Origin of the sequence: Larkinella rosea (assembly GCF_003858635.1) — a bacterium.
In the GTDB taxonomy this organism is placed as follows: domain Bacteria; phylum Bacteroidota; class Bacteroidia; order Cytophagales; family Spirosomataceae; genus Larkinella; species Larkinella rosea.
Genome location: NZ_RQJO01000008.1, coordinates 230685 through 288355, shown reverse-complemented (window position 1 = coordinate 288355; position 57671 = coordinate 230685). Strand labels below are relative to the sequence as shown.

The 57671-nt window shown below is 52.1% G+C and carries 49 protein-coding genes and 1 tRNA gene (2 of these 50 cut by a window edge); 22 read left to right on the top strand and 28 right to left on the bottom strand.

Translation table 11 applies throughout. The features are described from left to right. Together EHT25_RS10040 and ruvB are read left to right on the top strand one after the other, a co-directional pair. Positions 1-2300: the 3' portion of a PKD domain-containing protein gene (locus tag EHT25_RS10040; RefSeq protein WP_124874019.1), read on the top strand. The gene continues 1798 nt to the left of window position 1, outside the view; the window shows 2300 of its 4098 coding nt (coding positions 1799-4098); its start codon lies off the left edge, out of view; it ends in the stop codon at positions 2298-2300. 111 nt (positions 2301-2411) lie between these two features. Next, positions 2412-3440 (top strand): Holliday junction branch migration DNA helicase RuvB, encoded by a 1029-nt coding sequence (gene ruvB, locus EHT25_RS10035; RefSeq protein ID WP_124874017.1) that lies wholly within the window; start codon positions 2412-2414, stop codon positions 3438-3440. A 38-nt stretch (positions 3441-3478) separates the two neighbouring features. Here ruvB and EHT25_RS10030 read toward each other — a convergent pair whose 3' ends face one another. From EHT25_RS10030 to era, 4 genes are all read right to left on the bottom strand, one after another. Continuing rightward, positions 3479-3787, bottom strand: coding sequence for an ArsR/SmtB family transcription factor (locus tag EHT25_RS10030; RefSeq protein WP_124874015.1), 309 nt, complete (start codon positions 3785-3787; stop codon positions 3479-3481). A gap of 169 nt (positions 3788-3956) precedes the next feature. Beyond that, the gene (locus EHT25_RS10025; protein ID WP_124874013.1) at positions 3957-4880 is read right to left on the bottom strand and encodes a DMT family transporter; all 924 of its coding nucleotides are present in this window, start codon (positions 4878-4880) and stop codon (positions 3957-3959) included. Next, entirely contained in the window at positions 4877-6184 is a 1308-nt protein-coding gene (gene der, locus EHT25_RS10020; RefSeq protein ID WP_124874011.1) for a ribosome biogenesis GTPase Der, read from the bottom strand. Before der ends, EHT25_RS10025 begins: the two co-directional genes overlap by 4 nt. 114 nt (positions 6185-6298) lie before the next feature. Continuing rightward, entirely contained in the window at positions 6299-7216 is a 918-nt protein-coding gene (gene era, locus EHT25_RS10015) for a GTPase Era (RefSeq protein ID WP_124874009.1), read from the bottom strand. Positions 7217-7344: 128 nt separating this feature from the next. On the opposite strand from era, the gene EHT25_RS10010 reads away from it, so the two are divergent. From EHT25_RS10010 to EHT25_RS09995, 4 genes are all read left to right on the top strand, one after another. After that, positions 7345-7417 (top strand) — tRNA-Met (locus EHT25_RS10010). Positions 7418-7612: 195 nt separating this feature from the next. Further along, positions 7613-8764, top strand: coding sequence for a sensor histidine kinase (locus EHT25_RS10005; RefSeq protein ID WP_124874007.1), 1152 nt, complete (start codon positions 7613-7615; stop codon positions 8762-8764). Beyond that, the gene (locus EHT25_RS10000) at positions 8761-9543 is read left to right on the top strand and encodes a LytR/AlgR family response regulator transcription factor (RefSeq protein WP_124874005.1); all 783 of its coding nucleotides are present in this window, start codon (positions 8761-8763) and stop codon (positions 9541-9543) included. Before EHT25_RS10005 ends, EHT25_RS10000 begins: the two co-directional genes overlap by 4 nt. 220 nt (positions 9544-9763) lie before the next feature. After that, positions 9764-9985: a hypothetical protein gene (locus EHT25_RS09995; RefSeq protein WP_124874003.1), complete on the top strand. Its 222-nt coding sequence runs from the start codon at positions 9764-9766 to the stop codon at positions 9983-9985. On the opposite strand, the gene EHT25_RS09990 is transcribed toward EHT25_RS09995, so the two are convergent. From EHT25_RS09990 to EHT25_RS09975, 4 genes are all read right to left on the bottom strand, one after another. Further along, positions 9974-10939: an alpha/beta fold hydrolase gene (locus tag EHT25_RS09990; protein ID WP_124874001.1), complete on the bottom strand. Its 966-nt coding sequence runs from the start codon at positions 10937-10939 to the stop codon at positions 9974-9976. The genes EHT25_RS09995 and EHT25_RS09990 overlap by 12 nt on opposite strands. Before the next feature lie 210 nt (positions 10940-11149). Beyond that, positions 11150-12487 (bottom strand): TolC family protein, encoded by a 1338-nt coding sequence (locus EHT25_RS09985; protein WP_124873999.1) that lies wholly within the window; start codon positions 12485-12487, stop codon positions 11150-11152. Positions 12488-12600: 113 nt separating this feature from the next. Then, entirely contained in the window at positions 12601-15669 is a 3069-nt protein-coding gene (locus EHT25_RS09980; RefSeq protein WP_124873997.1) for an efflux RND transporter permease subunit, read from the bottom strand. Between the two features lie 144 nt (positions 15670-15813). Then, positions 15814-16908: an efflux RND transporter periplasmic adaptor subunit gene (locus tag EHT25_RS09975; protein ID WP_124873995.1), complete on the bottom strand. Its 1095-nt coding sequence runs from the start codon at positions 16906-16908 to the stop codon at positions 15814-15816. 203 nt (positions 16909-17111) lie between these two features. Here EHT25_RS09975 and EHT25_RS09970 point away from each other — a divergent pair, with 203 nt between their 5' ends. After that, on the top strand, positions 17112-17459 hold the full coding sequence (locus tag EHT25_RS09970; protein ID WP_124873993.1) for an ArsR/SmtB family transcription factor: 348 nt from the start codon (positions 17112-17114) through the stop codon (positions 17457-17459). 16 nt (positions 17460-17475) lie between these two features. After that, complete coding sequence (locus EHT25_RS09965) at positions 17476-17883, top strand: c-type cytochrome (RefSeq protein ID WP_124873991.1); 408 nt, start codon at positions 17476-17478, stop codon at positions 17881-17883. A gap of 46 nt (positions 17884-17929) precedes the next feature. Here the strand turns inward: EHT25_RS09965 and EHT25_RS09960 are convergent, their stop codons facing one another. The 6 genes from EHT25_RS09960 to EHT25_RS09935 form a co-directional block, all read right to left on the bottom strand. Further along, the gene (locus EHT25_RS09960; protein WP_124873989.1) at positions 17930-19375 is read right to left on the bottom strand and encodes an arylsulfatase; all 1446 of its coding nucleotides are present in this window, start codon (positions 19373-19375) and stop codon (positions 17930-17932) included. 14 nt (positions 19376-19389) lie between these two features. Further along, positions 19390-20520, bottom strand: coding sequence for a formylglycine-generating enzyme family protein (locus tag EHT25_RS09955; protein ID WP_124873987.1), 1131 nt, complete (start codon positions 20518-20520; stop codon positions 19390-19392). Continuing rightward, positions 20486-22048: a sulfatase family protein gene (locus EHT25_RS09950; RefSeq protein WP_124873985.1), complete on the bottom strand. Its 1563-nt coding sequence runs from the start codon at positions 22046-22048 to the stop codon at positions 20486-20488. The genes EHT25_RS09955 and EHT25_RS09950 overlap by 35 nt, the downstream gene beginning before the upstream one ends. A gap of 147 nt (positions 22049-22195) precedes the next feature. Further along, a complete protein-coding gene (locus tag EHT25_RS09945) occupies positions 22196-23743 on the bottom strand; it encodes a sulfatase (RefSeq protein WP_124873983.1) in 1548 nt (515 codons plus the stop codon). 195 nt (positions 23744-23938) lie between these two features. Next, positions 23939-25360, bottom strand: a complete 1422-nt coding sequence (locus tag EHT25_RS09940; RefSeq protein ID WP_124873981.1) for a RagB/SusD family nutrient uptake outer membrane protein — start codon at positions 25358-25360, stop codon at positions 23939-23941. A gap of 11 nt (positions 25361-25371) precedes the next feature. Further along, positions 25372-28455 carry a SusC/RagA family TonB-linked outer membrane protein gene (locus tag EHT25_RS09935; protein WP_124873979.1) on the bottom strand — a complete coding sequence of 1028 codons (3084 nt, stop codon included), beginning with the start codon at positions 28453-28455 and terminating at the stop codon, positions 25372-25374. A 17-nt stretch (positions 28456-28472) separates the two neighbouring features. Here EHT25_RS09935 and EHT25_RS09930 point away from each other — a divergent pair, with 17 nt between their 5' ends. From EHT25_RS09930 to EHT25_RS09920, 3 genes are all read left to right on the top strand, one after another. Beyond that, entirely contained in the window at positions 28473-28751 is a 279-nt protein-coding gene (locus tag EHT25_RS09930) for a hypothetical protein (protein ID WP_124873977.1), read from the top strand. Positions 28752-28996: 245 nt separating this feature from the next. Continuing rightward, positions 28997-29770: a 3-hydroxybutyrate dehydrogenase gene (locus EHT25_RS09925; RefSeq protein ID WP_124873975.1), complete on the top strand. Its 774-nt coding sequence runs from the start codon at positions 28997-28999 to the stop codon at positions 29768-29770. Positions 29771-29919: 149 nt separating this feature from the next. Further along, complete coding sequence (locus tag EHT25_RS09920; protein ID WP_124873973.1) at positions 29920-30627, top strand: hypothetical protein; 708 nt, start codon at positions 29920-29922, stop codon at positions 30625-30627. A gap of 18 nt (positions 30628-30645) precedes the next feature. Here the strand turns inward: EHT25_RS09920 and EHT25_RS09915 are convergent, their stop codons facing one another. After that, positions 30646-31491: a sulfurtransferase gene (locus tag EHT25_RS09915; protein ID WP_124873971.1), complete on the bottom strand. Its 846-nt coding sequence runs from the start codon at positions 31489-31491 to the stop codon at positions 30646-30648. Between the two features lie 133 nt (positions 31492-31624). On the opposite strand from EHT25_RS09915, the gene EHT25_RS09910 reads away from it, so the two are divergent. Further along, positions 31625-32515, top strand: a complete 891-nt coding sequence (locus EHT25_RS09910; RefSeq protein WP_124873969.1) for a DMT family transporter — start codon at positions 31625-31627, stop codon at positions 32513-32515. On the opposite strand, the gene EHT25_RS09905 is transcribed toward EHT25_RS09910, so the two are convergent. Then, positions 32512-33669 (bottom strand): threonine aldolase family protein, encoded by a 1158-nt coding sequence (locus EHT25_RS09905; protein ID WP_124873967.1) that lies wholly within the window; start codon positions 33667-33669, stop codon positions 32512-32514. The genes EHT25_RS09910 and EHT25_RS09905 overlap by 4 nt on opposite strands. A 107-nt stretch (positions 33670-33776) precedes the next feature. Between EHT25_RS09905 and EHT25_RS09900 the strand changes: the two genes are divergently transcribed. Then, positions 33777-34907, top strand: coding sequence for a hypothetical protein (locus EHT25_RS09900; protein WP_124873965.1), 1131 nt, complete (start codon positions 33777-33779; stop codon positions 34905-34907). Positions 34908-34913: 6 nt separating this feature from the next. Here the strand turns inward: EHT25_RS09900 and EHT25_RS09895 are convergent, their stop codons facing one another. From EHT25_RS09895 to EHT25_RS09840, 12 genes are all read right to left on the bottom strand, one after another. Then, entirely contained in the window at positions 34914-36473 is a 1560-nt protein-coding gene (locus EHT25_RS09895) for an ABC transporter permease/substrate-binding protein (protein ID WP_124873963.1), read from the bottom strand. A gap of 18 nt (positions 36474-36491) precedes the next feature. Continuing rightward, positions 36492-37388 (bottom strand): DUF1207 domain-containing protein, encoded by an 897-nt coding sequence (locus EHT25_RS09890; RefSeq protein ID WP_124873961.1) that lies wholly within the window; start codon positions 37386-37388, stop codon positions 36492-36494. 57 nt (positions 37389-37445) lie between these two features. Beyond that, positions 37446-38825 (bottom strand): dipeptidase, encoded by a 1380-nt coding sequence (locus EHT25_RS09885; RefSeq protein WP_124873959.1) that lies wholly within the window; start codon positions 38823-38825, stop codon positions 37446-37448. Between the two features lie 104 nt (positions 38826-38929). After that, positions 38930-39589: a glycerol-3-phosphate 1-O-acyltransferase PlsY gene (gene plsY, locus EHT25_RS09880; RefSeq protein ID WP_124873957.1), complete on the bottom strand. Its 660-nt coding sequence runs from the start codon at positions 39587-39589 to the stop codon at positions 38930-38932. Between the two features lie 303 nt (positions 39590-39892). Next, the gene (locus EHT25_RS09875) at positions 39893-43060 is read right to left on the bottom strand and encodes a PVC-type heme-binding CxxCH protein (protein WP_124876070.1); all 3168 of its coding nucleotides are present in this window, start codon (positions 43058-43060) and stop codon (positions 39893-39895) included. A 58-nt stretch (positions 43061-43118) separates the two neighbouring features. After that, complete coding sequence (locus tag EHT25_RS09870; protein ID WP_124873955.1) at positions 43119-44012, bottom strand: ThuA domain-containing protein; 894 nt, start codon at positions 44010-44012, stop codon at positions 43119-43121. Positions 44013-44180: 168 nt separating this feature from the next. Further along, positions 44181-45686 carry a RagB/SusD family nutrient uptake outer membrane protein gene (locus EHT25_RS09865; protein WP_124873953.1) on the bottom strand — a complete coding sequence of 502 codons (1506 nt, stop codon included), beginning with the start codon at positions 45684-45686 and terminating at the stop codon, positions 44181-44183. Positions 45687-45704: 18 nt separating this feature from the next. Then, entirely contained in the window at positions 45705-49160 is a 3456-nt protein-coding gene (locus EHT25_RS09860) for a SusC/RagA family TonB-linked outer membrane protein (RefSeq protein ID WP_229311490.1), read from the bottom strand. 75 nt (positions 49161-49235) lie between these two features. Next, on the bottom strand, positions 49236-50237 hold the full coding sequence (locus EHT25_RS09855) for a FecR family protein (protein WP_124873949.1): 1002 nt from the start codon (positions 50235-50237) through the stop codon (positions 49236-49238). A 71-nt stretch (positions 50238-50308) separates the two neighbouring features. Then, positions 50309-50998, bottom strand: a complete 690-nt coding sequence (locus tag EHT25_RS09850) for an RNA polymerase sigma-70 factor (RefSeq protein WP_124873947.1) — start codon at positions 50996-50998, stop codon at positions 50309-50311. A gap of 147 nt (positions 50999-51145) precedes the next feature. Next, a complete protein-coding gene (locus tag EHT25_RS09845; protein WP_124873945.1) occupies positions 51146-51355 on the bottom strand; it encodes a hypothetical protein in 210 nt (69 codons plus the stop codon). A 72-nt stretch (positions 51356-51427) separates the two neighbouring features. Next, positions 51428-51700, bottom strand: a complete 273-nt coding sequence (locus EHT25_RS09840) for a hypothetical protein (RefSeq protein ID WP_124873943.1) — start codon at positions 51698-51700, stop codon at positions 51428-51430. A gap of 58 nt (positions 51701-51758) precedes the next feature. Here EHT25_RS09840 and EHT25_RS09835 point away from each other — a divergent pair, with 58 nt between their 5' ends. The 9 genes from EHT25_RS09835 to EHT25_RS09795 form a co-directional block, all read left to right on the top strand. Next, positions 51759-52607 (top strand): SDR family oxidoreductase, encoded by an 849-nt coding sequence (locus tag EHT25_RS09835; RefSeq protein WP_124873941.1) that lies wholly within the window; start codon positions 51759-51761, stop codon positions 52605-52607. Between the two features lie 211 nt (positions 52608-52818). Then, entirely contained in the window at positions 52819-53268 is a 450-nt protein-coding gene (rplM, locus tag EHT25_RS09830; protein WP_124873939.1) for a 50S ribosomal protein L13, read from the top strand. An 84-nt stretch (positions 53269-53352) separates the two neighbouring features. After that, a complete protein-coding gene (rpsI, locus tag EHT25_RS09825) occupies positions 53353-53739 on the top strand; it encodes a 30S ribosomal protein S9 (RefSeq protein ID WP_124873937.1) in 387 nt (128 codons plus the stop codon). Between the two features lie 174 nt (positions 53740-53913). Further along, positions 53914-54756: a 30S ribosomal protein S2 gene (rpsB, locus tag EHT25_RS09820; protein WP_124873935.1), complete on the top strand. Its 843-nt coding sequence runs from the start codon at positions 53914-53916 to the stop codon at positions 54754-54756. 158 nt (positions 54757-54914) lie between these two features. Beyond that, a complete protein-coding gene (tsf, locus tag EHT25_RS09815; RefSeq protein WP_124873933.1) occupies positions 54915-55748 on the top strand; it encodes a translation elongation factor Ts in 834 nt (277 codons plus the stop codon). Positions 55749-55948: 200 nt separating this feature from the next. Further along, on the top strand, positions 55949-56560 hold the full coding sequence (locus tag EHT25_RS09810; protein ID WP_124873931.1) for an RNA polymerase sigma factor: 612 nt from the start codon (positions 55949-55951) through the stop codon (positions 56558-56560). A 28-nt stretch (positions 56561-56588) separates the two neighbouring features. After that, a complete protein-coding gene (locus tag EHT25_RS09805; protein WP_124873929.1) occupies positions 56589-56789 on the top strand; it encodes a hypothetical protein in 201 nt (66 codons plus the stop codon). A gap of 16 nt (positions 56790-56805) precedes the next feature. Beyond that, positions 56806-57633, top strand: coding sequence for a mechanosensitive ion channel family protein (locus EHT25_RS09800; RefSeq protein ID WP_124873927.1), 828 nt, complete (start codon positions 56806-56808; stop codon positions 57631-57633). A 37-nt stretch (positions 57634-57670) separates the two neighbouring features. After that, position 57671 carries a 1-nt sliver of a DUF3078 domain-containing protein gene (locus tag EHT25_RS09795; protein WP_124873925.1) on the top strand. Its footprint extends 896 nt past the window's final position, so only 1 of the gene's 897 nt is visible here; only part of the start codon is in view: it crosses the right edge, with 1 base visible at position 57671; its stop codon lies off the right edge, out of view.

Here is a 57671-nt window from a genome sequence, read left to right as displayed (position 1 = left end):
TAAAAGATAATTATACCTGGAACTGGGGCGACAGCAGCGCACCGTTCAGCACAACAGCCACGCAGGCAACCCATACGTTCCAGCAACCGGGGGTATATTCCGTTAGCCTGCGCATTGTCACCATGCGGTCGGATGGCAGTATCTGTAAGGATACATTGATAAAGCAAGACGTAACCATCGTTAAAACGCCCGATCCGATCAATCTGGGACCGGATATAAATGAATGTAAAAACACCACAACACTCGATGCCAAGGTGGAGGCTGGTGTGTATATCTGGCTCCGAAATGGGCGGGTTTTGCGAGGGTATAATGAACGAACATTAACCGTGACGACTCCGGGAAAGCCAGGGTACAATGGTATTACGCCGGGAACGTTTGTGGTTATTGCGGCTAATGGCGGTTGTTTTTCAAGTGATACGATTCGTGTCACACTCCGAACCCCACCACGTTTCAGTTTGGGGCCTGATACAACGCTTTGCTTAAACAGCTCATTAACGTTAACCGCCCGCGGAAACGGCTGGACCAGTTTCAAATGGAGCAACGGTTCGACGGAACGGACAACGACGATCAATAAAGCGGGTCAGTATTCGGTTATTGTCGGCGATATTAACGGTTGCGAAAATACCGATACGCTGGCCGTGGTGGCTTTACCAAAACCGGCCGTTACGGCCTTCATGACGCCACCCAGCGGTTGTACGACTACCGACGGCAGCATCCGGCTCAGCGTCGGCTCGGCCACGGTCCGGCGGTTTGAATGGAGTCTGGCCGGGCAGCCGGTTGGCGACACCACGGCCTTGTTGTCGGGCATTCGGGATGGTGAATACACGGTTCGGATCATCAGCGATAACGCCTGTACGGTCGATACGACGCTAAAGCTCCAGTCCAGCAACAGCATTGAGGTCAAAGCCGATCCGCAAACCGCCCTGTGTACGGTTCCGCAAAGCGGTTCCATCCGACTGACGGTGGTGAAGGGGCGACCGACGGCGTTTATCTGGCGGGATGCCGACGGCGTCATCGTCGGGAACGGTTCGGGCCTGACTGGGATCAACGGTGGGGTGTACACCCTGGAGGCACGTGATACCGGCGGTTGTCTCGATACATTGAATAACATCCGCGTTCCGGTCGATACCACCGGTTTTGTGTCGCTGGGCCCCGACCGAGGAAAATGCATTGGCGATACCATTCAACTGGCTTCCCTGATTCAGACACCGGGCGATGTGTATCAATGGAACACTGGACAGACGACACCTTCAATCAACGTCACAACGGCCGGCCCTTACCGGTTGACGGTGCGCAATTCGATCACGGGTTGCCGGGGTTCCGACGAAGTAGTGGTTACGTTTAACGCAAAACCGGTCGTCGAAGCCGGTCCACCGCTGGAAATTTGTGCCAACGCACCCGTACTGACGCTCAGTGGTGCAACACCTCTCGGTGGGGTCTGGACGGGTCGGGGTGTCGATAATGCGGGGCGGTTTACCCCCGCCGATAGCCTGGCGGGTCCGAATCCAATTGTACTGACGTATTCGGCATCGCAGGGTGGTTGCGTGGCCATTGACCGGAAAATAGTCTTTGTTCAGCTGCCGCCGACGGTGAGGCTGGGGCCGGATACCACGCTTTGTCCATCGCCCACGCTTCAACTGGCGGTACGAGACGCATCGCCGGGCGCGACCTTCCTCTGGTCGACGGGCGCCAATACATCGTCGATTCACCCGACGCAATCGGGTACGTATTCGGTGGTGGCAACGTCGGGCGCCTGTACAGCATCCGATGAAGTGAAACTGACCTTTTTGCCCTTGCCAACTTTTGATCTGACGCGCGAAGTTCCGTTGTGCGTGGGCGATAATGGAAAAGCCACGTTGCAGGTGACGGGAAATAGCTCGCTCACGTATTTCTGGCCCCATTCCGGCGACAGCACCCCGCGCATCACGGTTCTGGAAGTGGGGCGGTATGCCGTTCGGGTGACGGGGGCCAATGGCTGTGCCGTGGTCGATACGGCGGTGGTGGTCGATAAGTGCGAACCCCGCGTCGTTATTCCGGATGCATTTACGCCGAACGGCGATGGCAACAACGACTTGCTCGATGTGTTCACGGCTTACGTGACGGATTTTGAACTTCGGGTATTCAATCGCTGGGGCGAAGTTATCTTCGTATCGAACGATCCGGAGCAGAAATGGGACGGCAATTACCGCGGCCAGGCGTATCCATCAATGGTTTATGCGTACACCGTAAACTTCAAAAGTCTGTATTATCCCGATCGTCCGAAAGTGCTGAAAAGAGGCTCGATTCTATTGGTTCGATAGCGGAAGTTTGCCCGAAAATTCGTATATTTGAATGAAATCAGAACTTGTTTAAGTAGTTGAAAATCAAGTTGATTTAATACGTAAACAACAAGTACATTCATTCAAATACCGATGCGGAAAGATATTTTAAAAGGGACCAATGACGGTATGACGTCGACCGAAAAAGAAATCGAACGCGCGTTACGTCCGTTATCGTTCGAAGACTTTACGGGGCAGGCCAAAATACTCGAAAACCTGCGGATTTTCGTAAAGGCCGCTCTCCAGCGCGGAGAAGCGCTGGACCATGTGCTGTTACACGGTCCTCCGGGGCTGGGCAAAACCACCCTCTCGCACATTGTGGCGAATGAGCTGAATGCCAACATCAAGATGACTTCCGGCCCGGTGCTCGACAAGCCCAGCGACCTTGCCGGTTTGCTGACGAATCTGCAGGAAAACGACGTGCTTTTTATCGACGAGATTCACCGGCTGAACCCGGTGGTGGAAGAATACCTCTACTCGGCGATGGAAGATTACAAAATCGACATCATGCTCGATTCCGGCCCGAATGCCCGTACCGTTCAGATCAAGCTGAATCCGTTTACGCTGATCGGTGCCACCACCCGCGCCGGTTTGCTAACCTCGCCTTTACGGGCCCGGTTTGGTATCAACGCCCGGCTGGAATACTACGATGCAGCTTTGCTGACCACGATTGTAAACCGCTCGGCGGCCATTCTGGGAACACCCATTGAGGAAGAAGGGGCCTATGAAATTGCCCGCCGGAGCCGCGGAACCCCGCGGATTGCCAACAACCTGCTTCGCCGGACCCGGGATTTTGCCCAGGTAAAGGGAAAAGGTGTCATTACGGTTGAGATTGCCGAAATCGCCCTGCGTGCGCTGGACGTTGACCAAAATGGCCTGGATGAAATGGATAACCGCATTCTGACGACGATTATCGATAAATTCAAAGGAGGCCCGGTTGGCTTGTCGACCATTGCAACGGCTTGTGGCGATGAAGCCGAGACGATCGAGGAAGTATACGAACCGTTTTTAATTCAGGAAGGCTATTTGAAGCGAACGTCGCGGGGAAGAGAAGCAACTGAGAAAGCGTACAGACACCTGGGAATTGTACCCGTTTATCGGGACGGGGAGTTATTCTCCTAGAGAAAAAAAAAGGGAAGCTGTGTTGCTTCCCTTTTTCACTAAACCATGATTTTACTTCGGTAAATACAATCAATAATCTCGGCAATTGAACTGTCTACCAGAAAGTAATAGATGTTTTTGCCACTTCTGCGAATTTCAAGAATTCCTTTGTCGCGCATGTTAATCAGGTGATGCGAAATCAACGATTGCTCGGCGTTCAGATTCTTGTAAATGGTAGAGACATTCAGTTCCTTGTGTTCATTCAGCATCTGAATGATTTTGATACGCAAGGGATGAGCGACGGCCTTCAGTACGTAGGCGGCTCGCTCAATCTTCTTTTCATCGTTAAGTACGGTTTCTTTAGTCATGATTCTTTGTGCATTTTAGGTGCGTAAAGTAACTGAAATTTAGTTATTTATACATGATTAGCAAAAAAATATGCACAACAGGATAGATATGTTAATTTATTTAAAAAGGGTCTAAATCCCGCAGAATTTAACAGACATTTACGGGGGTTGGTTTTGCCCTTCTTCCGGCCTATTTACGTCCTTTCCAGCCAATCAGGAAAACCCCGAACAACACCAGCAACGTACCCAGGAATTGGTACAGGGTGATGGTTTCGTCGAGAAACGTGGTGGCCAGAATAATCGTAAAAATAGGGCCGATGCTGGCGACAATGGACGCGTTGCCGGAGCCGATGCGCTTGATTCCCTCGGCAATGAGAAAGGTTGGAATTACGGTAACCAAAACCGCCATCAGGAGGGCCAGCTGGTAGACCGGTGCCGGAAACCGGAACAGATCCAACCCATTGGCAATCAGGCAGTGAATAACAATGACCAGCGTGGCCACAATCATGGCGTAACAGGTATACCGCTGGGAACCCACCCGGGCAATCATCGTATCACTGCCGACCAGATAAACCGCGTATACCAACCCGCTCAGGATAACCCAGAATGCGCCCAGAAAAACATCTTTTTGCTGGCCGGAGCCGATGTTCGGAACAAAGGCCACGATGATGCCGGAATAGGTCAGTAAAACCGCCAGGAGCTGCAACCGGTTGACTTTGCGGCCGTAAATCACCACCCCGAGCAGGAGAACAAATGTGGGGTAGACAAACAATAAAATCCGTTCCAGGCTGGCCGTAATGTAGACGAGTCCGAGGAAATTCATGTAACTGGCAATGTAATACCCCATAATCCCCAGCAAAGCCAACATTAGCCAGTTCCGGGTGGATAACTGAACTGGCGGGAGCCGCTTTGACAACTTCAAGGCGATGAAAACATAAAAGGGCAGCGCAAAAACCATCCGCAACGTCAGCAGCGAAATGGTATCGATCTGATACTGGTAAGCCAGCTTGATTAAAACACCCTTTAATGCAAAACAAAACGCTGCCAGAAAAACCAGCAGCGCTCCGATCCAATACGTTGTCCGTGAGGACGATGGGGGCTGTAAACCCGTCATTTTTGTCGGAAAAATATCGTTATCGGCGCTCCGTCGAATCCGAAATGCGCCCGAAGTTTATTTTCCAGAAACCGCTCATACGGTTCTTTAATGTATTGCGGCAGATTGCAGAAAAACACAAACGTCGGCGAGGGCGTCGGCAACTGAATCATGTACTTGATTTTGATCAGTTTACCTTTCGTAGCCGGGGGCGGATAATTCAGGATTTCCGGCTGCATGGCGTCGTTCAGCTTCGAAGTTGGAATTTTTTTGGTCTTATTCTCATAGACTTCCATCGCTTTTTCCATCACCTGAAAAATCCGCTGCTTTTCCACCACTGAAGCGAAAATAATGGGCAGATAATCAATCGGCGCCAGGCGTTGTACGATTTCTTTCTTCCACTGATCGGCGGTTTTGGAATCTTTCTCGATCGCATCCCATTTGTTGACCATCAATAATACGCCCTTTTTCGCCCGAACCGCCTGCCCGATAATGTTCATGTCCTGTGCTTCCAGACCACGGCTGGCATCCAGCATTACGATAACCACATCCGACTCTTCCAGGGCTTTCAGTGAGCGCATCACCGAGTAAAACTCGATGTTGTCTCTTACTTTCGCCTTGCGCCGGATTCCTGCCGTATCGGTCAGAATAAAATCCTTGCCAAAAGCGCGGTAGTGCGTATCGATGGCGTCGCGGGTGGTTCCGGCAATGTCGGTCACAATGCTGCGTTCTTCGCCGATCAATACGTTCAAAAACGACGATTTACCCACATTCGGGCGGCCCAGAATGGCAATGCGCGGAATACCGGCGTTGGGATTTTCGACGCCATCATTGGGGAAATGCTTCACGACCTCGTCCAGCAAATCGCCCGTACCTGTTCCCGTAATCGACGAAATCGGGAACGGATCGCCCAGACCCAGGGAGTAAAATTCGCCGACCGAATTCTGGCGCAACACGGTTTCGGACTTATTAGCCACCACGATGACCGGTTTTTTCGACCGGCGCAACACGTCGGCAAAATCTTTGTCCATATCGGTCAGTCCAGCCATGTTATCGACCATAAACAAAATCACCGAAGCTTCGTCGATGGCAATCTGCACCTGTTCCCGAATCGATTCTTCAAAAACGTCATCCGACCCGACGACATAACCACCGGTATCGATGACGGTAAAATACTTCTCCGTCCAGTCGGCATAGCCGTAATGCCGGTCGCGCGTCACGCCCGGCTGATTATCCATAATGGCCTGGCGCTGTTCCACCAATTTATTAAACAGCGTCGATTTCCCGACATTCGGGCGGCCCACAATTGCTACAATATTTGCCATAACTTCATTAACATGAGGAAAGAAGGAGCGAATAAGGCAACGCAGAAGAAAAGGGAAGGGTTACAACCCGTTCCGTTCCATTTTTTTCCGGTTCTCCCTTCGGCTTACCTTCGGTTAATCTTCGTACCCAAACCGTTTCAGCGCCCGTTCTTTCGTACGCCAATCGGGTTCTACTTTTACGTATTGTTCAAGGAACACCTTCTTGCCAAAGAAGCGCTCCAGTTCCTCCCGGGCCATAATACCCGTTTTTTTAATCATTTTACCCCCTTCACCCAGCAAAATCGCCCGTTGAGTAGCCCGCTCAACCAGAATTTCGGACTGGATCACGATGATATCGTCTTTTTCTTTAAAACCAGTAATGACCACTTCGCAACTGTAAGGGACCTCTTTTTTGTAGTTCAGGAAAATTTTCTCGCGAATAATTTCGGAAGCAAAAAAGCGTTCGGGCCGGTCGGTGAGTTCGTCTTTCGGGAAATAAGGCGGATGCACCGGCAGGCGCGTCACAATGGCTTTAAATACGTGCTTGATGTTGACCGAGTTGAGTGCCGAAATGGGAATGATGGCTTCGGATTTGAAGCTCTCGTTCCAGTACTTGATCTTCTCGTCAACCTGTTCCGGAGTTGCCAGATCGATTTTATTGATGAGCAACAAAACCGGTGTCTGCGTCTTTTGAAGCCGCTCGATCACGTCATCCTCGTCGTATTTCTCGAAAATGTCGGTCACGAACAGAATCACATCGGCATCTTCCAGCGAACCGCGCACAAAACTCATCATCGATTCGTGCAGGCGGTATTGGGGTTTGATAATCCCCGGCGTGTCTGAATAGACCAACTGAAACTCCTGCCCGTCGTGCACCCCGTTGAGAATGCCCATGATGCGGTGGCGGGTAGTTTGGGCTTTTGAGGTGATAATAGAAAGCCGTTCGCCCACCAATTCATTCATCAGCGTCGACTTGCCGACATTCGGTTTACCGATGATGCTGACATACCCGGCTTTATGGTCCGGGGCATACGTTTCATTTGAACTATCCATGTAATTGACAACCAATGACTACCGAAAAAAATCCCCTCCGGGCCAATTAATTTAGCGGGAGGGGTCATTTTTTTTCACAAAGGTAATTGTTTTTTATGAAAAACGCCTTACCTTTGCAGTCCCAACATCGCGGGATGGAGCAGTTGGTAGCTCGTTGGGCTCATAACCCAAAGGTCGCTGGTTCGAGTCCAGCTCCCGCTACTCAAGAGGACAGGTCATACGAAAGTATGGCCTTTTCTTTTTTATAGGCTTCCACGGATCCCAAAACCCAGCTCGTCACAATTTGACCCGCAACTAACCGCCCGGCTTCATTTAATTCTGTTAAATGTCTACCTTGTCTTCGCCTGGATTATCCGGCCATTCAACTTGTTTGATGGCCATCCGGGAGCTTGTTTTATGGAGGCAACTGAAAACGTAAATCTTACGCTGGCCCAGAAAGTCCGGCTGGCCGCCAGTGTGTTCGCCATTTACTGGCCACTTCGCTTTTACATCAATTTATACGCCCCCAACTGGGATCTCTTTCGGGCGATGTGGTTTGTCTGGTTGCTGGAAATCCCCATTACGATTGGGCTTTTTACGTTCTGGCTCAGCATCATGGAGTGGCTGGAAAACCGCTTATACAACCACCCGGGACGCCTTTTCCGATTGGATAGCAAACTTCCGGTTCAACTCGCTACCCTGCTGATTGCCGGTACGCTGTCCGTCGGGTTTGACTGGGCTTTTTTCGGCGCACTGCGTCAGATGCGGGGGCGCTTCGACAAAACTGAAAACCGGGGAGCCGTCTTGCAACCCGATTTTGCCCGTACCAACGGGGAGCCTGTCAACCGAACCTTTTTCGAACGACAACGACGGCGGAAAGCAACGACCGCCCTGACCATCATGGCCTTACTGATGGCGTTTTTTTTAGCAGCCAATCGACGCGGGGATCAGGTAGTCGCCGAATTACGGGTAAATGCCGAACAGCTGAAATGGGAAGCCTCCCAGGCGCAGTTTGCGGCCTTAAAAAACCAGGTAAATCCTCACTTTCTGTTCAATAGCCTGAGCATTCTGACCGCCCTGGTGGATATAAACCCTAAATTGTCCATTCGGTTTATCAATTACCTGTCGAAAGCCTATCGGTATATTCTGGACCAGCGGGAACTCGAGCAGGTCAGTCTGAAAACGGAACTGGAATTCCTGGAAGCCTACTGTTTCTTATTGAATATTCGGTTTGACGATAAACTGCAAATTGTCAATACACTTACGGCGGGAGAAGCCACCCGGTTTGCCATTGCTCCCTTAACCCTGCAACTCCTGGTGGAAAATGCCGTCAAGCACAATCAAATGTCGGGTGAACATCCACTAATCGTTTCGATTACGATTCAGGACGATTATCTGCTGGTCAGCAATCCGATCAAGTTGCGCCTGCCCGATGACACATTCACCGAAACATCGACGGGCGTCGGCCTGGAAAATATTACCAATCGCTACCGATTGCTCACCGATCGCCCGGTACAGATCAACCATTCGGATCAAACCTTTGTCGTTCGTATTCCCTTATTACCATGAATGTAGTCATTGTTGAAGACGAATCCCTCTCCATCCAACGGCTCGAAAGACTTTTAAACGAATACGATCCCACCATTCAGGTCATGGGCCTGATTCCCTCCGTTGCCAAAGCCATCGAGTGGTTTCAGAAGCAATCCCCGGCCCAGCAACCCGACCTGGTGTTTATGGATATTCATTTGGAGGATGGCAGTGCCTTTCGCATCATTGAAAAAATCAACCTCCTGATTCCGATTATTTTCACAACGGCTTATAATTCCTACGCCATTCAGGCTTTTAAGGCGAATAGCATCGATTATTTGCTCAAACCCATTGACGAAGCGGAACTGACGGCCGCCATTGATAAGTTCAAATGGACGCAGCAAAGACAGGAATCCGTCGTGGCGGAACAAGCTAACTGGTCATCTTTGCTGAGTTGGCGGGAGGGTTCCGGTAAAGCGCCCTTTAAAGACCGGTTTATGGTTACGGTCGGCCCCAAGGTGAAGAGCATCGAAGTCTCTCAGATTTCGTACTTTTTCTACGAAGAAAAAACCACCTACCTAACCACCAAAGATGGTCAGAATCTGGTGGTTGAATACAGCCTCGATAAAATTGCCAGCTTACTGAATCCCCACGAGTTCTTCCGGGTTAACCGTGCCTACCTGGTTTCGCTGGCTTCCATCGGATCGATCCACACGTATTCAGGCAGCAAATTTAAGCTGGAATTACAGCCTTCCGCCCGCCATGAGGTATTCGTCAGCCCCGATCGTCTGAGTGATTTTAAAATCTGGCTGGGGAAATAAGCGACATTTTTCCGCTAACGGCTTCGCTTTCGACCTTCAAAATTTGACATTCAACCCCAAAAATTTGGCCTTCGACCCTTCTATTTTGGTTCGCGAGCCATTACCCCTCACTTTTGCCCGGAAATACCGATTGGCGGTTTCCTGCTGGAGCCAGGAGCATCATCAGGGCCTGATGGGATTACCAATTAGTTGGGCCGTTCATTCTATACCCTTTACCTGAATGGCTAAATCAGGCATCATGGACGAAAACCGCCGTTCCTTCGGAATGATAGATAACATTCTTTTTAATAATCGAGAAAGTAATACAGTCCCGGCAAAATTTGCCGGGTTTTGTTTTTTAAGAAGGAAAGAGTTAGATAAGAGGGTAAAGACTCGTAACGAGAGCGGTTTTGCTTTTGTCTCTATTTTCTTGGCTACCCTCTTTTGTCTTTTAAAAACTTAAGAAATCCCGGATCAGCTTGAACGTTTTGGTGGGTTCTTCAATGAAGGTATTGTGGCCGCTTTGTTCAAACATGACAAATTGCGCCTGGGGACAAAAGGTTTTATACTGCACCATCATCCAGGGAACCGCCACCCGATCAAACCGTCCCGCCATAATAAGGATGGGCATTTTCAAGGTTTTCAGAGCCGATCGGTAATCGAATCGCCCAATATCATTGCCGACGGTAAAATCACCGTCTTTGCCCACCAGTTGGTAATATAGTTTCGTATTGTATCGATTCGGGTACGGGGCGCTTCGCGGTCCTGTAAAATAGGTGGGATTATAGGCATAAAAAAACTCATACGGCACGCGCCCGTAGACGGCCTGATGCAGTGAATCGCTGGATTGATACCCCTGTTTGCGAATCACCATCAGCGTATCCCAAACCTCCGGGTAGTTCGTTTTTATTTCCCGGTTGTAATTGTCGTCATTTTCCTGCCACATCGCGTGACTATGAAACGGCGCAGACAGCAGCAAATGACTGACCCGATCCGGGTATTGAATCGCGTAGCCTTGTGCGACAACCGTGCCGTACGAATGACCCAGAACGTTTATTTTCTGAAAACCCATCGCCTTGCGTAATCCTTCCAGGTCATCGATATCGCGTTGCAGGCTGTATTCTTTCACATCCTTCGCCGTATCCGACTTTCCCCGGCCAAAACCATCAAAATAAATGAGGGTGCAGTTGGTATACAGTGAATCAAACCGTCGTAAACCCGGATGTGTACCGCCCGGCCCGCCCGGAATGATGAATAAGGGGTCGCCAGTCCCCAAACGCACGGTCCAGATTTTAGCCCCGTTGACGGTGTAATATTTGCCATCGGTTCGGCTATCTGGAAAAGTTTGTGCCAATACACCATGAATCCCGATAGCAAAGATGGCAGGAACCATCGTCAGATAGACTATCCATTTCATCGACTAACCCGTTTCTTTCGCGATGCGAGGTTTCAAACGCTTTTACGGCATAAAGCTTGGACTATTTATCGCCCTAAGCTAGTCAGAATGTATAACTGGTCGGTTTGGACGCATAGTGAGCGGAAAGAGGTTAGACCAGAGCATAGAGACCCATTACCACAGCGGTTTTGCCTCTATTCTCTTGTCTAACCTCTTTTCGCTCAATGAAACTTACTTTGCCCGACCCATCGTCCGGTCCAGCTCGACCGACGCGGTCAGGAAATCATAGATGGCTTGCAGGTGATTGGATTTGGCCTGGGTTAACGAAAATTCGGCATCCGACAGGTCCAGCCGTGACGCAATGCCCTGTTTCCAGCGGTCGCGGGTGATGCGATAGCCCAATTCCGCCACGGCCACGGTTTGCCGCTGGGTTTCGATGCGCAGCCGGGCTTCTTCGACGTTGGAAAGACCGATTTTCACCTGCGCGCGAACGACTTCCTTCAGATTAACCAGTTGCGTTTCGCTTTGCTGGCGGGTAATCACCGCCTGCTGAATGCGGGAAACCGCTCGAAAACCGCTGAAAATGGGAACGTTCAACTGCAACCCGACGTACGAACTAAGTGGCCAGCTATACTCCGCCAGCTTCAGATTGTTGGCCTGTGCCTGCGATTGAATCAGGCCGATGGCTGATAGTTTGGGCGCACGTTCGGCGGTTTGCAATGCAATTTGCTCGCGGTTCAGTTTTTCTGTCAACTCCAGCCGGTGTACTTCCGGCCGGGCCTGAACGGCTTCAAAAAACGCATCGGTTCCGGGCACGGCAAAAACCGGTTTTTCGGCGTGCAACGAATCCTGAAGGTCGATCACTTCCTGTTCATCCAGTCCCATCGTCCGTTTCAGAACGGTTTTCGTAATTTCGACCTGACTGTTCAGCCGAATGATCGTGGGCCGCAGGTTTTCGACCGAGACAAACGCCCGCAACGTATCGACCCGCGAGGCACGGCCCTGTGCCAGCAGCGACCGCGAATCTTTCAGCACCTGTTCATTCCGCACCAGACTTTGCTCCTGAAGCCGCAGTTGTTCCTGCGTAATCAGCACGTCCAGATACGCTTTTTTGACGTCGGTTATCACTGCCGCCCGAACTTCATTCAAGGCTTCCGCCGATGCGTTTTCATAAATCTGCGCGGCCCGAATTCCGGACCCGATCCCGGCCTGAAACAACGGTTGCGACACGGCCACCCCGCCCACAAACGCGTTCGATCCGCCGACGCGGAACGTGGCCAACTGGTTTTCACCCAGTCCGACGAAACTCCCCGGCAAAAACGACACCTGTTTCTGGGGAAAATAGAGGTATTGCGCCGAAGCCGACACCGTTGGCAAGGCATACCCGCGCGCTTCGCGGACTTTCTGGGCCGACTTGGTGGTTTCCAGGTTTGCCACCTGCAAATCCCGGTTTTTCTCCAGCGCCAGTTTAACGGCATTCTCCATCGTCAACGGCCGAACCTGCGCCAGCACCGGTTTTCCGGCGGTCAGGAGAAATGAGATGGCAATTGTATATAAATACGGTTTCATGATTTTTAGTTAATCAGTATATGGATTACGGTTTATCGTTTACGGTTTTCAGTAAAATGCTATTATTCAAACAAATAACCCCTTAACTGAAAACCGTAAACCGACACCCGGTTTCAGACCAGTTCCAGAACTTCTTCTTCCGTCTTTTTAGGAACCCGCGAGAAGTACGAATAAACGGCCGGAATGATGTAGAGCGTCAGCAAACCGGCGAAGAGCAAACCGCCGACGATGACCGTTCCCAGCGAATTGCGACTGTTTTCGGTGAGGGCAATCGGGATCGCGCCAAAAATCATGGCCAGACTGGTCATTAGAATCGGGCGGAACCGCGAGGCCGCGGCTGCTTTGGCGGCTTCCAGGGTGCTGAGTCCCTGCGCCTTACCGTGGTTGGCAAACTCGACGATCAGAATCCCGTTCTTGGTGATCAAACCGATCAGCGTAATGATTCCGATCTGGCTGAAAATATTCAGGGTTTGCCCGAATAGCCAGAGACTCAGCAACGCGCCCGTCATGGCCATCGGCACCGTCAGCAGAATGATAAACGGGTCGATCAGGCTTTCGAACTGAGCCGCCAGAATCAGGTAAATCAGGACCAGCGCGAAGATAAAGGCATACAACAGACTCGACGAGCTTTCCGAAAAGTCCCTCGATTCGCCCGCCAGTGAGGTTTTAATGCTCGGTGGAAGTACTTTTTTAGCAATCCGGTTCATTTCTGCCACACCATCGCCGATGGTTTTTCCGGGAGCCAAACCGCCCGAAACCGTCGCCGAAATGGCTTGTTCATACCGGTAAATAGCCGCCGGACTGATGCTTTCGCGGAACGAAACCAGGTTGTCGAGCGAAACCATTTCGCCGGTTCGGGTGCGGACATACATCGACTTCAAATCATAGGGCGTATCGCGTTCCTGGCGTTGCAGTTGCCCGATCACTTCGTATTGCCGGTCGTTGTAGATAAAATAACCGTATCGCTGACCGCTCAGCGCCAGTTGCAAACCGCGCGCGATTTCGGCCACGGAAATGCCCAACTCGGCGGCTTTGTCGCGGTCAATTTTCAACACCAGTTCGGGTTTGTTCACTTTCAAATCCGAATCGACAAACCGCAGAACTTCGCTTTTCCGGGCTTCAGCCAGGAATTTGGGTAATACGTCGGTAATTGCCGCCAGATTCTGGGCCTGCAAAACGTACTGAACGGGTTGCGCCTGACCAAACCGGCTGCCAATGGTGGGCGGCTGCACCGGAAAAACCAGTACTCCTCTGAAATTCTGCGCATTACGGGCATAAATCTGGAAAACATCGGCCTGGCTCGTGGTTCGCTGGTCGGCTTTTTTCAGGAACGTGTTCTGAATCGCGAGATTGACCGGGGCCGGTGGCCCGAAGGTCAGGGCCAAAATCGAATACGTCTGGAACAAACCGGGGGTGGAATCGACCGAAAATTTGGCGATTTCGTTCATGTACTTTTCGGTGTATTCATACGACGAACCCTCGGGCGCCAAAACCGCCAGACTGATTTGCGAGCGGTCTTCCAGTGGGGCCAGTTCCGACGGCAATTGCTTGCCAATGATATAGATCAGCGCGAATGTGGCCGCCAGCGCCACAAAAGCCATCCAGCGAAACCGCAAAAACCAGCCCAGCGATTTTTCATACCCCCGGTTCAGCGACACAAAAAACGGTTCGGTTTTGCGGTACAGCCAGTTTGGTTTTTGCTGCCGTTTCAGTAAATACGCACTCATCATGGGCGAAAGCGTCAGGGCGACAAACGCCGACACCAGCACCGACCCCGCCACGACAATGGCAAATTCCTGAAAGAGTTTGCCGGTAATGCCCGGCAGAAAAAGGATCGGCAGAAAAACCGCTGCCAGTGTAATCGTGGTCGAAATCACGGCGAAATAGATTTCCGACGACCCTTTAAAAGCCGCCTGAAGCGGACTCATGCCTTCTTCTACTTTGGCGTAAATATTCTCCAGCACCACAATCGCGTCGTCGACCACCAACCCGATTGCCAGCACCAAGGCTAACAGTGTCAGGATGTTGATCGAATAACCGGCTGCGTACATGATGAAAAAAGCCGACACGATGGAAACCGGAATCGCCACCACCGGAATGATGGTTGAACGCCAGTCGCGGAGAAAAATAAACAGAATCAGAATCACCAGTCCGAAAGCGATGAACAGGGTTTCTTCCACTTCGGAAATGGAGTCCCGGATGGGTTCGGTAAAGTCTTTGCCAATCGTTAATTCGTAATCCGCGGGGATTTCTTTGCGTAATTCTTTGAGTCGGCGGTAAAATTCGTCGGCAATCGCGACGGCGTTGGCCCCCCGCTGGGGTTCCACAAATACGCCAATGACTGGCGAGTTGCCTTTCAGGCTGTTCAGGATGGCGGTTCGCTCGTTTTCCGCGCCCAGTTCCGCATACCCAATGTCCTTAAACCGGACGATGGTGTTGCCTTCCTGCTTGATAATCATGTCGTTAAAATCCGACTCTTTCGTCAACCTGCCCAGCGTCCTGACGGTCAGCTCGTTCTGGTCACCCTCGACGCGGCCCGACGGCAAATCGACATTCTCGTTGCGCAACGCCCGTTCAATGTCCGAGGGCGTCAGCTGGTAAGCCGCCATTTTTGACGGGTCGATCCGCAGCCGCATGGCGTATTTTTTCTCTCCGGCAATCCCCACCCGCTTCACACCCGGAATCGTTTGCATCCGTTCTTTGATAAGCGTCGAAGCGATGTTGCTGACTTCCAGAATGGTACGGTTTTTACTTTCCACCGCCATAAAGATGACAATGTCGCCCGCATTCGCTTTTTCGACAATCGGCGCATCCACATCGCCGGGCAATAACCGCCGGGCTTTGGTCACTTTGTCGCGCACGTCGTTGGCGGCCGCTTCCAGATCCGCATTCAGATTAAACTCGACGGTGATGACGCTGGCGGCTTCGCGCGAAACGGACGAAATGGTCCGAATGCCGTTGGCTTCCCCGATAGACTCTTCCAGCGGTTTTGTAATCTGGTAGGCAATCACGTCGGGACTCGCGCCCGGATAGGTGGTGGTCACGGTGACAATCGGCGAATCCGTGACTGGATATTCCCGGATGCCGAGGTATGAAAATCCGACAATTCCGAACAAAATAATCAACACGGAGAGCACACCGGCCAGAACGGGCCGCTGGATACTAATTCCTGATAAACTCATGGCTGGTGGTTCAGTTTATGGTTCAGCGTTTCTAGTTCATTGATCAACGTATTGACTATAAACTATTTACTCTGAACCCTAAACTGGTTTCTGAATGGTTGTATTGGTATTTGATTTATAACGCGTAGCAGTATACGCAAGCAATTAATTCAGACTGGCGGCTCTTACCGGAACACCCGGTGCCAGCCGCAGCAGATTGGTCGTCAAAACCGTATCGCCCAACGACAATCCGTTCAGAATCTGGACGCTTCCTTTGGTGCGGCTACCGGTTTTCAGTTCCCGCTGCTCGGCTTTCCCATTTTTAAGCGCAAACAGCGAATAACCGCTGGCGTTCGGAATCAGCGCCTGGGTCGGAATCAGAATACCATCGTTGGTCGTATGAAGCGTAAACGCAATTTTGGCCGACGAGCCCGGAATCAGCTTGCTGCCCCGGTTTTCACTAATGGCTTTCACCAGCAAACTCCGCGTGTTCAAATCCGTTTTGGGTTCCGTCGCGACGACTTTTCCCCGGAAAGGCTGGTTGCTGTTTTCCGTCGTAAATTGAATTGGTTGACCAATGTGAACGGCCGACGCGTATTTTTCGGGAATCGTGAACGCGACTTCAACCTGACTAACGTCATTTAATGAAGTCAAAACCGTCGAAGGGGTTACATACGCGCCCACATCGACTTTGTTCAGACCAAGCTTGCCGGAAAAAGGCGCGCGGATTTCGGTTTTGGCCAGATCGACATCCACCATTGCCAATTCGGCTTGCAATACATTCAGGTTGGTCAGGATCTGGTCGTATTCCTGCTGATTGACGGCTTCAGTGGCCAGCAGTTCACGAAATCGTTTTTCGTCGATGCGGGCCAGTTTTTCCTGAAGCGCAATTTTTTTCTTTTTAGCCAATAAATCGGCGTCGTCCAGTTTAAACAAAACCGTTCCCTGGGCAACATAGCTGCCTTCGCGGGCGTAAATCCGGGTCAGTTTGCGGGCCACTTCGCTCACCAGATCGACTTCCTGATTGGCGGCAATGGTTCCTGTGGTTTGCAATTCGTCGGCGATGGTTTCCGGTTTGACCACGAAAATATCCGCCACAATCCGCTGATCGTTGACGAATGCCGCGCTAACCGTTTGTTTTTTGATCGGTTCCGCTTTATTTGAGAATATTTTGGGCGTAAACACAAAAAAGGCCACCGTCAGCACAAAAATGCCGACCATCAGTGACGTGGTGCGAATGGATGAGGTTTGCGATTCCATAGATGTAGTTCTTATCGTTTCAAAGTTTTATAACTTTCGAACTTTATTGTTCTATGATCATCGAACAATGTGCATTGCGCAATGGGTTCCATTGGTCCAAAAAAAAGAATTGAATTTTTTCGTTGCCATTATTCGTTGTAGTATCAATTGATGTAGCTACTCCTTTTTTGGCAGCGGCTACCGGCAAAAATGGAAAGCCTAACATGAAACAATACCAGCATCCCACTCCCGACCAGATTACGCTGACGGGCTTACTGCACGCCCTGAGCGATCCGGTTCGGTTGAATTATGTACAGTGTCTGGCCCGGGAATTGCGCGAGTGCCCCTGCGGAGCGATTCCGACGCCCGTGGCCAAATCGACGATGTCGCACCATTTGCGCGTTCTGCGCGAAGCGGGCATTGTGCGCATCCGTACGGAAGGCACGCAGAGTCTGACATCGCTGCGGTTGCATGAAGTGGAAGCCAAATTTCCGGGTGTTTTGAAGGCGGTTTTGAAAGCCGCTGACGAAGAAGGGCCAATCGGGCAGGAATCAAGCAAACCGGTTTTATAAAGCTAACGCATTCAGAATGAAGCTCATACTTTTATTCCTTCTGGGAATTGTATTTTGCTCGGCCGTTGTGGTCAATCAGGACAGTGAGCTTGAAAAAAGCATGGCGCGGGGCAAAGAGATTTATAATGAGAACTGCCTTAGGTGTCACATGGCCAAAGGCGAGGGCGTGGTCGAGACGTTTCCGCCCCTGGCCAAGTCTGATTTTCTGATGAAAACGCCCGAGAAAGCCATTCAGGCCATTAAATTTGGTTTGCAGGGACCGATCAGGGTGAACGAAGTGATTTATGACAACGCCATGCCCGAACCCGGTCTGGATGATCAGAAAGTCGCCGATGTGATGAACTACATCCAGAATTCGTGGGGGAATTCGTCCGGTAAAAAAGTGATCACGGTTCAGATGGTACGCGATGTCAAGGCGGATTGATAAACCCTTCACCAATCCTTTTAAGCCCATTCACGTTTCGAAACCCCTATTTCCCATCACCACCAAACGGAAACAAGTTGGAGGGGGTATGGGATTTTTGCATCAAGTCCCCCAATTGCCGGGCTTTGTCAGGATTTTTTGCGGCCAGATTAGTCTTTTCAGCGGGATCCGTCGCCAGATCGTATAACTCCACGGGCGTATCCGGTTTGGTGGCCGCATTCAATCGAACGGCTTTCCAATTGCCCTGCCGAACGGCCTGAACTCCACCCTTTTCGTGGAATTCCCAATATAGATACTCATGCTGTTTCTGAACACCTTTTCCGGTCAAAGTGGGCGCAAATGAAATACCGTCGATTCGATTGGTAATTTTCGTTCCGGCCAATTCGGCAAATGTGGGCAGCAGATCCCAGAAAGCACCCACGAAATCATTTTTCGTACCCGGTTTAATCACCCCCGGCCAACGGGCCACGAACGGTTCGCGAATGCCGCCTTCGTACAGATCACGCTTGAAACCGCGAAACCCGCCCCCGCTGTTGAAAAACACCGGATCAGCTCCGCCTTCCAGGTGCGGGCCGTTATCGCTTGAGAAAATCACCAGTGTGTTCTGATCCAGTCCTTTCTCTTTTAGTTTCGCCATCAGTTGCCCGACGTACAGATCAAGCCGAGCCACCATTGCCGCAAAAGCCGCGTGCGGATGTGTCTGCGACGCATACCCGCCGGAGGTTGCCCCGGGTCCATAATCGGCTCCTTTGTACGGTTTTTCGGCAAACTTGCCTTTGTAGTATTGAAAAATACTGTCTTCGGGCGCAATCAGTTCGGCGTGGGGCAGAATGTAAGGCAGAAACAGAAAAAAAGGCTGCTTGTTGTCTCTGGCATCCACAAAACCGAGGGCGGCCTTTTGGATCAGATCGGGCGCGTATTGCCTGGTATACAGCAATTTACCATTTTCCGTTAGTGGTATTTTTTTGTCGTTATCCCAAAGGTGTTCGGGATACGCCCGGTGCGCCAGACTCTGGCAATTGTAGCCGTAAAACCGGTCGAATCCCTGTTTATTCGGGTCGCCTTCGGAGCCAACCGGCCCCAGCCCCCACTTCCCGAATGCTCCCGTGACATAACCGGCTTTTTTCAGGATTTCGGCCATCGTCACCACCGAATCGGCAATGGGCTGCTGCCCTTCCGGTTCTACACTTTTGTTCCCCCGGATGTAGGTATGTCCGGTATGCTGCCCGGTCATCAGGGCCGAGCGCGAGGGGGCGCAAACCGATGTTCCGGCATAAAACTGCGTAAACCGCACGCCTTCCTTCGCCAGCCGGTCGATATTCGGCGTTTTGATGAGCTTCTGCCCATTGATGCCGAGATCACCGTAGCCCAGATCGTCGGCCAGAATGAAAATAATGTTCGGTCGCTGGCTGGTACCGGTTTGATTCCGCTGAGCGTTGGCAACCGGGATTAAAAACAGCAACAGGACAACGTATACCAGTGATTTACTCATTCTGATCCAATTGGTTATTGATTTCTGACACACCGAAAACCCAGATTATCGCTCCCGCTGCTCACTTCGCCTTTGCCGCGACTCCCGGCTTTGTACCGGATGCAATACTGATCACTGCACAGAAACGAACCGCCCCGCTGCACGTATTTCACCGCGCCGGGCTCGTCGGGGTCGAAGCTATCGGCCGGGCCTTTGGGATTTTCTTTCGGGCTATTCCGGTAATAATCTGGTCGGTACAAATCCTGACACCATTCCCAGACATTGCCGTCCATGTCGTATAAACCGTACGGATTAGCCGGAAACGACTGAACGGGCGCGATCCCGGCAAATCCGTCTTCCTTCGCATTCTGGTTCGGAAAATTACCCTGATAAATGTTGGCGATCCACTTGCCACCCGGTTTCAGTTCGTCCCCCCAATAGTATTTCCGGTTACCTTTCCCGCCCTGCGCGGCAAATTCCCATTCGGCTTCGGTCGGCAGGCGTTTTCCGGCCCACTTGGCATAGGCTGCGGCATCTTCGTAGGATACGTGCACCACCGGCAGATTTTCGCGGCCCTGAATGGTACTTTGTGTTCCGGAAGGATGCTTCCAGCTTGCTCCGGCGACATACTGCCACCAGGCCAGCGGATTTTCCAGCGAGACCTGCTGATTGGGTGGGGTAAAAACCGCCGATCCCGGCACCAGTTTATCCGCCGGAACGTCCGGATAATCTTTCGGATTCAATGGTCGCTCGGCCACGGTTACGTAGTTGGTTGCGGCCACAAACCGGGCGAATTCGGCGTTCGTCACCTCGTGTTTATCCATCCAGAAACCGTCGACTTTAACAGTATGCAACGGGCGGGAATCGGGAAATTCGTCGGAACCCATCTGAAACGTACCGCCCGGAATCAACACCATGTCATCCGTGCCGGTTGCGCCCGATGCCGTCACCAGAGCCGCCTTCCGAATGGCCCCGGAGCGCGACGGCATGCCTTTCGCTACACAATGCGCGGCACTGTCGGCTTTCGCTTTGGCAGCCTCTTCCGCCGACTGATTCTGTGAGTTACAACCAGCAAATGCCGCGAGGAAAATACCGCAAAAGAGTAGTTGCAAAAAGCACCTGCACACCCGGTTATTCCCCGCTTTCCACAATTTTAAGTGCTTCATCGTCCTTATACTTCCGAATTTGGTCTTTGAGTTTCGTTTTCAAATCAGCGGTGATTGCTTCATATCCTTTAACGCCGTAGATGTTATGAAGTTCCTGCGGATCTTTTTTCAGATCATACAGTTCCCAAAATTCTTTTGGTCCGTAAAAACGAACCAGTTTATATTGCGTACCGCGCAATCCGATGTGCGGATAAACGTGATGCGGCACCGGATATTCGTAATAATGATAGTACGCTTCCTGCCGCCAGGGTACTTTTTTACCCGTCAGCAACGGCAGAAACGATTCGCCCTGAATGTCTTTCGGAATGGCAGTACCGGTCAGGTTCAGCAAAGTCGGCGCCCAGTCGATGTTGGAAATCAGATCGTTGACGCGCGTACCCGGTTTGATGACGCCCGGATACCGAATCACAAACGGCGTTTTCAGCGATTGTTCATAAATAAACCGCTTGTCGAACCAGCCGTGTTCGCCCAGATAGAAACCCTGATCGGACGCATAAATGACAACGGTATTTTTCGACAAACCGGATTTATCCAGGTAATCGAGCAGTTCGCCGATGTTGCGGTCGAGGCCGTTAGCGGTGGCTAAATAATCTTTTAAATACCGCTGAAACTTCCACTCGACCAGCGCTTTACCCGTGAGTTTTTTCTCGTCAAATTCCTTGCTGATTTTGTTCTCGTAATATTCATAAAACACCTTTTTTTCTTCGGGCGAAAAGCGTTTATAAACCGCGTTTTTGACGTAATCGGCGTGTACTTTCAGATCCTCTTTCAGGCGCATCGTTTTGTCGATGGTCATGTCCTGATTTTTGGCGGCTTCCCGCCCTTCGTAGTTGTCGTAAAACGTCGCGGGCAGCGGGAAATTCACTTTATCATACGCCCCCAGGTCGCGCAGGTCGGGCAACCATTCGCGGTGCGTGGCTTTGTGGCCCACCAGCATAAAAAACGGTTTCGATTTATCCCGCTGATTGAGCCAATCCAGCGAAAGTTTCGTGATTACGTTGGAAACGTAACCGGGGTACCGAACCGTATCGCCCTTCGAGTTAACGAAATCCGGACTGTAATAATGGCCCTGACCCGGCAAAACGTTCAGGTAATCAAACCCGTTTGGCAAACTCCCGAGGTGCATTTTCCCGACCCAGGCGGTTTGGTAGCCGTTTTTCTGTAGATTTTCCGTGAAAACCGATTGATTGATCGCAAACCTGCCTTCGTTGGCTTTATAGCCGTTCAGGTGGCTGAATTTCCCGGTCAGCAAGGTCGCCCGGCTGGGTCCACAAATGGAATTGGTGACGACGTTGTTGTGCAGAATGGCCCCTTCCCGCGCAATCCGGTCGATGTTCGGCGTTTTGGTCAGTTTACTGCCGTACGCGCTGATGGCCTGATAAGCGTGGTCATCGGAGAAAATAAAAATAATGTTGGGTCGGGCGTTTTGAAGAGTTTCCGGTTCTTTCGGCTTATAGCCCGGAACGACAATCAAAGCTGTCAGGGCCGAGAAGAGGCCTACTATGCAAAATCCAAGGCGTAAATTCATGTCAATTATTCGTTGATTGATCGTTAATGGGACGGTTTTCGGTGGCTGATGTGTACCACGGACTGTTAGTCCGTGTGAATTTATTTTACCTAATTCGTGGTATTAACTCACACGGACTAACAGTCCGTGGTACGCACCGAAAACCGTTCACTGAATGATTTCGTCCGGCCAGGCCACCGGCTTACCGGTTTTTTTGAACGTCGGCATCTGCGCGTTCCAGTCCTTCAATTGTTTAGTAAGCAACAATGCGAGCTGTTTTACTTTATCCGGCTGCTGTATGGCCCGGTTTTTTAGTTCGCCAATATCATCTTTCAGGTTGTAAAGCTCCAGTGCGGCAGTCCGGTGATCGTAGACCAGTTTCCAGTCGCCCTGCCGAACAGCGCTCGCCCAGTGCAGCATCGGTCCCTCGGCCGGAATCCAGCGGTTTGGATGGTGCCAGACGAGGGCGCGGGAATTAGCCCGCACCGCCGGATTTTTGAGCAAAGGTAGAAACGACTGACCGTCGATTTGCTGCACCAGCGTCGGTTTCTGAACGCCAGCAATTTCCAGAATGGTCGGAAAAAAATCTTCGACAATCAGGTAATTCTCCGTCACTCCACCCGGTTTGACCACGCCCGGCCAGCGCACCAGCATGGGTTCCCGAATACCGCCTTCGTAAACAGATCCCTTTCCGGCCCGCAGCGGCAGGTTGTGCGTGTGTTCCTTTCCACCCCGCAAGGGCGTGGTGGAAAGGCCGCCGTTGTCCGACATAAAAATAACCACTGTATTATCCGTAATCTTTCGTTCATCCAGAAAATTAAGCAAATCACCCAGGCTTTTGTCCATGCCTTCCACCAGCGACGCGTATTTCGCTTCGGTGCTGTCCAAACCGGCTTTCAGGTACTTTTCAACAAACCGCTTGTCAGCCATAATCGGCGTATGAACGGCGTAGTGGCCGAAATACAGGAAAAATGGTTGCTTTTTCCGGATCGGCACATCGATGGCTTTCAGGGCTTCGCGGGTGAGGGCTTCCGACAGAAAAGTATCGGTCCCGTGGTAGGCTTCCAGGCCCGGAACGGCGTTGCGGCCCGGTTTTCCATTCACCGGATTATCGTAATTCTTTTCGCCCAGGTAACTCGCCGGATGCCCGATTTCGCTCCCGGCAATGTTCACCTGAAAACCCAGATTTTTCGGATCCGAACCCGGCGTTCCCGCCGATCCGAAGTGCGCTTTTCCGGTATGAATCGTGTAATACCCGTGTTGGCTCAACACCGTCGGCAACGGAGTCGCATGAAACGTGTGCTCAATACCGGCCACCGGACTCAGGCCGTTGATGTTCCAGTCAACACTGTTCAGGGTGGTGTCCGCAACGTCGGTATTTTTGTTTTTATTAGGCGATGTCCAATGCGTAATCCGGCTGTGAGCCGCGTTGACCCCACTCAGCAAACTGGTGCGGGTGGGCGTACAAACCGGCATGGCATACGCGTTCGTGAACTTCAGCCCTTCCTTCGCCAGCCGCTCCATATTCGGGGTTCGGTATCGCCGGTTCAGTTCGGTCGCCTGTTTCCAGAATGGCACCGACGTATCCTGCCAGCCCATGTCGTCGACCAGAAAAACAACGATGTTGGGCGGAGCCGGTTTTTGGGCAAAAACCGTGTTCATTCCAACAACTAATACGCCGATGATCAGCCGGATTCTCACCGAAAATTTATCCATATCCTATACACATTTTGAGTCTACACGAATAACAAGCCCAACGGGCTGCCCATTATTAGCCCCGAGTAACGCCCGGGGCAATCTACCATTTACCCCGGAAACCGAATTCCTATTCCCGGACGAACATTCTACCCCGGGTTGGACCCGAGGCTAATGATGACAGCCCGTTGGGCTTTTTAAAGAGTTAACGGTTTGTTATTTATACCCGTCGTTCTGCTTCAAATTCGGATTCCGGTCGATTTCGCTTTGCGGCAGTGGATACAAAACCTGATGATCAAACGCGACTTTGCCGCGCGCTTTTGCGTATTCGATGAACTTGCCGTGCCGGATTAAATCCTGTCGGCGGACTTCTTCGGAGAAAAACTCCCAGCCTCGTTCGTTCAGCAGATGCGTCCGCAACGCGTCTTTGGAGGCAAAATCTCCGCTTTTCAACAGAGCTACGCCCGCCTTGGCCCGTACCTGATTGATCAGATCGATGGCTTCCTGCGTCGGGCCGTTCAGTTCATTCAAGGCTTCGGCGCGGCTCAGCAGCACGTCGGCGTAGCGATACACCGGAAAATCGTTGCCCATCACTTCGCCCGTCGCACTCAGGTCTTCTTTGAACTTAAAACTGCGCACATCGTCGGTTCCGAGCTTGATGATTTTGCCGTTCACGTCCTCATATTCCGAAATGATTGCCTGCCGCCGTTGATCCGCCGGGTCAAACGAATTGTAAAATGCCGACAAGGTTTTCAGCTGCGTCGCGTAATTGGTTTTGGGCGCGGTTTTGAATTTGTAGTTCGGCGGAGCCGCATGCGGCAGGTAATTGTCGCCCAAACCCGGCTGCGCCAGACTGGGCCGAATGTAGATAAACTCACTGTTTTTCTCGTTCGCAATATCGAACAGGTTCGTCCGGTTTGCATTGGTAAACAACTGATACGTATTCAAATCAATGATTTTCCTGGCGGTTTCGGCGGTTTCCTGCCATTTCTTGTTGTTCAGATAAAACCGGGTCAGCAAGCCCAGAGCCGCGCCTTTGGTAGCCCGTCCATATTGCGTGGAAACCGTCGGTAACACCTCGCTCACCGCTTTAAACTCCGTTTCAACAAAGCTGACAAACTCTTCTTTTGTCGCGCGGCTGGGCCGGTCGTCACTGCTGATCGTGCTGCTGGTAATGAGCGGAACCGGGCCGAAATGGTCGTACAGAATCTGGTAGGCGCTGGCTCGCAAAAACCGCGCTTCGGCCAGAATTTGCGCTTTCCGGGTTTCGTTCATCGCAATGGCCGGAACCTGATCCAGAATCAGATTCGTCCGGTAAATGGTTCGGTAATGCAAGGTCCAGGCGGTTTCAAAAAACTCGTGCGATGCGTTCCAGGTGAAATCTTCAAGTGGCTGGGCCAGACTCCGTAAACCACCTTCCCGGTCAATGATCAGGTCGGTAGTAACCTCGGCCATCAGCAGGTAATTGCGAAAACCCCGACGTTGTTCCACCGAATACGCCGAGTTCAACAGCCCTTCGGCGTCGTCGGCTTTCTGGAAAAAATTATTGGGGCCGAATGCCGAATACACTTCTTCTTCGAGCGGATCGGCGCAACCCGTTAACAAACTGACAAGGAGCAAATAGACTATCTTTTTCATGGAAATGTCGATTAAAAAGTAAGATTTAGACCTACGGTATACGTCCGCGTCAACGGATAGGAATTGTAATCCGCCCGCACGTTCGACGTTCCGAATGCGCTCACTTCGGGGTCGGAACCGGTGTAGTTCGTGATCGTGAACAGGTTCTGGCCAGTGACGTACAGCTGGGCGCTGCGAATAAAATTCAGTTTCGCCAGCGGCAGATTATACGCCAGTTGGATGGTTTTCAGGCGAATAAACGAGGCATCTTCCACGGCCCGGCTGTTGATGTTGGTCGCATACGCTACCTTCGGCGGGATCCCGGACGGGTTGGCGTTGGTCGGGTTCGTGGGCGTCCAGCGGTCGGTATAGGACTCGGCCAGACGGTTGCGCCGGAAGGAGATCGGATTTTCGGATTCGGTGCGGTTCAGGTTGAAAACGCTGCTGCCCTGCACGCCCTGCAGGAAGAACGAGAACGTCAGCGGGCCGTACGCAAAATCGTTGTTGATCCCGAAGGTGTATTTCGGGAACGGCGAACCCAGAATGGTGCGGTCGGCGGTCGTGATCTGGCCGTCGCCGTTGACATCCCGGTAGCGGTAATCGCCGGGGCTCGCCAGCGGCTGCGGTGACGATTTGATGTTGTCGTTCAACTGGTAAACGCCGTCGATCACGTAGCCGTAAAACGAATTGAGCGGTTCGCCTTTTTTGATGATACTGAAGTCTTTGGAAAAACCGGCTTCGCCCTGCAAGATGTACGGAAGTCCCGACAGATCAGTCACTTCGTTGCGAATCAGCGAGAAATTGACCGACGACCGCCAGGTGAACGGTTTCTGAATATTGATGGTATTCAGCGTAATTTCCAGGCCCTGATTTTTCATCCCCCCGACGTTTTTAAAGGTCGTTGAAAAACCGGTCGTACGCGGAATCGGAAGTTGCAGCAGCAGGTCGCGGGTGTTTTTGTGGAAATAGTCGAGCGACCCCGTCACGCGGTTTCCGAAAAGTCCAAAATCAAGTCCGATGTCGAGCTGACCGGTGGTTTCCCACTTCAGATCGGCGTTTGGCAACTGGGTTGTCGACACGCCGACGTACGAAACACCGTCGAAAATGGCGTTTCCCTGCGGTCCGAGCAGCACCAGCGATTTGTAACTACCAATGTCCTGATTTCCCGTCAAACCGTAGCTGCCGCGCAGTTTCAGATCCGACAAAACCGCTGCACTTTTCAGGAAATTTTCTTCCTTGATCCGCCAGCCGAGCGCCACCGACGGGAAAAATCCGAATTTGTTATTCTGGCCAAACCGTGACGAGCCGTCGGCCCGGAACGAAGCTGTCAGCAAATATTTATCCAGTAGATTGTAATTGACCCGACCCAGATAGGACTGCAACTGGTTCTGATTCCGCCCCGAAGCCACATCGAAAGTCGAGCGGGCTCCGGCGGCTAAGTTATTGAACAGGAGCGCATCCGACGAAAAATTCATCGAACCCGCCCCGATGTAATTGTTCTCAAATTGCTGGTAGGTATAACCGCCCAACACCTCGACTTTGTGGTCGGTGTGAAATGTTTTGCTGTAGCGCGCCGTCAATTCGAGCAGGTAATTGCTGGCGGAACTGGACTGCGCATCGGCAATACCGTTGGTGGCCTGTCCGCGACGGGTCTGGCGCGAAAGGTAACTATCGCGACGGGCGGTTTGGCGATCCGTTCCGGCGTTTACCTTTACCGATAATTCGGGCAGGATGAAATATTCAGCAAAAATATTCCCGAACGTGCGGTTGGTTTCGGCCACGTCCGTCACTTCATTCGCCAGTGCCACCGGATTTTCGAGGTTGACGATCAGCGTCTGGGCGTAATTGCCATTGGCATCCCGGATGGGCAGGGTCGGGTCCTGAAAAATAGCGGTATTGACCACCCCGGCCCCTTCGTTGATGCTGACCCCATTCGGCACAAAATCATCTTTTACCAAACTCGAATTCAGGTTCAAGCCAAACTTGAATCGATCGTCATTATAGGTCAGGTTGGCACGTCCAATGTATTTTTTGATACCCGAACTGATGATAACGCCCTGCTGATCGAAGTAATTGACCGACGCATAATAATTGAATTTATCCTGCCCGCCAGAGAACGCCAACTGGTGGTTTCGGGAATAACCGCTGCGGTAAATTTCCTTTTGCCAGTTCGTACCGTTGCCGATGGCCGCGATTTGCTCACTCGTAAATTCCGGCGCTAATCCCTGATCTTTTTTAAGATCGTTGAGTAAACGGATGTACTGCTGGGCATTCAGCATCGGAATGGTTTTGGTAACATCCTGAAAGGCAGTGTAAGCGTTGTAATTAACTTTCAACTTGCCTTTCGATCCCTTTTTGGTCGTTACCAGAATGACGCCATTCGCGCCCCGCGAGCCGTAAATCGCCGTTGCCGAGGCATCTTTCAGGATTTCAATCGATTCAATATCCGCCGGATTGAGCGAATTCAGCGGATTTCGAACCGCGCCGTCCGTAATCACCGGTGAGTTGGGAACAACCGGCGAGTTGTCGATCGGCAACCCATCGATGACATACAGCGGTTCGTTGTTGGCGTTAATCGAGTTAGCGCCCCGGATTCGGATGGTGACACCTCCGCCCGGTTCGGCGCTCGCCTGCGTTATCTGCACCCCGGCGGCCCGCCCGGCAATGAGCTGATCCACCGACGTTTGCACGCCTTTGTTGAATTCTTTGGAATCCAGCGAACTAACCGCACCAGTCAGATCGCTTTTTCTCTGGGTTCCATATCCGACCACTACGACTTCGTTAAGCTGCCGCGTATCCACCAGCAGTTTTATGTTAAGCTGAGTCTTGCTGTTCACCGGCACTTCCTGTCGCAGAAAACCGACGCCCGAAAACACCAGAACGGCATTGCTCCCGGCCTGAAGCTGGTAATTTCCGTCACCATCCGTCACCGTTCCCTGCGTCGTATTTTTAATGAGCACATTGATGCCCGGTATACCCGCCCGCTCGTCCTCCGAGGTCACTTTTCCTTTGATCGTATTCTGGGCGTACGTTGCCAACGATGTTAAAAGCAAAAAAATCGGGAATAGAAATCCGCGGCTAATTCGCTCGTATTCAATTCGATAAAAGAGTTCCATGGCAAAATCAGTTCGTTTTGATTATTAAATTAAATCCAGAGATTAACAAGAGTAATACAACAAGAAGAGAGCACTCCTTGCATGAATCAAAGAGTGAAGCATTCAACAAAAAATGTCGGGAATCAGAAACTTATGAACAGCAACAACAACAGGAAACCGGCGCTGACGGGCGGTTTTTGAAAAGAACTACAGAACCGGCGGTTTGCCGGGAAAACTTGGGCGAGCAAGTAGAATTTTTCATGGCATCTATTCCAAAAAGGAAACAGAACTTAATTCTTCTTATTCCAGAAACTTAGTGGAGTAACAAATAAATGGCTAATTCCAGCCAAAATCAAAACGATAGGCCCATAACCATTGAAAAATCAAATAGAAAAAACATAAAGTACAACGAACTGAATAAGTTGACGGTCTACACGATAGCTGTTTTGCGGAGTTGAGTGGGAAAATCAGCGGAATAGCTCTCTCCAAACTGAATGCACCTATTTGAATAGACTGGCACTCGGAAATTAGTAGCTTTGCGTTGACTTAATTGAGGGAAAACATGCAGAAAAAAACCGTATTGGTTACCGGCAGCACCAGCGGAATCGGGCTGGCGATCGCCAAAGCCTTTGCCCAACAGGGTTATAATCTGGTTTTTAACGGGCTGGAAACCGACGGAGCGCAGACGGCGGCCGCCGTTGCGGAGGAATACGGGATCGATTATTTGTTCGACCCGGCCAATATGCTGGATCCGGAGGCATTACGGACGCTGATTGGGCAGGCCGAGCAGAAATTCGGTGGCATCGATGTATTGGTCAACAACGCCGGCATTCAGTACGTGTCACCGATTGTCGATTTTCCGGAAGAAAAATGGGACGCTATCATCGGCATCAACCTGACGGCACCATTTCACCTGATCAAAGCCGTCTGGCCGACGATGAAAAACCGGCAATTTGGCCGGATCATCAACATTGTTTCCGCCCACGGATTGGTTGCGTCCGAATTTAAAAGTGCGTATGTGGCCGCCAAACACGGTTTAGTGGGCCTGACCAAAACCGCTGCCCTGGAAGGAGCCACCTGCGGCATTACCGCGAATGCGATCTGCCCCGGTTACGTCAAAACGCCTTTGGTCGATCAGCAAATTGCGGCTCAGGCGCAGGTTCACCAGATTTCTGAAAAAGACGTTGTTGAAAAAGTAATCTTAGCCAAGCAGGCCATCAAACAGTTTATTCCGGCCGAATCCGTTGCCGCCATGTGCCTGTTTCTGGCCTCTGAAGCAGCCGCAACGTTAACCGGCGCATCGCTGTCGATCGATGGCGGCTGGTCGGCGCAATAAAGGTTCGGTGACCAAAGACGTTTCTGAGCAAATCAGCCAGTCCGTCAAAAATGCAAGCCTAACCCGCGATTTGGCGGTTTGAAGGAATAGTGATACGGTTCGGAAGACGAAAGTTGTCAACTTTGATGGGTAAGCAACAACTTCTGAACATGAACACAATCGCAAAAATAATATCATCCCTTAGTCTGACAGCCCTGCTATGGGCAATGGGTTGTCAGACGTCGGTCAAGCCCGAGCCGGAAACCAATCCCACCAGTAGCAGCACCTCATCGGCACCCGGTTTCGGCACGTCCAAAGCCCGGCCGGAAGGTCAGCCGTTTGTCTGGCCGACGGGCGTCAACGTACTCGGGAAACCGAAGATGGAATATGAATGCATGGCCAACGCCGTCACCCAAAAGCGTCAGTACGGCAGCGGAGGGGCGGTGCGGTTCTGTCTCACCCTCTATAATTCCAATGCCCAGTCCGTTACGATCAAATTTCCGCCGGGTATCATCTGGATTGCCGAAACCAGTAACGATATTGAACCCGCGCAGAATGGAATTATTCTCAAACCGGTTCTGATTTCCGTTCCCGCCAATAGTCAGATTACGGTAATGCTGGATTCGTTTTGCATCAATCTTGACCGCGATCCGACCAACTACGGAGACAGCTACGAGCCGCAGCCCATTGTCACCCAGCACTCCGGCATGCTCGAACTGAGCCAGTTGGTTGCCCGCAAACGGATCAACACCGAAGAACGGGAAAAAACGCTCCCCTCTGCCGATTGGGCAACCTTGCAGAATGCCGTTCATGAAGTTGAAAAAGCCGGCCACGTATCGGACGAATCCCGCCGGGAGCTCGCGGCTTTACCCGAGTAAAAAACCGGTCGTGGTTTCTCAGGTTGTGACGGGCAAATCCGACGGCAACCCCCATTCGCTCCAGGAGCCGTCGTAGACGCTGAGGTTTTCGTAACCGGCCAATTCGGCGCCTAATGCTAAAACACAGGCGGTTACGCCAGAGCCACAGCTAAAAATGAGGTGCTGTTTTTTGTCGGCCAGCCCGCCGTAAATCCGTTCCAGTTCCGGTTGAGGAAGCATTTTATTCCCTTCCTGAATTGACATAAACGGCAGACTAACGGCGTTCGGCATGTGTCCCCCACGAAGTCCGGCGCGGGGTTCGGGGACTTCGCCCAAAAACCGCTCCCGCGACCGCGCATCGAACACGACCTGATCGGGGTCATTCAACGCGGCTAACACGTCCTGCGCATCATTGATCCGTTCGGGTTGGTAATTCGCTGCAAAATTACCGGGCTCTACGGATTCCGAATGCGCCGGTTCTACTTCATAACCCGCTTTTATCCAAGCCGGTAGACCGCCGTCCAGAACCGCCACGTTCGGGTGGCCCATCGCCCGGAACATCCACCACGGCCGGGCGCTGGAATACAGACCGATGTTATCGTAGACAATGATGAGGCTATCCGAATTGATACCCAGCTTTTGAGCCTCTTTCGCAAAGGCTTCCGCCGAGGGCATCGTGTGCGGTAGCGCAGTGGACGTATCGCTGAACGTAGTTTCAATGTCAAAAAACCGGGCATTTTTGATCTGCACGCGTTCCGACTCGGGTTGCGGTTTTGCGCCCGGAAGCGGCAAACTCGCGTCCAGAATCACCAGATCGGGGTTATCGAGGTTACTGGCAAGCCATTCCACCGAAACCAGCGGTGGCAAAGAATCAATGTGTCCCATCGTTTTTGAACGTTAAAATTGGATCGTCAATCGGTAGCCTTTTACTGACCAAAAATAACCTAAAAGTCGGAAAAACCGGTCTAATTTTAACTTTTGATCGGGCGGATCGACGCATTCTCCGTACCTTGGGCGCATGAAAACGGGAGTAGTCGATCAGGGGTTGACGTCGAAACAATTAGGCTTGCTGCTGGGATTTGTTGGGGTCGTCTGTTTTAGCTTTACCATGCCGATGACCAAGTTGGCACTCGCCAGTTTCAATCCGTGGTTGCTCACCTTCGGTCGTGTTTCGGGAGCTGGACTCCTGTCGTTCGCGCTATTGGCCCGGCAAGGCAAGTTACCCCTCATCAGGCGGCATTTTGGGACGCTGGCGGGCATTTCGCTGGGTGTAGCCCTCGGTTTTCCATTGCTGACCAGCCTGGCGTTGCATACTACTTCTTCTTCTCACGCGGGTATTGTACTGGCGCTTTTGCCGCTGATCACGGCCATTCTGGGAGCGGTTATTAACCGTGAATCCCACCGGATCGCTTTCTGGATCGTTTCGGCCAGCGGTTGTCTAACGGTTTTGGCGTATGTAATGCTCCGTGATCAGGTTACACTTCAAGCTGCCGATCTGCTTCTGCTCGGAGCGGCTCTTTCGGCGGGATTTGGGTACACGCTGGGCGCAAAACTCACCCGAAGCCTTTCCGGTCTGGACGTCATTTGTGGGGCGCTGGTGGTTATGCTGCCCGTTAGTCTGCCCGCAACGGTGGTTTCGTGGGTGTATCAGCCTCCGGTTGTCATCCATCAAACCGCGATTATCGCCATGATATACGTTACTCTGTTGAGTCAGCTTTTTGGGTTTGTGCCCTGGTACAAAGGACTGGCGCTGGGCGGTGTTGCCCTGGTTTCGCAGGTGCAGCTTTTACAAACGTTTTTAACCCTGACTTTTTCGGCCTGGCTGCTGGGCGAAACAATTGGGTGGATTGAGTACGGCGTCGCCATTCTGGTGATTGTCCAGATTTATATTGCAAAGAAAGTCGGCTAGCTGTTCAGCGATTCCACAAAAATGCCCTCCAACTGCTGCGCCGATAGCCGATTAACGGTTTCGTTGACCTGCATTACAAGCCGATTGGATGCTGTAGCGGGTGGCAAAACCGTAACCCCGCGTTTTTTGAGGTGGGCCGCGTAGGTTTTCAGATCTTTATCTTTCACTTCCAGCGAAAAAATGTTACTGCCCGACGGGACGCGCTCAATCTCAAAACCGGGATGTTTGCTCAGTCGCTGAATGAATTCTTCCGACGTTTTGACAGCTTGCTGGTACCGCTCCTGAAAACCGTCGGCGTAATGCAACGCCACCAGCGCAAACGGCCAGGCTTGCGGCAAACCCGACCCGAACATCCGCCGGTCATGATACATGGGCTCGATCACCTCCTTCGGACCGGCCAGAAGCGCGCCCGAAGCGGCATTGAAATATTTATAGAGCGATACATAAACCGTATCGAACGGAGCCGCATAATCGGCGGGTGAAATACCGGTATAGGCCGACGCCATAAACAAACGGGCGCCGTCGAGGTGGAGTTTAATTTCCTGCTGGCGGGCAAAATCACAGATTTTTTTCAGCTGCTGAAGATCGAAAAGCTCCCCGCGTCGCCGACGAACGGGCGATTCGATCGAAATGACGCCCACTTTCCGGGCCACGCGCCCAACGGCGGTTTTTTCCAGTATTTCCTGTACTTCTTCCAGCGTAAAAGTCGCTTTGCCGGTGCCCAGCGGAATAAGGTTCAATTGACTCAGGGTCTGGCTACTATCGCCGGTATCGCAATACACGTGGCTTTCATTTTGCACGATTACCCGGCGGTTGTTCCCCGCCAGCGTCCGGATTGCCAGGTGATTGGCCAGCGTGCCGGTGGGCATGAAAATGGCACTCGGTTTTCCCAATAGCCGGGCAAATTTGGTTTCCAGTTCTTCCACGCAGCCGTGCAGCGAATACGAATCGGCCTGAACCGTGCCTTTCTGGGTCAACTGGGCGAGCAATTGCGCATATTCTGCGGGCGAAAGGTGGATGCCGTCGCCGGTAAAGTTGACCTCGGCGGGGACTTTGTCGCGGGGGGTGGTTTTCGGGGCGCTGGCAAAAACCGGGGTTGAAACGGCGGTCGCTGCGGATACTTTCAGGAAATTGCGTCGGTTGATGGGCTCCATGTAGCTAATCTACTAAAGCTTTCCCAAAAAGCGGGAGGTGCACAAAATTTTACCCTTTCGCTTCCAAATTGGTCTTCTTACTTTTGCGAATACCCAATTCTTTCCCAATGGCGCAGCAACACCAACAGGTTATCCGAATCGGAAGTGCAAAAGACAAGGATAACCTATCAAAACCGCAGAAGGAATTTAACCGCCTGACCCGGAAAATCGAGACGCTGGAGAAGGATCTGGTCGATTACCGGGAAGCTGCGACCCGCATCCAGCAACGGATTCAGAAGGATCTGGTGCCGTTGCAAACGGAATATGGCCAACAACGCGCCAATCTGGTTCGAACGTTCGACCGTGCTTACGAATCGGGTGCATTTAAAGCCAATGAACGCAAAAAACTGGCCGACATCATTCTGAATCTGACTTTTGATCTCATTTCCGAACACGGTCTGGACGAATTGAAACCGATCTACGACAAATACGATCCGGATGGTTATGATGCCACCAACGCCGAAGCTGATGGCCTGGCGTCGGATACCCTGAAACAGATGTACAGCGCCATGTTTGGGGTTAAATTCGATGACGACGCCGACGTGAGTTCACCGGAAAAGTTAGCCGAACAACTGCGGCAAAAACTGGAAGAACAACAGGCATCCCACGAAGAACAGCAGCGGCAAAACGCGGAACGGCGCGCCCAACGACCGAAAACAAAGAAGCAACTGGAGCGGGACGCCAAAAAGGAAACCGAAGAACGCAGCATCACGAAAGCCGTACGGACGGTTTACATGGATCTGGTAAAAGCCTTTCACCCGGATCGGGAACCGGACGAAGAAGAAAAAGTGCGAAAAACCGAGGTGATGCACCGGATTACCGAAGCCTACGAAAAAAGCGATCTGCTGGCGTTGCTGCGGCTGCAGCTGGAATACAACCGCATCGATCAGAACCACCTCGAAACGCTGGCCGAAGAGCAGTTGAAGTATTACAATAAAATCCTGAAAGAGCAGGCGAAAGAACTGGAAGAGCAGCTTTACAGCCTTCAATCGCAGTTTTCGTCGATGAGTGGACAACCGTTTTACGTTGTTTCTTCGCCCGTTGCGCTGGAGTTTAGTTTTAAATCCGACGTGCAGGAATTAAAACGAAGCATCAAAAACCTCAAAAACGACCTGAAAGCCTTTCAGGACGATGCGGTTTTGAAACAATGGCTGAAGTCGTACCGGATTCAGAAAGCCGGGGATTTCGACGGTTTTTAAAAACCGCTACCGATCTAAAAACCGCTTCAAATCCGAAATGGACCGTATGCCCAGTTGCTCGGCCTGCGCCCGGCGCATCATCAGCGCATACGTATTGTTGAACCCCAGCGGTGGCAACCAGCGCAGGTTGTAGCGGTTTTGAAATGCACGGCTGACGTATTGAAAAACCGCTTTAGGGTCGGATTTCAGCGAATCGGCCAGAGCCGGCGGTGGTTGCAGGATGACGAGTAAACCGGTGCCGGAGTATTCGGGATACAGGTCGATGCTTCCGGCATTCAGGGCATCGAAGCAGATTTTGGTGCCGCCCAGACCGGTTTTGGTGATCACTTCCAGCGAGGTGCGGTTTTCGAGCAGTTGCCGCAGCATCTCGGCCAGAATGTATTGCTCCGTAAAAATCTTGGTGCCAATCACGATCTTTCCCTGCCGTTTAGTCGGCACCGATGGAATCAACAACCCGGTTTTTTGCAGAAACCGCCGGGCCACGGCTTCCGGTGATTCGTGCAGATAATCGGCGCGGTAATTCAACTCCGTTATTACCGCATCCGACAGTTTTCCTTCCAGCAACTGCAACGTTTGAGCTACTTCAGGGTGCTGGTTCAGAACCGCTTGCCGAATCACCAGCGCGGCTTCGTAAGGCGGAAACGCGTGGTTGTCATCGTCCAAAACCCGCAAGTCAAAGGCCTTGATTCGTCCGTCGGTCGAATAGCCACTGATGAGATCGACCTGCTGGCGAAAAATGGCTTCGTACATCAGATTCTGGTCGATCAATTTGGGCGTTACCTGCAACCCGTACGCCCGAACCAATCCCGGATAACCATCGGCCCGCCCGTAAAATTCGTGCGCAAAACCGGCCGTCAGCTTCGCCTGACGACTGGTCGGCAACCAGTAAAACGCCGACAGGACGGGCGCGATCAACAGAAAAAACGCAGTAACCCGGCGTAATTGAAGTCCCTGCAACTGCTGCAATCGGGCCAGTAAAAAATCAAGCAGAAGGGCCAGCAAAGCCGCCGGAATGGCTCCCGCCAGAATCATAGGGGTGTTATTCAGCGCAATTCCGCCAAAAATAAACTCGCCCAGACCGCCAGCTGCGATGTAAGCCGCCAGCGTAGCGACCCCGACATTAATCACGGTTGCCGTGCGGATTCCCGCAAAAATAACCGGCAACGCCAGCGGCAGTTCCAGCCGGAACAGGACCTGCCAAGCGTTCATGCCCATGCCCTGAGCGGCTTCTTTCAGCATTGGATCAACCTCCCGAATGCCGACGTAAGCATTCCGAACAATCGGGAGCAACGCGTACAGGAATAACGCAAAAATGGCGGGACCGACACCGATTCCCAAAACCGGGATGAGTGAACCGAGCAACGCGACGCTCGGAATGGTTTGCAAAACACCCGCTGTTCCGAGCACCAGGGCCGCCAGTTTCGGACGATGTGTAATTGCAATTCCCAACGGCAAACCGATCAACAACGCCAGACTGAGCGACAGAAACGTCAGGCCAATGTGCGTCAGCGTTTGTTCGACCAGTTTCGCCCGCTGTTGCACCACAAAGTCGAGGAATTCCAGCATGACTCGGTTGGATAATCCCTAAATGGGATTGAAATAAACGCCAATGCCCAGCCAGCGGGTTTTCTGACTTTCGTAGACGCTGTAGGGCCGAAAACCGGTGTAGGTTTCGATCAGGAACGTCAGGTTGTTGGCCGTGCGGCCGAGTTCCAGCCCTAAACCGGCTTTAATGCCGGGGCGAAAATCGGTTTGCTGCCAGAGTTTCAGGTCGATTCCACCGACGAACCGGGCAAAAGCCTGTGACGGTTTTCGGTAATAAAAACCGGCTTCCGCGCTCAGTCGCTTGCGTTCTTCCGGTTTGCGCAAACCGATGCCAATGCCCGCGTATTTCCGAAAACCGTTGCGTTCGTGGCTGTACGTTACATCGACCAGTTCGTAATTGACCGGATTGGGCAGGTAATAATTGATCTGATTGCGGAACAGGTAATCGTCGCCGAGGTGCGACGACAGGTGATAGAGCCGCAACCGCCAGCTGTGATTCCGGACTTTGATGTTGTACAGAAAGCTAAGGCGGTAATCCGTGTTCATGATCTGCCGCTTCTGTTTGTTCAGTTTATCGTCGTGATACACTTCAAACTGCGTAAACGAAGCCACATCGAACGAGAGTTCGGAGCTGCGTTCGGCCGATTTATACCAGCGGATGATCGGTTTTCGGAGTCCGAATGCAAACGGAACGATGCTGCCGTCGTACTTCTTTCCTTCCGTCCAGTAAGCGGGCAAAACGCTGACACTGGTTTGGGCTTCGAGCGGATCGAGCAAAATCGGATCGAACAGGTGGCCTTTCGGCAGGAATTCGCGACGCGGATAAGCCGGCTCGGTCATCGTCGCGGTGCGGATCACCAGCGTGTCGGGCGTTTCCTGCGCCCACGCGCCTATTGACCCAATGAGGGTGAAAAAAGACAGTAGAAAGTGCTTCATCGTGCCATAAAAAAGCCTCCGGTTTTGGGCCGGAGGGGTAATTCGTTAGCGGTTATTTCAGGCATCAACGACCGTTTTTTTCAAATCGGCGTAATGCTTGTAGAAATACGGAATGGTTTCGATTCCCTTGTAAAAATTGAACAACCCGTAGCTTTCGTTCGGCGAATGCAGCGCGTCGATGTCCAGCCCGAAACCCATCAGAATGGATTTAATGCCCAGTTCCTTCTCGAACAGCGCCACGATGGGAATGCTGCCTCCGCCCCGCGTCGGAATGGCGTCTTTGCCCCAGGATTCGCGGAACGCGCGTCGGGCGGCTTCAAATTCGACCGAATCCGTCGGCGTTACGTAGGGCTGACCGCCGTGGTGGGGCGTCACGTTAACCGAAACCGTCGGCGGAGCGATGGCGACAAAGTGTTTCGTAAACAATTCGGTAATCTCGTCCGGGTCCTGATTCGGCACCAGCCGCATGCTGATTTTGGCCTGCGCTTTCCCGGGCAACACGGTTTTGGCTCCTTCGCCGATATAACCGCCCCAGATTCCGTTTACGTCGAGTGTGGGCCGAATGGAAGCCCGTTCGGGCGAGGTGTAGCCTTCTTCACCAAAAACCGCCTTCAGGCCCAAATCCCGTTTGTATTCTTCTTCGTCGAAGGGGGCTTCGGCCAGCGCGGCCCGCTCTTCGGCGCTTAGTTCTTCCACTTTATCGTAAAAACCGGGAATCGTAATCCGGCCCTTGTCGTCGTGCAGCGAAGCAATCAGTTGACACAGCACATTGAGCGGATTCTGTACAGCACCGCCGTACACGCCCGAATGCAGGTCGCGGTTGGGGCCAACCACCTCCACCTCGACGTACGACAAACCGCGCAAACCGGCTTCGATCGACGGTACATCGTTGGCAATAATGCTGGTATCGGAAATCAGCACCACGTCAGCTTTGAGCATTTCGCGGTTTTCGGCCACAAACTTGCCCAGGTGATCGGAGCCGATTTCTTCTTCGCCTTCGATCATCACCTTTACGTTGCAGGGCAAACCGTCGGTCGCCAGCATGGCTTCGAGGGCTTTGACATGCATGTAAAACTGGCCTTTGTCGTCGCAGGAGCCGCGGGCGTAAATGCGCTCGTTGCGGATCGTGGGTTCAAAAGGTGGCGTATTCCAGAGTTCGTAGGGATCAGCGGGCTGGACGTCGTAGTGACCATAAACCAACACCGTCGGGAGTGAATCGTCGATGAGTTTTTCGGCGTAAACGACCGGGTGTCCCGGTGTTTCGTGGATTCCGGCCTTGTCCAGACCGGCCGCCGTCAGTTTTTCTTTCACAAACTCAGCCGCCCGGCGCATGTCCGGTTTGAATTTGGAGTCGGCGCTGACGGACGGAATCCGCAGGAGTTCGAAGAGTTCGTTCAGAAACCGCTCTTTATGTTCCGCAAAGTAGGTTGATAACATGGATGTAACGGGTTTTTGTCGGGTTGACAACGGGAATACGACCAAAAAATGACGCCCCGAAGTTAATCACTTCGGGGCGTCCTGCAATCGGTATGACTTGAAACTTATTCTTCGTCTTCTTTCTTCCGGAATTTGATGAGTCGCGTCCGGTTTTCTTCGCCATTCAGGAGTCGGGTAATGTTTTTCTGGTGGGTCAAGACCACAAACAGGAAAACGAGGACACCGAAGACAATCAGCAACGGATGTTCTTTCTGACCAAAAGCCCGCAACAGCAACAACACCGGAAAGGCTAAAGCGGCCATCATAGAACCCAGCGAAACGTACTGTGAAGCAATGACGACAACCAGAAAAATACCAATGCAAACCGCGGCTACTTCGGGGTGAATGGCTAACACCATGCCCAACAATGAAGCAACCCCTTTGCCACCTTTAAAATCCGCCCAAACCGGGAAAACGTGCCCAATGACGGCGACGAGGCCAAAAACCAGTTTAAATGTCAGTATTTCGTGGGTCCCGATCACATCGAAATACCACAGCAGCGAAGATAAAATCGTGGCCGTATAGCCTTTCAGCACATCGATCAGCATCACGATCGTTCCGGCCCGTTTGCCCAGCACGCGAAATGTGTTGGTCGCGCCCGCGTTCCCACTTCCGTATTGACGAATATCTAATCCAAAGAAACCTTCTCCATACCAAACGGCAGTCGGAATGGAACCCAGCATGTAAGCCAATAATGTTGTTGCAATGATCAATAACACGTTCATTCAAGAATCTACCGCTTCGGCGGTGCGACTAACATTGAGTACTAATACTACCAAATTCACCTGAAAAGGTGCGCAGAGACTTAAAAGTAGGGATTCTTGGTGGGTTGGAACAACTTCCGAACGACAAATCTACACAAAAAATGATTTCGTTACCGTTTAATAACACAGAACCCACCAAAAATATTCATTTTACAACATTTTCTCTACATACCCACAAATTTTAGTCCGCGAAAATTTATATTATTTCGTTGAATAATTAAACTCGCACAGACTAAAACTTGTTTACCTCAAGTCATGAATCCGTTATTTTTCCATTGGATGTGCTTTCAACAACTGATCCGGCGCATAGAAATCCTTCTTGCTTTCGGTCGCGGCCCGCACTTTCTTGACCTGTTCCGGCGAAATGGCTGACGCAGTATTCCCGAAGGAATTCCGCACGTAGGTCAGCACGGCGGCCAGTTCGTTGTCGTTCAGCAAACCTCCAAAGGGTGTCATCGGCACCTGACCGGGGTAATTTTTACCCGCCACTTCGATGGGTCCCAACAAGCCTTTTAGGGCAATTTTGATCAATCGTTCTTCGTTCCCGATGACCCAGGGCGTGCCGTTCAGGGGCGGAAAACCGGAAGCCGCCAGCCCTTTGCCGTCGGCCTGGTGGCAGGTCGTGCAATAACCTTCCTTGCCGTAAATTTCCTTGCCCGCGTTGTAGAGCGCCAGTTCGGCGCCTTTCAACGAAGAGACCGTTGCCTTCTCCTTCAGCGGTTTGACGTTCTCGCCTTTCAGGTGGGCCACGGCGGTTTCATAGGCATGCACCATCCAGTCGTCCAGCGGTTTTTTGGCGGCTTCGGCCAGGATTGGCAGCCCTTTCTCCTTGCCAATCCAGGAAGCGGCTACAATCGCGTCCAGACGAACCCGGCTGTTGTCGTCTTTCACGGCCTGCATCAGCAAATCCGCCTGCTCGGGCACCTGATGGCCGGTATAGCGCACCACCTGAACGGCCGCGGCCCGGGCGTGGTAATCCTTGGCATTCAGCATTTGCCGCAGCAGTTTCTGATCGACTTTGTTCATGCCCCAGCTTACCCACAGCGCTTCCAGCACGTGGTGTTCGTAGCGCGGGTCGTTTTTGTCGAGTTTGGCGACCCAGGTGTTTAGTTTCGTCAGGACCTGATTGACATCCCGCCCGCGCAGTTCGCGCCGGGTGCGGTAGCGGGTGCGGTATTCGGGCAGTTTCAGGTTGTCGAGCAGTTCTTCGATCGTGGCGCCGTCGATTTTTGCCGGTTTGACCAGCGGCCGCGACGGATACGTAATCCGGTAAACCCGTCCGTGGGAGTGGTCGCGCAGCGGATCGCGGGCGTTGTGCTGCATGTGGCCGATCAGAATGTTGTGCCAGTCGATCAGGTACAGCGAACCATCGGGCGCAAATTCCATGTCCACGGGACGGAAATTGCGGTCTTCGCTCACCACCAGATCCATGCGGTGCTTGCTTTTGTAACCGGTTCCGTCGTCCACCAGCGTGTGTTCCTTCATGCCCAGAAAACCGATCGTGTTGTTGATCAGGAAATCGCCCTGTAATTCGTCGGGGAAATGGCGGCTGGACACAAATTCCAGACCGGACGTCGGACGAACCCGGTGCGCTTCTTCGACCAACTGAACCGATTTGTGGGTGGCCTGGCCGTAGCGCGGCAGCACCGATCCCGGCATCATCCAGCGCACATCCGGGCTGGACGTTTCGGCAAAAAATGGCTGTCCCCAGTCGTCGAAGGCAATCCCCCAGGGATTCGGAATCGAGAGCTGGGCGGTTCGCTCCAGTTTGTGGCGCTGGGGCGTGTAGCGGTAAAAACCGCCGTTCGTCGCCCGAACCGGGCCGTAGGATGTTTCCACGTTGGTATGCAGAAAAACCCCTTCGCCCGAATAAATAGCTCCCGAAGGATCGACGCAGAAGGCGTGGCTGTTGTGGTGGGTGTCGTGGTCGTCGTAACCGCTCAGCAGAATTTCCACTTTGTCGGCTTTTTCGTCGCCGTTTGTATCGGTGAACAATTTCAGGTTGGTTCCCTGCGACACGTAAACACCTTCCTTCGCGATTTCAAAACCGAGCGGCAGGTGCAGGTGATCGGCAAAAACCGTCTGTTTGTCGGCCTTGTTGTCGCCGTTCGTATCCTCCAGAATAATGATTTTATCGTTCGGTTTCGTGTCGCCCGGTTTGTAGTGCGGATAACTCGGCATACAGGCCACCCACAGGCGTCCTTTGTTGTCGAACGACATCTGCATGGGTTTGGCCAGATCCGGAAATTCTTCTTCCGACGCAAAAAGTTCAATCTGGTAGCCCGCTGGTACTTTCAGCTTCGCCAGCGCATCCTTTCCGTAGAGATACGTCAGACTCCCGTTTTTCTCCGGATTGAAGTTAGTTTTAACCGGCGGCAGCGGGGACGTGTTTTTGTCCGCAGCCGCGAGGTCCGTTTTCTGCCCTTTCGATGCCGCCAGCCAAACCGCCTGATCGCGGATGTCGGTCATTTCGCGGATTTTCTGGATCTCGGCGGGGTAGTTGTCCGGCCCAAACGGATTGTAGCGCCGACCGTACACGTGCACACCGTTCGGAATTTTGAAGTCGTTGTGCCACATCCAGTTTTTCTCCATCACGGCGTCGTGAATCAGCGCCCGGTTGGCTTCGGCTTTTTTCGGTGCTTTTCCAAAGATCTGATCAACCAGCAGCAAACCCAGCTTTTTGTAGCCTTCTTCGTTCAACTGCGAACCGTCGATGGTCAGATCGCCCGCCGTGCTGGCGTACCACTGCTGCGAAGGCGTGAAGGCATCGACAAAAAGCACCTTGTTTTTGTCGGCAACCTCCTTCATAGCTTTGGTGTACAAGGCCAGATTCTCGTTTTCCTTCTTGCCGTTCGGCAAATCCATCTTGCCCGATAAATCTTCGAACGCGATCGGCGATACAATGGCGAGTTGCGGAGCCGAGCTGCCGTTGTATTTCTGGCTCAGCGTCCATTTAATGAACGCATCCAGTTCGGCTTTGTAGTTTTCCAGCTTTTCCGGTCCCTGAAACGATTCGTTGTAGCCAAAAAAAGCCACAATAATGTCGGTTTTCAGCCGGGTCAGCCACTGATCGGGGGTTTCGAAATGGCCTTCGCTCTGGGAGGGATTGGCGTATTCGGTCTGAAATTTTTCGGCACCGGGAAATGCCCAGGGCGAATTCCGGCTGGCGTGGGGCCGAAAACCGGGCGTGTCGCCCCCGTCGCACATGTTGCGGATGTGCAGCGAATTTTCCGGGTAGCGAACGTGCAGCTCAGTTTCGAAATTGTCGTAATTCATCATCCGCGACCCCAGGTTGTTGCCGAGCAGCATGATGTGCGAACCTTTCTGGAGGGTCAGCGTCGGTGGACCGGTTTGGAAAGCCGTGAACGCGACAAAGGCCAATCCAACCACGCCCACCAGGCCGACGAGGCTGAATATGCGGGATTTATTCATCATTAGTCAATGGGTTTAGCTATGTGAGTTTGGTCACGCAGACGGGCAAAAACCGCTCTCATTTTGGGTGACCGTACGGAACGTTGATGTCAATTTTGCCCTTCCATTTTTTCGGAACCGGTTTGCCCAGCGCCCAGTGGATGCCGTTGATGACCAGGTGCTGGAACGATTCGACCTGAAAATCTTCCGGGTGGCCCATCGTCGTCATGAAAGCGCGGCCGCCCCACTGGTTTTTCCAGGTCCAGGCCACCGGATTTTCGATGTCGGCTTTGTCGGGATTAACGGATTTGCCCGTCAGCAGGAGCGTGGCACCTTTGGCCGGGTAATCGGGTTTGACGCGGTACAGCCAGGACGAAACGTGAAACGAAGGCGCAACACCCGTCAGAATCGGATTTTTGGCTTCTTCCGGAATAATCGTGACATCGGTCGTACTCTTATGGCCGTAGTGCGTGTGTTTGGCCGCTCCGCCCCAGCCCGGCGGACTGCCGAACGCAAATTCACCGAAGGAATTCCAGCGTATCCGGGGGTCACCTTCCGGGTAGTTGAAGGCGTGGGTGGTGGTGCGGAAACCGACGACCGGTTTGCCGGATTTGAGGTAAGCGTCGATGTAGTCCAGTTGTTCCTGCGGAAGCAGCCGCCAGCGCAGGTAAAAAACCGCCAGATCGGCGTCGCGCAGGGCTTCCAGGCCGGGAATGTCTTTTTCGCCGTTGTAATCGGGCACGGATTTCAGCACGGTGGTCCGCATACCGTAATTCTTTTCCAGTTCGGCGGCAATCAGCGGCAGGGTCAATTCGCCACTGTATTCATGGTCGCCCGTCACAAAAACCACATGCGGTTTTCCGGCAGATTTCGGGCGGTTGGCGAGGGCTTCGTTTTCGGCCAGACTCAGCAGGCCGGCGAGTCCCAGCAAGCCGGAGGTCTGTTGCAAAAAAGCACTGCGTTTGATTTTCATGCAAAGTACGGTTTTGGGAAAACTCTTTATGATAAGTCGATCAAGCGCCGAATATACCTATTAATTTAAATTTTAACCGGTTTTCGCGCAGCAAACCGGGCTTCTGCATCGCTCAGGGATGAATGATGCGATACAGAAGCCCGGGCAACCTTTCCAGAAAACGGTTCGTTAATAACCGGTATTTTGTTTCAGCTTGTTATTATTCCGAATTTCGGCCGTTGGAATCGGGAAAAGCAGTTCGCGTTCTTTCAAAACCGGTCCGTACGAAAACTTATGGCCAACATAATTTTCAAACGTTCTGGTCGAAACGTTGAACGCTTTGCGCAGCCGCGCCATGTCGAACCAGGTTTTGTTTTCGAAGCTCAGTTCAAACCAGCGTTCCCGCCAGACGGCTTCACGCAACTGCTCTTTGGTCAGGCCGGTGAGGTTGGGCAGATTCGCCCGGCGCCGGATTTTATTGACGGCTTCCAGCGCATCCGCCGTGGGCCCCGAGGCTTCGTTGGCGGCTTCGGCGTAGGTCAGCAACACCTCGGCGTAGCGCAGCAGCGGCCAGTTCAGATCGCTGCTGGTGGTGGTCAGGTGGGCGGCCGTATCGAAATGTTTGTAAATGTAATAACCGCCGAGATCCACGGTTTTGGTCCGGTTGTCACTCAGCGTGTAAGTCCGGTAATAAAACTGCTTTTCTTCGGCCCGTTTGTCGCCTTTTTCGTATGATTCCACAAACTCCTTGTTGGCAAAAACCGCCCCGGTTTCATCCGAATACGCCGAAATGCCCTGATTATACGGAATGATCGACGTCTGCCAGCCGGATGGCTGAATATTGGCCGCAAACTGCACCATAAAAATATTCTCGCCGATATTCTTTTTGGCCGGATCGTGCAGATCGTCGTACGAAGTAAACAGGCTGTACTGGTTGGACGTAATCACCTCGTTGGCTTTATCGGCGGCTTTCTTGAAATACTCCGCTCCTTTTTGCAGCGGAAAACCGGCCATTGTCAGGTAAACACTCGCTAGCAGCGACTTCACCGCCCCCAGCGACACCCGGCCCGATTTGTCGAGGTACGGCAGGCCCGAGGCTTCAGCCTCCACCAGATCATCGACAATTACTTTGTAAACGGCCTCTTCCGTGGCCTGTTCAGGATAGAGATTTTCGGACGTTAACCCCACCGGATCGGTGATGATGGGGACTTTGCCAAAAATCCGGACCAAATTAAAATAGTACCAGGCGCGTAAAAACCGGGCTTCGCCCAGCGCCTTCTTCTTGGTTGCTTCGTCCATCGCAATGGCCGGTATTTTGGCAATGGCGAGGTTGGCGTTACCGATTCCCTTGTAGCTGGCCACCCAGTACACCCGGCCATATTCGTTGTCGGAGGTGTTGACCAGGTTGCGCACAAAAATGCTGTTGACGGCCTGTCCGAGTTCGGTATTGGCCAGTCCGGTCGCAAATTCGAGCATCATCCACGGCGCCCCGTTAAAACCGCCCCCGGTGGTGGTTTTCAGGTTTTCGTAAATCGAATTGACGGCACTGGTGGCGTGTTCGGGTTTGGTGAAGTAATTTTCAACCGTAAAATTGGATTGATCGGCCTCGTCCAGAAAGTCGGAGCAACCCGCTCCGCTCAACACCAGGGCGGCACAGAGCAGCCAGTGGCTGGCGGTTTTTATCGTTCGTTTCATCGTGATGCAGTTTGGGGGTTAGAGACCAATATTCAGACCGACCATAAATACCCGCGGTTTCGGATAATCGTACAGCGCGACGCCCTGATCGAAGGCATTTCCGGTCGTCGATACTTCCGGATCGTAGCCCGGATATTTGGTACTTAAAAAGAAGTTCTGCACGGAGGCATAGGCCCGCAGGCGGTTCAGTTTTAGCTTTTCGACGGTCGTGGGCGAAAAGGTGTAGGCCAGCAGCAGGTTCCGGCCCCGCAGGAACGAACCATCTTTCACGCGGTGCGTATCCTCGTTGGTGTTGTACCCGGCAGAAACCGGTCGCAACTGGGCAATGGGCGTATTCTGGTTTTCCGGCGTCCAGGCATTCAGCACGGTTTTGAAGCTGTTGGCAATGCCCTGGCGGTCTTCCGCCGAGTGTTCGCTCCGGTACAACACATCATTGCCGGTCATGAATTGCAGATCGACCGTCAGATCGAAGTTCCTGTATTTGAAGGTGTTCAGAAACGTTCCGAACGTTTTCGGAATCCCGAGACCGATGATCACGCGGTCTTTGTCGTTGATCACACCGTCCTGATTAACATCCTGGTATTTGACGTCACCCGGTCGTTTCAGGTATTTGGCCGCTTCCGATTCTTCGGAGGTACTCCACGTGCCCTGGTGCACGAAGCCGAAGAACGAGCCAACCGGTTCGCCTTCCCGCACAACGGTGGAACCGACAAAAATATCGGAGCCGCCGGTGAGTGCAATCACCTTGTTTTTATTGAACGACACGTTGAAAGTCGTGCTCCAGGAAAAACCGTTCGCGTTGACGTTGACGCTGTTCACCGCCAGCTCGATTCCCCGGTTTTCCATGCTGCCCACGTTCTTGGAAACCGTCTCGTAACCGCTGCTGTAGGGAACCGGTGCGCTCAGCAACATATCCGTCGTTAATTTCCGGTACACATCGACTTCCACCGAAATCCGGTTCTGGAGCAGGCCCAGTTCAAGCCCGGCGTCGATCTGGTGCGTTTTTTCCCAGCGCAAATCCGGGTTCGCCAGCCGCCCCGTTCCGATGCCGATGGCGCGGGTTCCGCCGAAAATAACCGAGTAATTGCCCATCCCGGCGAGTGCCTGATAGGCCGTGATTTCGGAGTTCCCCGTAACGCCGTAGCTGGTCCGGAGTTTGAGGTTGGATATAGCCGGAATGCTTTTCAGGAATTCTTCTTCGGTGAGCCGCCAAGCCAGAGCCGCCGAGGGGAAAAAGGCGTAGCGGTTTTCGGAACCGAATTTGGACGAACCATCGACCCGACCGGTCAGCGTTAGTAAGTACTTGTCTTTCAGGCTGTAATTAACCCGGCCAAAGTACGAATTCAGACCGTAAGCCACCGCCGACGAACTGGGTGCCTGGGGGTTGGAACCCGCGCCGAGGTTGTTGAACAAAAAGTAGTCATCCTGAAAGTTCTGCGTGGCCGCTACCGCCGTAAACCGGTCGACGTGTTGCCAGGAAAGGCCCAACAAACCGGTGAACGCATGCTTTTCGGCAAACCGCCGGTTGTAGGTCAGGTAGTTTTCAAACTGCCAGGAATTGTGCCGTTCGTTGGTCACGCTGGCGATACCGCCCTGATTCCGGGAGATGTAATTCAACGTCCGGCCGCTGTACAGATCAATCCGCTGGTTGATGATGTTGGTCCCGACCGTCGTCCGTAATTCCAGCCCTTTGGCCAGATTCAGGTTGGCATATACGTTGCCCAGCATCGTCTGGGTTTTGATGTAGAATAACCGTTCTTTCAGAATGTTGATCGGGTTGCCGCCCCCTTCCATGCCCGGATAGTCTTCATTGCCGCCCCAGCGGCCGTCGGGGTATTTCACCGGAATGATCGGCAGCGCTTCCAGCACCTGCCGCATGGCAATGATGCCGCCACCACCCAGTGGGTCGATCTGGTTTTCGTTCTGGTCGTTGTAGCTCAGGCTCCCGCCCACTTTCAGCCAGCTTTTGATCTGACTGTCAAACACAAACCGCCCCGCATACCGCTTCAGCCACGATTCTTTCACCAGCCCGTTTTCGTTGCGATACCCCAGGTAAACGCCGTAGCTGTCCTTGCCGTTACCACCCGCAAACGACAGTTGGTGGTTTTGGGTGAATGCCTTCTGGAACGCTTCGTCCTGCCAGTCGGTGTTGTACAGCGGATTGCCACTGGAATCGAAAAGCAAGGGGTTTGTGCGTTTGGTTTTGGGGTCTTTGTATTTGCCCCCGGCCCAGCCCACCGGATCGTACTTCTGCGCGTTGACATATGCGATGTCTTCGACCTGTAAAAACTCCTTCGAGTTCAGCAATTCGAGCTTTTTGGGCAGCACGCCGATGCTGAAATCCGTGTCGTACGTCACCCGGCCACCGGTTTGGCTGCCCCGTTTGGTCGTTACCATGATCACGCCGTTCGCACCCCGCGCGCCGTAAATGGCCGTGGCCGACGCATCTTTCAGGACTTCGATACTCGCGATATCGTTCGGATTGATGAAGTCGATGGGCGTGCTCCCGTTGGTCAAACCGGTTGCGTTCAGAATTACACCGTCGATGACGTACAGCGGGTTATTGGCCACGCTCACCGACGTGTTTCCCCGAATGCGGATGTTGGCGCGACCACCCGGACGACCGGAATTGACCGACACGTTGACTCCCGTAATCCGGCCCGCCAGCCCCTGGTTGAGCGAAGCCGCCGGACGTTCCTGCAACACCTCCGCCTTGACGGTTCCGACGGCGCCCGTCAAATCCGATTTGCGTTGAACTCCGTAGCCTACCACCACGACCTCGTTCAGGGTTTTCTGATCGGGCGCGAGCTGCACGTCAACGGTAGAACGGTTGCCAATGACGATTTCCTGATTCACGTACCCAACGAAGGAAAAAACCAGGGTCGTTGCTTCGTCGGGCACATTCAGTTTGTAATTGCCGTCGCCGTCGGTTGAGGTGCCGCGCGTGGTGTTTTTAACTACCACACTGACGCCGGGCAGGGCCTCGCCGGTTTCGCTTTTTACCGAACCGCTGATCGTCCGGTCGACGGCAACCACTTCCGCCGGACTAGCCGAGGACGCCAGGACGGTTGGAGCCTTTTCCGGCAACACGGCCTGCGCCTGCTGTACCGGTTCAATTTCGACCAGCGGAATTTCCAGTTCAGCGGTTTTTCTGGATTTCCGATCGCCCAGAACCAGGTACGAACTGCGGTTTACTTTTTTATACCGAAATCCCAGCGGCCGCAACACGCTGGTCAGGTTGGCTTCCAGACCAGCCTCCGGTTTGAGGGTTTCCGGCATCACGGAAAAGCCTTCCACCGCCCGAAGTTCAAAGAGGATATCGACCTTATACCGGGATTTGAAGTCGGCCAGAACGTCTTTTAGCTGGCGAACCGCTCCGGTAGCGAGCTTCGTGTTTCGCTGCTGCACATGGCGGGCCAGCAGGTCGGACTGCGCCCAGACCGGCGGGTATTCCGACAACAGTAGGGTAAGCAAAAGTCCCGTTTTCGAGACTCTTCGTAGCGAATGAATCATACCTGGATAGGGGTTAACTGGTTGAGATGGTTTGCGTTAATGACTGGTCAATTGAACGTGGTTGCCTTGCCGAACCACGTTGATGTCCAGCAGTTCAGAGATCGATTGCAGCAGCTGATCCACGTTATCAGCCCGAAAGGAGCCCATGAGCACCCGGTCAGCCAGATCGGGGCCTTTGATTTTTACCTGTAAACCGTAATTTTCTTCGAGCAGAAAAGCCACTTCCCGCAACGGGGTTTCTTCAAACACAAACCGCTTTTCGCTCCAGGTCGGGTGCAGCGGCAACGAACGGACCTTCTTCAGCGCGACGTTATTTTGCGGATCGAGCGTGATCAGTTCACCGGGTTTCATCGTCAGCTGTTTGTAGGTTGTGCCGGACTGGTATTGAAACCGCACCTGGCCTTTGTTGAGAACGACTCGGGCTCCGCGTTTGCGGGCAAAAACCGTAAACTCGGTGCCGAGTACGACTACTTGGCAATGGTTGGCGGTTTTGACTACAAACCGGGTGTGGTTGGCGGTATGCGTCACCGAAAAATTGGCTTCCCCCGTGAGCAGCACGTGGCGCGTCCGGCTTCCGAATCCCCAGCGGGGTACTTTCAGTGCCGAATTGGCGTTTAGCATCACCGCACTGCCGTCGGACAACCGGAAAGATTGCGTTTCGCCAAAACCGGTTTCGTAGGTCTTATACTGAAGTTCGTGCCGAAACACCAGCGCACCCAGCCCCAGCAAAAAGAACAGCGAAGCGGCTACCAGCCAGCGGGTCCAGGGGGGGCGCTGCGGATTCAGGGGGGCGGGGGTAACTTCCGGAACCTCCTCCGAATGGGGGTTTTCGGCCATAAAAGCCATGTATCGCTCTTGGGCGGTTTCGGTAGATGCCAAGTATTGTGGATGGCTGTTTTCCCATTCTTCCAGCCATTCGTAATACAGTTCCTCGTTTTTTTTATCCCGCAACCATTGCCCGATAAACTCCCGCTGGAGCGGAGAAGCCGATCGGTTGAAGTAGCTAAATATCAAATTTTTGTTGACTTCAGATTCCATATTTCATCATACTATTTGTTCGAAGGAAGGGTCAAACGAGCGGTTTTCGGCCGGAGTTGCCGCCCGCGAAATCAGAGGAAAAGCGAATGTCCGATCACGGAGACGAGCATCAGCCAGTAATCTTTCATCCCTTTTCGGACAATGCTGAGGGCTTTCACGATGTGGACTTCAACGGTTTTGACGGAAAGCCCCAGTTCCGTGGCAATGTCCTGGTATTTTTTCCCTTCAAACCGGCTCATGAAAAACACTTTCCGGCATTGCGGGGGCAGCGATTCGACCAGATCTTCCACTTTATGCACCACCTCTTCAAATTGCAGTACCTGATCCGGCCGCTGGCTGAGCGCGCCCTCCCGAATTTCGGCGGTCTCGATACCGTCCAGTTTTTGAAATTCCAGCCGGAGGTAATTGTAGGCTTCGTTCCGAACGCTACGGAAGAGGTAGTAGCGGTACGACGAGGTGATGGTCGCGTAGGCCTTCGTCTTCCAGAATTTACAGAAAACGTCGCTCACCAGGTCTTCGGCGGTTTCTTTTAAATAGACAAACCGGACGGCGTGACTGCACAAGGCCTGGTGGTACCGCCGAAACAGCAGCTCACAACCTTTCCGGGGACTTTCGTCGAAAGCCCGGCGGATGAACAGCTCGCCATCGTTGAAGGCCGGGGTTTCGGGCTGAAGTTCGTCGTCCAGGCTGGAAGACGCCAACGGGCGGGGCTGCCCCTCCGGGGGTTGACTCGGGAAATCGATTTGTTGGCGAATTTGCATAGTCCGGGCTAAAACCTACCTACTCCCTTAAAAAGTCAATCTTATATCCATAAAGACAACTTTTCGCAAAATTCACCTTAGTTGAATTTAAAAAAATCTGAAAAAAGTTAAAAAAAGGCACTGAATTATCAGACAATGGATTGATTTTCAGGGCAGGTAGCGCACCGGGGAAATTCCATCTTTAAAAAATTTGAGACGAAACGTTGTAGGTTGCGTCCGTGAAGCCGTACAGCCCATCGCCAGGACTTTTCCAACCGCCGTCGAATCCCAGGAATGATAGTCTATTTTCTCGTGGGGCTTCCCGTTTTTCAATTCATACGTTCCGCCACGCCGTCGAACGCTTTTCTGCCACGCCATTTATCGGCATACCAGCCCGAAAACCAGTACCCATCACGAAAACCTTGATCACCGTAACCGAGTCGCGTTTTTTCAGGCAGACATATGGCCAAATTTGTAACGTGCCTGGCGATCGGCACCCGTAAGTTTGCTCACTGGCTCGTCGGCAACAAAAGCACTGAGTAGTGTGAGGAAAAACAGAACCCCGCTTTTTTCATTGTTGTACAGACGTCTGGTCGATCGCTCAAAAGTAGCGTCCGGTCCAGTGCCGGAATTGTATAAGGCGACATGTAAAGGAGGGTTCAGGAAATGATATTCTCCGCCGGAAAAGCTATTTTTGGCGGCCAAAGTCAGCGAGGCAATCACGTTCGCTGGTGTAATCTTACTTTCAGGACCTCTGGTTATCCGCTAAAACCGGCACAATATGAGCGTTAAAACCATCAGTATTTTAGGATGTGGCTGGCTGGGTTTCCCACTGGCGGAGAAATTGCTGGACGACGGTTACCTCGTAAAAGGCAGTACAACCTCTCCCGAAAAGCTACCGGGTTTCTGGAAAAGAGGTCTGAAACCGTACCAATTACGCTTCAGTCCGGAGCCGGAAGGCGACGATTTAGCCGATTTTCTGGATACCGATGTGCTGATTATCGACATTCCACCCAAAGCCGGAAAAGAGGGCGACCATTTTCATCCCCGGCAGATTCAGGCGGTGGCCGACGGGTTGCAGAAAACCGGGGCAAAAATACCCTATATAGTATATGTAAGTTCGACGTCCATTTACCCGGATTTGAACCGTGAAATCATTGAAGACGAGGTCGTGACACCCGACCAATCTGCGTCACCGGCGTTTGTCGAAGCTGAACAGATCATTCTGGCATTGGGCAATTCGACGGTTTTGCGGTTCGGGGGTTTGCTGGGCTACAACCGGATTCCGGGTCGCTACGTCGCCGGAAAACAGGGGCTGACCACGGGGGCCGTTCCCGTCAATTACATTCACCGCGACGACGGCGTTGGCGTTATCCGGGCATTGATCGAAAAACCGCAACCGGGGCAAACGTTCAATGTCGTATCGCCCGAACACCCGACCCGGGAAGCGGTTTACCGGCAGAATTGCGCCGACTTTGGTTACGAAACGCCAACCTTTGCCGAACCATCCGAACCCGCTCCTTTTAAAATCATCAGCCCGGCCAAACTGATGGGAACCATTGCCTACTCCTTTCAGTACGAAAACCCGCTGTCGTTTTATTACCAACCCGATTTTCCCCCTATTTCCTGATTTCGTCCGGGCCGGGATACCCTTTTCCGGCCCGGTTCCTTTTTCCAACCCCACGCCCGAATTCGTCGGCCCGACACCGCTCCCTCCTTTTTCTTAATATTCTGTTGTATTTCAGAAATATAGACTCTATATTTGCACTCCCGTTTTTGAACGGGGCTTTTCATGTATAGCGCAAGTAATTGTCTATCAATATATAATCTCCCATAAACAAGTGGATACGTTAAGCTACAAGACCATTTCGGCCAACAAAGCGACGGTGCAGAAGGACTGGGTGGTCATTGACGCGGAAAACCAGGTATTAGGTCGGCTGGCTAGTCAGGCGGCAAAAATCATCCGTGGCAAGAACAAAGCCAGTTTTACCCCCAACGTTGATTGCGGTGACAATGTCATCATCATCAATGCCGAAAAAATCAAACTTACCGGTAAAAAAATGACCGATAAGGTTTATGTCCGTCACACGGGCTATCCCGGTGGACAGCGTTTCCGGACGCCCCGCGAAATGATGTCGAAAAACCCGGCTTTCATTCTGGAACACGCCATCAAGGGTATGTTACCGAAAAACCGCCTGGGCAGCCGGTTATTCACCAATCTGTACGTTTACGCCGGTGACAAACACCCGCACGCGTCGCAGCAACCCAAAGAAGTAAAACTGGACTATTAATAACCTAGAGAATAGACAGTAGACAAGAGATAAAAGAATACCGTTCGTCTCTTCTCTCTTGTCTTTTGTCTCATATCTTAAAAAATGGAACGAATCAACGCATTAGGTCGCCGGAAAACAGCCGTGTCGCGCGTGTATCTTTCGATAGGTACGGGCAACATTGTTATTAACGGCCGAGATTACAAAAATTATTTCCCTACGGAAGTACTGCAAATCGTTCTGAAGCAGCCGCTGGCAACGATCAATGCGCCGGAAGGTTACGATGTAAAAGTAAACGTTAGCGGTGGTGGCATTTCCGGTCAGGCCGAAGCAACCCGGATGGGAATTGCCCGTGCGCTGTGTGAACTGAACCCCGAGTTTCGTCCGGCTTTGAAAAAAGAAGGCTTCCTGACTCGTGATTCCCGCATGGTTGAACGGAAAAAATACGGTCGCGCCAAAGCTCGTCGCCGGTTCCAGTTCTCGAAACGTTAATTTTTATCATTACCGTTTCAGCGTTTACCGTTCAACGAGCGTACTTCCAGTACGGTTTTCGTCGACCGTTCAATTTCAGACCTTAAACGGTTCAATTGTCCAGACCGCACTTGCCTGATGCCGATGTGTGGTGCTGCGTATTTTTAGTATTCATTTTTCATTTCTTACATTAAAATGGCACAAGTAGAGTACAAAGATCTTCTGGATGCAGGTGTGCATTTTGGCCACCTTACCCGGAAATGGGATCCCCGTATGGCACCGTATATCTTCATGGAGAAAAACGGTATCCATATTATTGACCTGAACAAGACGCTGGCTTCGATCGACGAAGCAGCGGCTGCGATGAAAGGTATCGTTCGTTCAGGCCGTAAGGTGATGTTTGTTGCAACCAAGAAACAGGCACAGGAAATTGTCACGGAAGAAGCACGCCGGTTGAAAATGCCGTTCGTGACCGACCGTTGGCTGGGTGGAATGCTGACCAACTTTGCTACGATCCGGAAGTCATTGAAGAAGATGCAGGGCATCGAGAAAATGATGAAGGACGAAGCAACCTATAAAAGTCTCGCCAAACGCGAGCGGTTGACGGTATTCCGTGAGAAAGAGAAACTGGAGCGCGTACTGGGCGGTATTGCCGATCTGACCCGTTTACCAGCTGCTTTGTTTATTGTGGATGTAAAGCGCGAGCACATTGCTGTCGCTGAAGCCAAACGCCTGGGTATTCCGGTTTTCGCTATGTGCGATACCAACTCAAACCCCTCCGATGTTGATTTTCCGATCCCGGCAAACGATGACGCCTACAAGTCGATCCGTTTGATTACGCTGGCTATTGGAAAGGCCATTGAAGAAGGACTTCTGGAGCGGAAGCAGGACAAAGATGATCAGCGTTTGCAGGATGAAGAAGAAGTAAAACGCGCTGAGGATGTAAAAACGGCGAAAGCAGAAGGCGAAACCGCGGTGGAAGCGGAAGCTGAAACCAGCCCCATTGTCGCTGAAGACACCGAAGACCAGGAGGATTAAGACTATCTAGGAGCAACGTGGTTGCCAAGCTAATACTTTCGGATAGCCCGTAGCCTCGCTATGGGCTATTCCGTTTCAGGCTGTCAGTATCAAAAACCACAACTGACACCTCCGTAATTCATTAGAACGAATTTGATAACCGACAATTAACACAAACAATGGCTATTACCGCACAAGACGTTAACAGACTCCGGCAGGAAACTGGCGCCGGTATGATGGACTGTAAAAAAGCGCTTACTGAAGCCGATGGCGATTTTGAAAAAGCAAAAGACATCCTGCGGAAGCAAGGTCAGAAAATTGCCAACAAACGGGCTGATAATACAACTTCCGAAGGAATCGTTCTGACGCACGTGAGCCCGGATGGCAAAACCGGTCGTGTGGTTGGATTCGCTTGCGAAACCGAGCCCGTATCAAAAGTAGCTGATTTCCAGAATCTGGCGATGGCACTGCTGGATAACGCCGTGGCTGCCAAACCGGCCACCAAAGACGAATTGCTGGCGTTGCCGCAGGGCGACGGTCGTTCGTTGCAGGAGCACATCACCGACCTGATCGGGAAACTCGGCGAAAAACTGGACGTAACGGCTTACGAAGTAGTTACGGCCGAGCAGGTTGTGGCTTATAACCACTCCAATGGCAAATTGGGCGTGTTGGTTGGTTTGAACAACGCAGGTACGACGGACGTCGCGGAAGTGGGCAAAGACATCGCCATGCAGATTGCCGCCATGAAACCAGTTGCGATCGACAAAGATGGCGTTGATTCAACCATCGTTGAACGCGAAATTGAAATCGGAAAAGATCAGGCGCGGGCTGAAGGAAAACCGGAAGCCATGCTGGAAAAAATTGCGATGGGTAAACTGCAGAAATTCTACAAAGACAATACGCTGTTGAATCAGGAATTCGTGAAAGATTCCTCCGTTACCATTGCGCAATTACTGGAAAAAACCAGCAAAGGCTTAACCATCTCGGCGTTCAAACGCGTAGCGATTGGGTAAGTCGTAGCTTTTCTGTTTTATATTTTAGGAATACAAAAGGCCCGGTCTATTTAGACTGGGCCTTTTGTATGATATATACGGTTTTTTATTTTTATTTGTACATCCAATATAAATACACTAGTATTGAGTAACAAAACGCGTGCTTTTTATCACAAAAAAGTCGAAACACGTGACTTTATCATTTTTAAGCGTCTTATAGAATGATTGCATCGTTGGAAGTAAAGCGGATGTCAGACGAAGAGTTAGTGCGTCTTTATGTCGATAACCAAAGTAACCGCTACTTTGAACTTCTGTATAGTCGTTACAGCGATAAAGTGTACCGAAAATGTTTGATGTTCACCAAGGATCCGGTCAAGGCCGAAGATTTCACGCACGACATTTTTCTGCGGCTGATCATGCGCCTGAGCAGCTTTAAAGAGCAATCCCGGTTTTCGACCTGGCTATTTTCGATTACCTACAATTATTGCACAGACCAGATGCGGACGAACCGGAAAAAAGCCGAAGTGCCGGTCGATGAGGAACTGGATGTGCCCGACGATAGCCACGATGAAGATCTGATGGAAATGGAAGCCCACCGGCTGAAGTCGGCCCTGAGCAACCTGACGATTGAAGAACAAAGCCTGCTGCTGATGAAATACCAGGACGAAATCAGCATCAAAGAAATTGCCGATACGCATAACCTGAGCGAAAGCGCCGTGAAGATGCGACTGAAACGGGCGAAGGAAAAACTAAAGAAACGCTACCTCGAAACGCTGATCTTCCTGGCTCTGCTGCTCGCCAAATTCATTGCCTGGACGAGAGTTGATAAATAAAGCTGATCCTCTATCTGCTCATAATCTGATGGAATCCATTTATAAAGCGTTTAAAGAAATTGAACTTCCGGACGCCTGTCCGCCCAACGTAAAGGAAGAACTTATTTCTGAAATTGATCTGATCCGTAATTCGCTTTCTGTTGTGGAGGTTTACGTCGATGATTTGTTCAGTGTAGCGTCTGCGCTGCTTTCCATTATTAATCTGCCCAGTAGATCATCCCATTCGTAACCCCGTAGACCTTGCCATGAATCGGATTCCCGCTTTCATCGATATTTTGATCAATACATTTACCTCACTTATTAACCAGTTTATCGATTTTGTCCCCCGCATTATTGGAGCGGCATTTATCATTGCGGTTGGATTCGCGGTGGCCAAAGGGCTGGCGGTACTGGTGTCGAAAGTGCTGGAACGCGTCGGTCTGAACCGGATCGGCGATCGGCTGACGGAGATCGATTTCATTAAACGGCTTAAAACCGAGATCAAACTCAGCGACATCGTTGCGAAAATCCTGTATTATTTCGTCCTGCTGGTTTTTCTGATGGCCGCTACCGAAACACTGGGCGTTTCGGCCATCACGGAAATGGTCAAATCGCTGGTGGACTTCATTCCCCGACTGATTGCAGCAGCCATTATGCTGCAAGTCGGTGTGCTGATCGCGGATGCGCTGAAAGGAGCCGTCATCACGCTTTGCCAGTCGTTCAATATCGCTTCCGGGAAATTACTCGGTATGATTGTGTTTTTTTTCTTCCTGATCATTACCCTCATCAGTGCACTCGGCCAGGCCGGCATCAATACGGAATTACTGGAATCGAGCTTTAATCTGCTGATCGGGGGCGTTATCTTTGCCTTTGCCATCGGCTATGGTTTTGCTTCCCGCGATGTCATGGCGAATATCCTGTCTTCCTTCTACAGCAAAAACCGGTTTTACGAAGGCCAAATCATTCGGGTTGGTGAAACCAAAGGCACCATCATCCGAATCGATAACACCTCCGTGACGCTCCAGACCGGCGACACCGTTACGATCATTCCACTTCAAAACCTCCAGTCGCACAACGTCGAGGTATTTGACTAATTTTATCGCATTGTTCCGTTTCAAATCGATGCACTTCA

Coding starts and splice junctions, on each gene's coding strand:
- ruvB (WP_124874017.1), top strand. CDS start 2,412: ATGCGGAAAGATATTTTAAAAGGGACCAATGACGGTATGACGTCGACC.
- EHT25_RS10030 (WP_124874015.1), bottom strand. CDS start 3,787: ATGACTAAAGAAACCGTACTTAACGATGAAAAGAAGATTGAGCGAGCC.
- EHT25_RS10025 (WP_124874013.1), bottom strand. CDS start 4,880: ATGACGGGTTTACAGCCCCCATCGTCCTCACGGACAACGTATTGGATC.
- der (WP_124874011.1), bottom strand. CDS start 6,184: ATGGCAAATATTGTAGCAATTGTGGGCCGCCCGAATGTCGGGAAATCG.
- era (WP_124874009.1), bottom strand. CDS start 7,216: ATGGATAGTTCAAATGAAACGTATGCCCCGGACCATAAAGCCGGGTAT.
- EHT25_RS10005 (WP_124874007.1), top strand. CDS start 7,613: ATGGAGGCAACTGAAAACGTAAATCTTACGCTGGCCCAGAAAGTCCGG.
- EHT25_RS10000 (WP_124874005.1), top strand. CDS start 8,761: ATGAATGTAGTCATTGTTGAAGACGAATCCCTCTCCATCCAACGGCTC.
- EHT25_RS09995 (WP_124874003.1), top strand. CDS start 9,764: ATGGCTAAATCAGGCATCATGGACGAAAACCGCCGTTCCTTCGGAATG.
- EHT25_RS09990 (WP_124874001.1), bottom strand. CDS start 10,939: ATGAAATGGATAGTCTATCTGACGATGGTTCCTGCCATCTTTGCTATC.
- EHT25_RS09985 (WP_124873999.1), bottom strand. CDS start 12,487: ATGAAACCGTATTTATATACAATTGCCATCTCATTTCTCCTGACCGCC.
- EHT25_RS09980 (WP_124873997.1), bottom strand. CDS start 15,669: ATGAGTTTATCAGGAATTAGTATCCAGCGGCCCGTTCTGGCCGGTGTG.
- EHT25_RS09975 (WP_124873995.1), bottom strand. CDS start 16,908: ATGGAATCGCAAACCTCATCCATTCGCACCACGTCACTGATGGTCGGC.
- EHT25_RS09970 (WP_124873993.1), top strand. CDS start 17,112: ATGAAACAATACCAGCATCCCACTCCCGACCAGATTACGCTGACGGGC.
- EHT25_RS09965 (WP_124873991.1), top strand. CDS start 17,476: ATGAAGCTCATACTTTTATTCCTTCTGGGAATTGTATTTTGCTCGGCC.
- EHT25_RS09960 (WP_124873989.1), bottom strand. CDS start 19,375: ATGAGTAAATCACTGGTATACGTTGTCCTGTTGCTGTTTTTAATCCCG.
- EHT25_RS09955 (WP_124873987.1), bottom strand. CDS start 20,520: ATGAAGCACTTAAAATTGTGGAAAGCGGGGAATAACCGGGTGTGCAGG.
- EHT25_RS09950 (WP_124873985.1), bottom strand. CDS start 22,048: ATGAATTTACGCCTTGGATTTTGCATAGTAGGCCTCTTCTCGGCCCTG.
- EHT25_RS09945 (WP_124873983.1), bottom strand. CDS start 23,743: ATGGATAAATTTTCGGTGAGAATCCGGCTGATCATCGGCGTATTAGTT.
- EHT25_RS09940 (WP_124873981.1), bottom strand. CDS start 25,360: ATGAAAAAGATAGTCTATTTGCTCCTTGTCAGTTTGTTAACGGGTTGC.
- EHT25_RS09935 (WP_124873979.1), bottom strand. CDS start 28,455: ATGGAACTCTTTTATCGAATTGAATACGAGCGAATTAGCCGCGGATTT.
- EHT25_RS09925 (WP_124873975.1), top strand. CDS start 28,997: ATGCAGAAAAAAACCGTATTGGTTACCGGCAGCACCAGCGGAATCGGG.
- EHT25_RS09920 (WP_124873973.1), top strand. CDS start 29,920: ATGAACACAATCGCAAAAATAATATCATCCCTTAGTCTGACAGCCCTG.
- EHT25_RS09915 (WP_124873971.1), bottom strand. CDS start 31,491: ATGGGACACATTGATTCTTTGCCACCGCTGGTTTCGGTGGAATGGCTT.
- EHT25_RS09910 (WP_124873969.1), top strand. CDS start 31,625: ATGAAAACGGGAGTAGTCGATCAGGGGTTGACGTCGAAACAATTAGGC.
- EHT25_RS09905 (WP_124873967.1), bottom strand. CDS start 33,669: ATGGAGCCCATCAACCGACGCAATTTCCTGAAAGTATCCGCAGCGACC.
- EHT25_RS09900 (WP_124873965.1), top strand. CDS start 33,777: ATGGCGCAGCAACACCAACAGGTTATCCGAATCGGAAGTGCAAAAGAC.
- EHT25_RS09895 (WP_124873963.1), bottom strand. CDS start 36,473: ATGCTGGAATTCCTCGACTTTGTGGTGCAACAGCGGGCGAAACTGGTC.
- EHT25_RS09890 (WP_124873961.1), bottom strand. CDS start 37,388: ATGAAGCACTTTCTACTGTCTTTTTTCACCCTCATTGGGTCAATAGGC.
- EHT25_RS09885 (WP_124873959.1), bottom strand. CDS start 38,825: ATGTTATCAACCTACTTTGCGGAACATAAAGAGCGGTTTCTGAACGAA.
- plsY (WP_124873957.1), bottom strand. CDS start 39,589: ATGAACGTGTTATTGATCATTGCAACAACATTATTGGCTTACATGCTG.
- EHT25_RS09875 (WP_124876070.1), bottom strand. CDS start 43,060: ATGAATAAATCCCGCATATTCAGCCTCGTCGGCCTGGTGGGCGTGGTT.
- EHT25_RS09870 (WP_124873955.1), bottom strand. CDS start 44,012: ATGAAAATCAAACGCAGTGCTTTTTTGCAACAGACCTCCGGCTTGCTG.
- EHT25_RS09865 (WP_124873953.1), bottom strand. CDS start 45,686: ATGAAACGAACGATAAAAACCGCCAGCCACTGGCTGCTCTGTGCCGCC.
- EHT25_RS09855 (WP_124873949.1), bottom strand. CDS start 50,237: ATGGAATCTGAAGTCAACAAAAATTTGATATTTAGCTACTTCAACCGA.
- EHT25_RS09850 (WP_124873947.1), bottom strand. CDS start 50,998: ATGCAAATTCGCCAACAAATCGATTTCCCGAGTCAACCCCCGGAGGGG.
- EHT25_RS09845 (WP_124873945.1), bottom strand. CDS start 51,355: ATGGCGTGGCAGAAAAGCGTTCGACGGCGTGGCGGAACGTATGAATTG.
- EHT25_RS09835 (WP_124873941.1), top strand. CDS start 51,759: ATGAGCGTTAAAACCATCAGTATTTTAGGATGTGGCTGGCTGGGTTTC.
- rpsI (WP_124873937.1), top strand. CDS start 53,353: ATGGAACGAATCAACGCATTAGGTCGCCGGAAAACAGCCGTGTCGCGC.
- rpsB (WP_124873935.1), top strand. CDS start 53,914: ATGGCACAAGTAGAGTACAAAGATCTTCTGGATGCAGGTGTGCATTTT.
- tsf (WP_124873933.1), top strand. CDS start 54,915: ATGGCTATTACCGCACAAGACGTTAACAGACTCCGGCAGGAAACTGGC.
- EHT25_RS09810 (WP_124873931.1), top strand. CDS start 55,949: ATGATTGCATCGTTGGAAGTAAAGCGGATGTCAGACGAAGAGTTAGTG.
- EHT25_RS09805 (WP_124873929.1), top strand. CDS start 56,589: ATGGAATCCATTTATAAAGCGTTTAAAGAAATTGAACTTCCGGACGCC.
- EHT25_RS09800 (WP_124873927.1), top strand. CDS start 56,806: ATGAATCGGATTCCCGCTTTCATCGATATTTTGATCAATACATTTACC.